The organism is uncultured Tateyamaria sp., assembly GCF_947503415.1.
In the GTDB taxonomy this organism is placed as follows: Bacteria; Pseudomonadota; Alphaproteobacteria; order Rhodobacterales; family Rhodobacteraceae; genus Tateyamaria.
In genome coordinates this window covers 108,942-163,567 of record NZ_CANNDS010000001.1, presented here as the reverse complement: position 1 = coordinate 163,567, position 54,626 = coordinate 108,942, and the positions used below count along the sequence as shown (strand labels likewise).

At 61.4% G+C, this 54,626-nt stretch carries 62 protein-coding genes and 1 pseudogene (2 of these 63 cut by a window edge); 45 read left to right on the top strand and 18 right to left on the bottom strand.

Features of this window, described 5'->3' with window-relative positions:
- From Q1A32_RS00900 to ribD, 5 genes are all read left to right on the top strand, one after another.
- Positions 1-239, top strand: the 3' portion of a protein-coding gene (locus Q1A32_RS00900; RefSeq protein ID WP_299648237.1) for a hypothetical protein. It extends 184 nt beyond the left edge of the window; only the last 239 of its 423 coding nucleotides appear in the window; its start codon lies beyond the left edge, outside the window; its stop codon occupies positions 237-239.
- Between the two features lie 64 nt (positions 240-303).
- Positions 304-729 carry a hypothetical protein gene (locus Q1A32_RS00895; protein ID WP_299648235.1) on the top strand — a complete coding sequence of 142 codons (426 nt, stop codon included), beginning with the start codon at positions 304-306 and terminating at the stop codon, positions 727-729.
- Positions 730-814: 85 nt separating this feature from the next.
- The gene (locus Q1A32_RS00890; protein ID WP_299648232.1) at positions 815-1,243 is read left to right on the top strand and encodes a hypothetical protein; all 429 of its coding nucleotides are present in this window, start codon (positions 815-817) and stop codon (positions 1,241-1,243) included.
- A 124-nt stretch (positions 1,244-1,367) separates the two neighbouring features.
- Positions 1,368-1,835 (top strand): transcriptional regulator NrdR, encoded by a 468-nt coding sequence (gene nrdR / locus Q1A32_RS00885; protein WP_299610476.1) that lies wholly within the window; start codon positions 1,368-1,370, stop codon positions 1,833-1,835.
- Positions 1,832-2,929: a bifunctional diaminohydroxyphosphoribosylaminopyrimidine deaminase/5-amino-6-(5-phosphoribosylamino)uracil reductase RibD gene (ribD, locus tag Q1A32_RS00880; protein ID WP_366141180.1), complete on the top strand. Its 1,098-nt coding sequence runs from the start codon at positions 1,832-1,834 to the stop codon at positions 2,927-2,929. Before nrdR ends, ribD begins: the two co-directional genes overlap by 4 nt.
- On the opposite strand, the gene Q1A32_RS00875 is transcribed toward ribD, so the two are convergent.
- The 3 genes from Q1A32_RS00875 to Q1A32_RS00865 all read right to left on the bottom strand — a co-directional run bounded on the left by Q1A32_RS00875 (position 2,926) and on the right by Q1A32_RS00865 (position 7,528).
- Positions 2,926-4,938: a capsular polysaccharide biosynthesis protein gene (locus Q1A32_RS00875; protein WP_299648225.1), complete on the bottom strand. Its 2,013-nt coding sequence runs from the start codon at positions 4,936-4,938 to the stop codon at positions 2,926-2,928. The genes ribD and Q1A32_RS00875 overlap by 4 nt on opposite strands.
- A gap of 8 nt (positions 4,939-4,946) precedes the next feature.
- On the bottom strand, positions 4,947-6,086 hold the full coding sequence (locus Q1A32_RS00870; protein WP_299648222.1) for a polysaccharide biosynthesis/export family protein: 1,140 nt from the start codon (positions 6,084-6,086) through the stop codon (positions 4,947-4,949).
- Positions 6,087-6,235: 149 nt separating this feature from the next.
- Positions 6,236-7,528, bottom strand: a complete 1,293-nt coding sequence (locus tag Q1A32_RS00865) for a capsule biosynthesis protein (protein ID WP_299648219.1) — start codon at positions 7,526-7,528, stop codon at positions 6,236-6,238.
- A gap of 155 nt (positions 7,529-7,683) precedes the next feature.
- On the opposite strand from Q1A32_RS00865, the gene Q1A32_RS00860 reads away from it, so the two are divergent.
- From Q1A32_RS00860 to Q1A32_RS00840, 5 genes are all read left to right on the top strand, one after another.
- Positions 7,684-8,271: a riboflavin synthase gene (locus tag Q1A32_RS00860; RefSeq protein WP_299648216.1), complete on the top strand. Its 588-nt coding sequence runs from the start codon at positions 7,684-7,686 to the stop codon at positions 8,269-8,271.
- A 205-nt stretch (positions 8,272-8,476) separates the two neighbouring features.
- On the top strand, positions 8,477-9,595 hold the full coding sequence (gene ribB, locus Q1A32_RS00855; RefSeq protein ID WP_299648213.1) for a 3,4-dihydroxy-2-butanone-4-phosphate synthase: 1,119 nt from the start codon (positions 8,477-8,479) through the stop codon (positions 9,593-9,595).
- Between the two features lie 2 nt (positions 9,596-9,597).
- On the top strand, positions 9,598-10,140 hold the full coding sequence (locus Q1A32_RS00850) for a 6,7-dimethyl-8-ribityllumazine synthase (RefSeq protein WP_299648210.1): 543 nt from the start codon (positions 9,598-9,600) through the stop codon (positions 10,138-10,140).
- Positions 10,137-10,607: a transcription antitermination factor NusB gene (gene nusB / locus Q1A32_RS00845; protein ID WP_299648207.1), complete on the top strand. Its 471-nt coding sequence runs from the start codon at positions 10,137-10,139 to the stop codon at positions 10,605-10,607. Before Q1A32_RS00850 ends, nusB begins: the two co-directional genes overlap by 4 nt.
- 168 nt (positions 10,608-10,775) lie before the next feature.
- Positions 10,776-11,870 (top strand): Hint domain-containing protein, encoded by a 1,095-nt coding sequence (locus tag Q1A32_RS00840; RefSeq protein WP_299648204.1) that lies wholly within the window; start codon positions 10,776-10,778, stop codon positions 11,868-11,870.
- 36 nt (positions 11,871-11,906) lie between these two features.
- Here the strand turns inward: Q1A32_RS00840 and Q1A32_RS00835 are convergent, their stop codons facing one another.
- Positions 11,907-12,287 carry an HIT family protein gene (locus tag Q1A32_RS00835; RefSeq protein WP_299648201.1) on the bottom strand — a complete coding sequence of 127 codons (381 nt, stop codon included), beginning with the start codon at positions 12,285-12,287 and terminating at the stop codon, positions 11,907-11,909.
- Positions 12,288-12,609: 322 nt separating this feature from the next.
- Here Q1A32_RS00835 and Q1A32_RS00830 point away from each other — a divergent pair, with 322 nt between their 5' ends.
- Complete coding sequence (locus Q1A32_RS00830) at positions 12,610-12,852, top strand: hypothetical protein (protein ID WP_299610500.1); 243 nt, start codon at positions 12,610-12,612, stop codon at positions 12,850-12,852.
- A 17-nt stretch (positions 12,853-12,869) separates the two neighbouring features.
- Complete coding sequence (locus Q1A32_RS00825; RefSeq protein WP_299648198.1) at positions 12,870-13,835, top strand: NADPH:quinone oxidoreductase family protein; 966 nt, start codon at positions 12,870-12,872, stop codon at positions 13,833-13,835.
- 123 nt (positions 13,836-13,958) lie between these two features.
- On the opposite strand, the gene Q1A32_RS00820 is transcribed toward Q1A32_RS00825, so the two are convergent.
- Complete coding sequence (locus Q1A32_RS00820; RefSeq protein ID WP_299648195.1) at positions 13,959-14,942, bottom strand: DMT family transporter; 984 nt, start codon at positions 14,940-14,942, stop codon at positions 13,959-13,961.
- 102 nt (positions 14,943-15,044) lie between these two features.
- On the opposite strand from Q1A32_RS00820, the gene Q1A32_RS00815 reads away from it, so the two are divergent.
- From Q1A32_RS00815 to Q1A32_RS00765, 11 genes and pseudogenes are all read left to right on the top strand, one after another.
- On the top strand, positions 15,045-15,566 hold the full coding sequence (locus Q1A32_RS00815; protein WP_299648191.1) for a CoxG family protein: 522 nt from the start codon (positions 15,045-15,047) through the stop codon (positions 15,564-15,566).
- Between the two features lie 87 nt (positions 15,567-15,653).
- Positions 15,654-16,589, top strand: a complete 936-nt coding sequence (locus Q1A32_RS00810) for an ABC transporter ATP-binding protein (protein ID WP_299648188.1) — start codon at positions 15,654-15,656, stop codon at positions 16,587-16,589.
- Positions 16,586-17,347 carry an ABC transporter permease gene (locus tag Q1A32_RS00805; RefSeq protein WP_299648185.1) on the top strand — a complete coding sequence of 254 codons (762 nt, stop codon included), beginning with the start codon at positions 16,586-16,588 and terminating at the stop codon, positions 17,345-17,347. The genes Q1A32_RS00810 and Q1A32_RS00805 overlap by 4 nt, the downstream gene beginning before the upstream one ends.
- 69 nt (positions 17,348-17,416) lie before the next feature.
- The gene (locus Q1A32_RS00800) at positions 17,417-18,214 is read left to right on the top strand and encodes a S49 family peptidase (RefSeq protein WP_299648182.1); all 798 of its coding nucleotides are present in this window, start codon (positions 17,417-17,419) and stop codon (positions 18,212-18,214) included.
- Between the two features lie 3 nt (positions 18,215-18,217).
- Positions 18,218-18,382, top strand: coding sequence for a hypothetical protein (locus Q1A32_RS00795; protein WP_299648179.1), 165 nt, complete (start codon positions 18,218-18,220; stop codon positions 18,380-18,382).
- Positions 18,383-18,393: 11 nt separating this feature from the next.
- Positions 18,394-19,344 (top strand): calcium/sodium antiporter, encoded by a 951-nt coding sequence (locus tag Q1A32_RS00790; protein WP_299652717.1) that lies wholly within the window; start codon positions 18,394-18,396, stop codon positions 19,342-19,344.
- Between the two features lie 16 nt (positions 19,345-19,360).
- A pseudogene (locus tag Q1A32_RS00785) lies at positions 19,361-20,146 on the top strand (SDR family oxidoreductase); the annotation flags it as partial.
- A 288-nt stretch (positions 20,147-20,434) separates the two neighbouring features.
- On the top strand, positions 20,435-22,321 hold the full coding sequence (gene uvrC, locus Q1A32_RS00780; RefSeq protein ID WP_299652714.1) for an excinuclease ABC subunit UvrC: 1,887 nt from the start codon (positions 20,435-20,437) through the stop codon (positions 22,319-22,321).
- Between the two features lie 43 nt (positions 22,322-22,364).
- A complete protein-coding gene (pgsA, locus tag Q1A32_RS00775) occupies positions 22,365-23,024 on the top strand; it encodes a CDP-diacylglycerol--glycerol-3-phosphate 3-phosphatidyltransferase (protein ID WP_299610520.1) in 660 nt (219 codons plus the stop codon).
- 5 nt (positions 23,025-23,029) lie between these two features.
- Positions 23,030-23,275, top strand: a complete 246-nt coding sequence (gene moaD / locus Q1A32_RS00770) for a molybdopterin converting factor subunit 1 (RefSeq protein ID WP_299648176.1) — start codon at positions 23,030-23,032, stop codon at positions 23,273-23,275.
- Between the two features lie 4 nt (positions 23,276-23,279).
- Entirely contained in the window at positions 23,280-23,720 is a 441-nt protein-coding gene (locus Q1A32_RS00765; protein WP_299648173.1) for a molybdenum cofactor biosynthesis protein MoaE, read from the top strand.
- 300 nt (positions 23,721-24,020) lie between these two features.
- Here the strand turns inward: Q1A32_RS00765 and Q1A32_RS00760 are convergent, their stop codons facing one another.
- From Q1A32_RS00760 to ubiA, 3 genes are all read right to left on the bottom strand, one after another.
- Positions 24,021-24,347 carry a hypothetical protein gene (locus Q1A32_RS00760; RefSeq protein ID WP_299648170.1) on the bottom strand — a complete coding sequence of 109 codons (327 nt, stop codon included), beginning with the start codon at positions 24,345-24,347 and terminating at the stop codon, positions 24,021-24,023.
- The gene (locus tag Q1A32_RS00755) at positions 24,334-26,247 is read right to left on the bottom strand and encodes an OmpA family protein (protein ID WP_299652711.1); all 1,914 of its coding nucleotides are present in this window, start codon (positions 26,245-26,247) and stop codon (positions 24,334-24,336) included. The genes Q1A32_RS00760 and Q1A32_RS00755 overlap by 14 nt, the downstream gene beginning before the upstream one ends.
- A 66-nt stretch (positions 26,248-26,313) precedes the next feature.
- A complete protein-coding gene (ubiA, locus tag Q1A32_RS00750; protein ID WP_299648167.1) occupies positions 26,314-27,276 on the bottom strand; it encodes a 4-hydroxybenzoate octaprenyltransferase in 963 nt (320 codons plus the stop codon).
- A gap of 12 nt (positions 27,277-27,288) precedes the next feature.
- On the opposite strand from ubiA, the gene Q1A32_RS00745 reads away from it, so the two are divergent.
- The 5 genes from Q1A32_RS00745 to yghX all read left to right on the top strand — a co-directional run bounded on the left by Q1A32_RS00745 (position 27,289) and on the right by yghX (position 31,956).
- The gene (locus Q1A32_RS00745; RefSeq protein ID WP_299648163.1) at positions 27,289-28,014 is read left to right on the top strand and encodes a 16S rRNA (uracil(1498)-N(3))-methyltransferase; all 726 of its coding nucleotides are present in this window, start codon (positions 27,289-27,291) and stop codon (positions 28,012-28,014) included.
- Entirely contained in the window at positions 28,014-28,886 is an 873-nt protein-coding gene (locus tag Q1A32_RS00740; RefSeq protein ID WP_299648161.1) for a GNAT family N-acetyltransferase, read from the top strand. Before Q1A32_RS00745 ends, Q1A32_RS00740 begins: the two co-directional genes overlap by 1 nt.
- Positions 28,883-29,419 (top strand): hypothetical protein, encoded by a 537-nt coding sequence (locus Q1A32_RS00735; RefSeq protein ID WP_299652708.1) that lies wholly within the window; start codon positions 28,883-28,885, stop codon positions 29,417-29,419. Before Q1A32_RS00740 ends, Q1A32_RS00735 begins: the two co-directional genes overlap by 4 nt.
- A gap of 114 nt (positions 29,420-29,533) precedes the next feature.
- Positions 29,534-30,904, top strand: a complete 1,371-nt coding sequence (locus Q1A32_RS00730) for a glutamate--cysteine ligase (RefSeq protein ID WP_299648158.1) — start codon at positions 29,534-29,536, stop codon at positions 30,902-30,904.
- 137 nt (positions 30,905-31,041) lie between these two features.
- On the top strand, positions 31,042-31,956 hold the full coding sequence (yghX, locus tag Q1A32_RS00725) for a YghX family hydrolase (RefSeq protein WP_299648155.1): 915 nt from the start codon (positions 31,042-31,044) through the stop codon (positions 31,954-31,956).
- Positions 31,957-31,983: 27 nt separating this feature from the next.
- On the opposite strand, the gene Q1A32_RS00720 is transcribed toward yghX, so the two are convergent.
- From Q1A32_RS00720 to Q1A32_RS00695, 6 genes are read right to left on the bottom strand one after another with little or no spacing between them, the layout of a single operon-like run.
- Positions 31,984-32,607: a LysE family translocator gene (locus tag Q1A32_RS00720; RefSeq protein ID WP_299648152.1), complete on the bottom strand. Its 624-nt coding sequence runs from the start codon at positions 32,605-32,607 to the stop codon at positions 31,984-31,986.
- Positions 32,608-32,616: 9 nt separating this feature from the next.
- On the bottom strand, positions 32,617-32,874 hold the full coding sequence (locus Q1A32_RS00715; RefSeq protein WP_299614331.1) for a hypothetical protein: 258 nt from the start codon (positions 32,872-32,874) through the stop codon (positions 32,617-32,619).
- Positions 32,871-33,485: a glycerol-3-phosphate 1-O-acyltransferase PlsY gene (gene plsY / locus Q1A32_RS00710; protein ID WP_299648148.1), complete on the bottom strand. Its 615-nt coding sequence runs from the start codon at positions 33,483-33,485 to the stop codon at positions 32,871-32,873. Before plsY ends, Q1A32_RS00715 begins: the two co-directional genes overlap by 4 nt.
- On the bottom strand, positions 33,486-34,766 hold the full coding sequence (gene pyrC, locus Q1A32_RS00705; RefSeq protein WP_299610543.1) for a dihydroorotase: 1,281 nt from the start codon (positions 34,764-34,766) through the stop codon (positions 33,486-33,488).
- Positions 34,763-35,305 (bottom strand): hypothetical protein, encoded by a 543-nt coding sequence (locus tag Q1A32_RS00700; protein WP_299648145.1) that lies wholly within the window; start codon positions 35,303-35,305, stop codon positions 34,763-34,765. The genes pyrC and Q1A32_RS00700 overlap by 4 nt, the downstream gene beginning before the upstream one ends.
- The gene (locus Q1A32_RS00695; RefSeq protein WP_299648142.1) at positions 35,302-36,246 is read right to left on the bottom strand and encodes an aspartate carbamoyltransferase catalytic subunit; all 945 of its coding nucleotides are present in this window, start codon (positions 36,244-36,246) and stop codon (positions 35,302-35,304) included. The genes Q1A32_RS00700 and Q1A32_RS00695 overlap by 4 nt, the downstream gene beginning before the upstream one ends.
- A 107-nt stretch (positions 36,247-36,353) precedes the next feature.
- Between Q1A32_RS00695 and Q1A32_RS00690 the strand changes: the two genes are divergently transcribed.
- From Q1A32_RS00690 to Q1A32_RS00670, 5 genes are all read left to right on the top strand, one after another.
- Positions 36,354-37,124: a uracil-DNA glycosylase family protein gene (locus Q1A32_RS00690; RefSeq protein ID WP_299648139.1), complete on the top strand. Its 771-nt coding sequence runs from the start codon at positions 36,354-36,356 to the stop codon at positions 37,122-37,124.
- Entirely contained in the window at positions 37,117-37,725 is a 609-nt protein-coding gene (locus tag Q1A32_RS00685) for a LysE family translocator (protein ID WP_299648136.1), read from the top strand. Before Q1A32_RS00690 ends, Q1A32_RS00685 begins: the two co-directional genes overlap by 8 nt.
- The gene (gene moaB / locus Q1A32_RS00680) at positions 37,722-38,264 is read left to right on the top strand and encodes a molybdenum cofactor biosynthesis protein B (protein ID WP_299614339.1); all 543 of its coding nucleotides are present in this window, start codon (positions 37,722-37,724) and stop codon (positions 38,262-38,264) included. The genes Q1A32_RS00685 and moaB overlap by 4 nt, the downstream gene beginning before the upstream one ends.
- Positions 38,265-38,358: 94 nt before the next feature.
- Positions 38,359-39,816: an efflux RND transporter periplasmic adaptor subunit gene (locus Q1A32_RS00675; RefSeq protein WP_299648131.1), complete on the top strand. Its 1,458-nt coding sequence runs from the start codon at positions 38,359-38,361 to the stop codon at positions 39,814-39,816.
- Positions 39,817-43,431: an efflux RND transporter permease subunit gene (locus Q1A32_RS00670; protein ID WP_299648128.1), complete on the top strand. Its 3,615-nt coding sequence runs from the start codon at positions 39,817-39,819 to the stop codon at positions 43,429-43,431.
- Here the strand turns inward: Q1A32_RS00670 and Q1A32_RS00665 are convergent.
- Complete coding sequence (locus tag Q1A32_RS00665) at positions 43,428-44,267, bottom strand: protein-disulfide reductase DsbD domain-containing protein (protein ID WP_366141219.1); 840 nt, start codon at positions 44,265-44,267, stop codon at positions 43,428-43,430. The genes Q1A32_RS00670 and Q1A32_RS00665 overlap by 4 nt on opposite strands.
- 148 nt (positions 44,268-44,415) lie before the next feature.
- On the opposite strand from Q1A32_RS00665, the gene Q1A32_RS00660 reads away from it, so the two are divergent.
- Positions 44,416-44,967 carry a YqgE/AlgH family protein gene (locus Q1A32_RS00660; RefSeq protein WP_299652702.1) on the top strand — a complete coding sequence of 184 codons (552 nt, stop codon included), beginning with the start codon at positions 44,416-44,418 and terminating at the stop codon, positions 44,965-44,967.
- On the opposite strand, the gene Q1A32_RS00655 is transcribed toward Q1A32_RS00660, so the two are convergent.
- Positions 44,964-45,899, bottom strand: a complete 936-nt coding sequence (locus Q1A32_RS00655; protein WP_299648125.1) for an L-threonylcarbamoyladenylate synthase — start codon at positions 45,897-45,899, stop codon at positions 44,964-44,966. The two genes, Q1A32_RS00660 and Q1A32_RS00655, sit on opposite strands and share 4 nt — an antisense overlap.
- A gap of 136 nt (positions 45,900-46,035) precedes the next feature.
- On the opposite strand from Q1A32_RS00655, the gene Q1A32_RS00650 reads away from it, so the two are divergent.
- The 5 genes from Q1A32_RS00650 to Q1A32_RS00630 all read left to right on the top strand — a co-directional run bounded on the left by Q1A32_RS00650 (position 46,036) and on the right by Q1A32_RS00630 (position 50,133).
- Positions 46,036-47,742: an acyl-CoA dehydrogenase gene (locus Q1A32_RS00650; protein ID WP_299648121.1), complete on the top strand. Its 1,707-nt coding sequence runs from the start codon at positions 46,036-46,038 to the stop codon at positions 47,740-47,742.
- The gene (locus Q1A32_RS00645; RefSeq protein WP_299648118.1) at positions 47,742-48,788 is read left to right on the top strand and encodes an MBL fold metallo-hydrolase; all 1,047 of its coding nucleotides are present in this window, start codon (positions 47,742-47,744) and stop codon (positions 48,786-48,788) included. Before Q1A32_RS00650 ends, Q1A32_RS00645 begins: the two co-directional genes overlap by 1 nt.
- A gap of 22 nt (positions 48,789-48,810) precedes the next feature.
- Positions 48,811-49,269: a DUF6173 family protein gene (locus Q1A32_RS00640; RefSeq protein ID WP_299652699.1), complete on the top strand. Its 459-nt coding sequence runs from the start codon at positions 48,811-48,813 to the stop codon at positions 49,267-49,269.
- A gap of 83 nt (positions 49,270-49,352) precedes the next feature.
- Entirely contained in the window at positions 49,353-49,487 is a 135-nt protein-coding gene (locus Q1A32_RS00635; protein WP_299648114.1) for an aa3-type cytochrome c oxidase subunit IV, read from the top strand.
- Positions 49,488-49,527: 40 nt separating this feature from the next.
- The gene (locus Q1A32_RS00630; protein ID WP_299610577.1) at positions 49,528-50,133 is read left to right on the top strand and encodes a hypothetical protein; all 606 of its coding nucleotides are present in this window, start codon (positions 49,528-49,530) and stop codon (positions 50,131-50,133) included.
- A gap of 52 nt (positions 50,134-50,185) precedes the next feature.
- On the opposite strand, the gene Q1A32_RS00625 is transcribed toward Q1A32_RS00630, so the two are convergent.
- Together Q1A32_RS00625 and Q1A32_RS00620 are read right to left on the bottom strand one after the other, a co-directional pair.
- Complete coding sequence (locus Q1A32_RS00625) at positions 50,186-50,506, bottom strand: AzlD domain-containing protein (RefSeq protein WP_299648111.1); 321 nt, start codon at positions 50,504-50,506, stop codon at positions 50,186-50,188.
- Positions 50,503-51,213: an AzlC family ABC transporter permease gene (locus tag Q1A32_RS00620; RefSeq protein ID WP_299648109.1), complete on the bottom strand. Its 711-nt coding sequence runs from the start codon at positions 51,211-51,213 to the stop codon at positions 50,503-50,505. Before Q1A32_RS00620 ends, Q1A32_RS00625 begins: the two co-directional genes overlap by 4 nt.
- 48 nt (positions 51,214-51,261) lie before the next feature.
- Here Q1A32_RS00620 and Q1A32_RS00615 point away from each other — a divergent pair, with 48 nt between their 5' ends.
- The 6 genes in view from Q1A32_RS00615 to glp are tightly spaced (each overlapping or abutting the next) and all read left to right on the top strand, a layout consistent with a single transcriptional unit that may run on beyond the window.
- A complete protein-coding gene (locus tag Q1A32_RS00615) occupies positions 51,262-52,149 on the top strand; it encodes a formate dehydrogenase accessory sulfurtransferase FdhD (protein WP_299648106.1) in 888 nt (295 codons plus the stop codon).
- The gene (locus Q1A32_RS00610) at positions 52,149-52,556 is read left to right on the top strand and encodes a hypothetical protein (protein WP_299648103.1); all 408 of its coding nucleotides are present in this window, start codon (positions 52,149-52,151) and stop codon (positions 52,554-52,556) included. Before Q1A32_RS00615 ends, Q1A32_RS00610 begins: the two co-directional genes overlap by 1 nt.
- Positions 52,553-53,155 (top strand): molybdenum cofactor guanylyltransferase MobA, encoded by a 603-nt coding sequence (gene mobA / locus Q1A32_RS00605; RefSeq protein ID WP_299648100.1) that lies wholly within the window; start codon positions 52,553-52,555, stop codon positions 53,153-53,155. Before Q1A32_RS00610 ends, mobA begins: the two co-directional genes overlap by 4 nt.
- Positions 53,152-53,643: a molybdopterin-guanine dinucleotide biosynthesis protein B gene (gene mobB / locus Q1A32_RS00600; RefSeq protein ID WP_299648097.1), complete on the top strand. Its 492-nt coding sequence runs from the start codon at positions 53,152-53,154 to the stop codon at positions 53,641-53,643. Before mobA ends, mobB begins: the two co-directional genes overlap by 4 nt.
- The gene (locus tag Q1A32_RS23950) at positions 53,640-54,515 is read left to right on the top strand and encodes a hypothetical protein (protein ID WP_366141179.1); all 876 of its coding nucleotides are present in this window, start codon (positions 53,640-53,642) and stop codon (positions 54,513-54,515) included. The genes mobB and Q1A32_RS23950 overlap by 4 nt, the downstream gene beginning before the upstream one ends.
- Positions 54,502-54,626 carry the 5' end (the start) of a gephyrin-like molybdotransferase Glp gene (glp, locus tag Q1A32_RS23945; protein WP_366141178.1) on the top strand. It continues 1,120 nt past the right edge of the window, so only the first 125 of its 1,245 coding nucleotides appear in the window; its start codon is at positions 54,502-54,504; its stop codon lies off the right edge, out of view. Before Q1A32_RS23950 ends, glp begins: the two co-directional genes overlap by 14 nt.

The window sequence follows — 54,626 nt, the reverse complement described above, 5'->3', positions numbered from 1 at the left end:
CGCGCGATTACCTTCGTCAACGCGGCGGCGATATCACGGTGCTCACGCCGCGGGCTGCGTCCAACACCTTTCCCGGCCGCAAGAGCGTCATCTTCACCACGAATGCAGCCGACACATCGGTCCGGTCGACCTTACAAGGTGTGCGGCAGGAAGGCCAGACCTTCAGCATGGCGCACGCTTATGCGTTGTGCAGATCCCGGTTTGATCTCTACGTCAAAGTGCGGGTTATCGCGCCGTAGGTGCGGCAATCAGCGCCTTGGGTTTCGTGCGCCGCCTCCTATCTGGATAGCAAAGGAGATGTCTATGACGCGCATGTTCCCTGTCATTTTGGCTCTGGCCGTAACCTTACCAACGCTCGCAGCAGCGCAGCAGGAAATACGCCGTGACAGGTTTCAGATCCCGATCTTTGGCATTGATGCCAACACGTTCGAAGTGATCGAGAACGACGGGGCAGGCGGGTCGGACCTGTGGTGCGCTGCCGGTATCTATGTGCGCACCAGACTGGGGCAGCGGGGCGGTGACATCACCGTTCTAACGCCACGCGGACCGTCGCAATCGGTTCCCGGACGGCGTAGCGTGATCTTCACCACAGCGCCGGTCGAGGGGGCCATTTCCTCCTACTCGCAAGGCATTCGGCAAGCAGGAAAACGGTTCAGCATGGCCCATGCCTATGCTTTGTGCCGAGGGGTACCCAACCTGCGCATCAGCATCCGCGACAACCGCCTGTAGGCTTGGCGTAGAGCCGAGCAAAGCTGCCAAGTTGATTTCCCTTTCGGATGCGACATGTCCATGATGACGTATAAGGACGCCATTCATGTATAAAGCCGCCGCTCTCACCATTCTAGTTACGCTGCCGACACTTGGCGCAGCACAGGATACCGCGCGGCGGGAACGGTTCACGCTGCCGGTCAACCAGATCGATGATACCTCGTTCGAGGTGATCGAGGCGGACGGTGCCGGTGGTACGCAGGTCTGGTGCGCTGCCGGTATCTATGTGCGAAACGTTCTGGGTCTACGAGACGGCAACCTCTACATCGAAATCGGGCGGGGGGATGCAACCACGGCACCGGGGAGCAAAGGCATCGTGTTCAGTACCGAACCGGTCGATGGCGCGTTCTCTTCGGTCAGCCAAGGGGTGCGCCGCGCGGGTCAGGTGTTTTCAATGGCCCACGCCTACTCTCTGTGCCGCAATTTGCCCTTCCTGCGCGTGCGTACATCCGAAAATCAATTGGTCCGGCGGTGACACTGACACCGCTCATCTAGCGGTGTCATTTCCCCTCTACCCAAAACCTTGACAACCTCCTATAGTCTCGTGGAACGGGAGAAAACTCCCACTACAGGCGGGACAAATACGAAGGGGATGGGCGATGCGCTGTCCGTTTTGCGGGAATATCGACACACAAGTTAAAGACAGCCGACCGGCCGAGGATCACGTTTCGATCCGCAGGCGGAGGTTCTGTCCGGCTTGCGGCGGGCGGTTCACAACCTACGAACGCGTGCAGTTGCGCGACCTTGTGGTCATCAAGTCGACGGGCAAGCGTGAGGACTTCGACCGGGACAAGCTCGAGCGCTCCATTCGCATTTCGATGCAGAAGCGCCCCATTGATCCCGAACGTATTGATCAGATGATCTCGGGCATTGTGCGGCGGCTAGAATCCATGGGTGAGACGGACATCCAGTCAGCCCAGATCGGTGAGATCGTGATGGAAGCCCTGAACCGCATCGATACGGTTGCCTATGTCCGTTTTGCGAGCGTTTACAAAAACTTCCAGGCGGCCGATGACTTCGACAAGTTCGTGGCAGAGCTGCGGCCAGACACCCCTTCGGACGAGTGAGCGCAGCGGAGGACATCCGCTTCATGTCATTGGCGCTGGCCCTCGGGCGGCGCGGTCAGGGGCGCACAGCCCCAAACCCTGCTGTGGGCTGCGTGATCGTCAAGGACGGGCGCATCTTGGGCCGTGGCTGGACCCAGCCTAGCGGTCGGCCTCATGCCGAAACCGAAGCACTTGCGCAGGCTGGACGCGCAGCACGCGGTGCCACCGCCTATGTCACGCTTGAACCATGCGCCCATCATGGCAAGACGCCGCCCTGCGCCGAAGCGTTTGTGGCCGCAGGCATCAAACGCGCCGTGATCGCTATGCAGGACAGCGACGGGCGCGTGAACGGCCAAGGCATCGCAATCCTGCAAGACGCTGGCATCGCCGTCACCACCGGAATTTGTGAGACGCAAGCCGAAGAGGATCACCTCGGTTTCACCCTGCGCACCGAACAGGGCCGACCGTTTGTTACTCTCAAACTCGCCAGCAGTTTTGACGGGCGTATTGCAACCGGCACAGGCGAAAGCCAATGGATCACGGGGGCGGACGCCCGGCGCCACGTCCATGCCATGCGTGCACGCCATGACGCGGTGATGGTGGGCGGTGGCACAGCCCGGCACGACGATCCGTCGCTCACGGTACGCGGCATGGGAGACATGCCACAGCCGGCCCGCGTCGTGGTTTCGCGCAGGCTTGATCTGCCACTGATGTCCAAGATCGCGCTGACAGCACGCGACGTGCCGGTGATCCTGTGCCACGGGCGCGACGCGGATCCGATGCTGCAAAATACATGGCGCGATCTGGGCGCGACGCTTCTATCGTGCCAAACCTCTGGCAGCCAGTTGGACGCGCGGGATGTGTTGCAACAACTGGGCAGCCACGGCCTGACCCGCGTTTTCTGCGAGGGGGGCGGGGCGCTCGCGGCCTCCCTGATCGAGGCGGACCTGGTCGATCAGCTGGTTGGCTTTACCGCCGGGCTTGTCATCGGTGCCGAAGGGCTGCCGAGCATCGGCGCACTTGGGCTCGGATCACTCAATGCGGCACAACGGTTTGCGCTCAAATCCGTTGCCCGCTCGGGCAATGACGTTTGCCACATCTGGACCCGCACCTAACGCCACCAATGGGCGCGGCTGGCCAGCAAGCCTTGTATCTTCGATAGAGTTCGATTGGCAAAACCGGGGCGGGGGACATCGCCTTGTCTCAAACGCTCCACCACCACCTCGACCGGGCAGGCCGTCCCGGTGACGGGGTCAAAATAGCGAGGATAATCAATCAGCGTCGCGTGCACCAATCCAGCTAGCGGCACATCCTCGCGACGTCGCGGCGGCACATTTCCAAGGTCTTCGGTCAACCCCCAGCCCGCGTAAAACGGGGCACCGGTCGTGACCACATGAACCCCGCGCAAAAGTGCCTCGAACCCGGACAGCGAAGTCATCGTCCACAGTTCATTCACCTGACTAAGCAACGCAACGATGTCCGTTCCATCCGCCACAACATCAGCCAGATCGGACGCGTCAAACGCCCCATCCCGCAGTCCCGCTTCCACATCCGGATGCGGTTTGTAGATCAGTACATCGTCTGGTCGCGCTGCCCGCGCTGCCTCCAGCAGCGCCCGGTTTGTGCATATATCGCCCGCACCAAGTCGGATCGACGCATCATCCTCAACCTGGCCCACAACCAACCCCCGCCGACCCGAAGGCACATCCGGGGCATCGCCCGACAGGTTGTACTTGCTCAGCCCCGCCTCGGTCAGCGACCGGATCAACCGTTCCACTCGGAGAGTCTGATCGGGACGCAGCGTCCGGCGTGATCGGATCAGGTGTTCCAATCGGCTTGGGCGCGCAGGATCGTAGTAGATACCCAGATCATCTGTCACCAGCGATAGGGGCGGGATCAATTCTGCCCCCAAGCCCCGTGATCGCAAAAAGCCGTCCTCGACCCGCACGGCATCCTCGTGCCCAACATCGGCCTTCCCGGCCCAGACCATCCACGGTCGGCCCAGCATGCGGGCACGGGCGGGATCTTCTTCGAACCGCATGGGCTTGAAGCGACCAAACACCTGCTGCAAAGGCTTGCGTTTCCACAAGCGCATCCCGCTTGCGACCCAACCGCGATGATCGGCACGCCATGCACGCGTTTCAGCGGCCAACACCTCGATCACGGTGGGCAGGTCACACAGCGCATCGCGGTGCGGATCGTACCATGTGGGGTAGAGGATCATGGCCCCCGCAAAAAGCTGCGCACGGGTCAGCGATCGCTGGCGGCGCTGCACGGGAAATTCGTCCTGCGTCAGGCCCCACCCGGCGTAGAAGGGCTGCCCGAACACGCGGGGCTTGTGGCCCGCAATAATGGCCTCGAACCCCAAACCGGAGGACACGGTATAGACGGCCACGGCCCCCTCCATCAGGGTCCACGGGCTGACCGCATCAGTGTGGAGCAATACTCGGTCGGTGCAATCATCGGGTCCAAAATACCCTTCGCGAAACCCTTGCACCGTCTCGGGATGAGACTTGATCAGAATGCGCGCGCCGGGATGTTCGTCCTGCGCCACAAACAGCATTTCCAGAAACCGGTTCCGGTCGGCGCCAGAGGCCGTCACAGAGGCGTCGCCTTGCGTCTGATCGATGACCAGAACATAGCCGGGGTCAGGCACGCTCGCCTCAGGATCAAAGCCTGTGTACTTGCTGAGATGCGCCTCCTGCATCCGGGCCATGGCCCCGCGCGCAGAGTTCAGTATGGCGGTGTCATCCAAGGGATCGTTGGCCAGCAACTCCTCCAGATCGGATGGGGTTGAGGGATCAAAATGCACCCCCTTGTGGTCGATCAAAAGACCCAGCGGCGGACTGCCCGTGCGGCCCGGCAGGACAGATCGCAGAAACGCATCCTCGACCCGGACGACGCTGGCATCTCGCCTGCTTGCCACGGCTTCGCCTCGGTGTGCGGTCGGCGAATTGCCCCAAACACCCACCAACCCATCTGGATCGGGCAGGCCGATAGACACATCGTAGCCCGCCAGCTCAACGATACGTCGCACACGGCCACGGGCCAAGAATCCGCCGTTATAAACGTAAAGCCGCCGGGCCTTTTCGGGTCCGGCGGCTGGATCGTATTGCGCGCTCATGGGCGGTATCAGTTGTTGCCTTCGATCCCCGTCGCAAGCGAGTTGAACCCAACCAGCGGCGTCGTGAGCGATGTGATGATCTTGGCGAACTGGGTGTATGGCGCTTCGGTCACATAGAGCGTGTCCCCGTCACGAATGACAAAGTCGCGGGCCTGAAACATGCCGTTGGGCTGCGTCAGGTCCAGCACATATACCAGCCGCTGCGCGCCAATCAGATCGCCCCGGCCCAGTACCACGTTGGCCACTTCTGCCGGTTCGTTGCGGAACACGAAAATGCCGGTGGGATCGGACGAATTGGTTTGCAAGCCGCCCACTTGCGCCAATGCCTCGAGCGCGCTCAGTGTCTGGCTTTCAAAGGGCACGCGGGCCTGTCCCCCGGTGGCACCCAAAGCCGTAAACGCGCGGGTGTCTTCCTCGACCAGAACGCGGTCACCGCCGCGCAGGGCTATGTCGAGCTCGGGATGATCATACAGGTCCTGGAACCAGACCTGGCTGCGCATTCCGGAGCGGATGACGGTCACACGGGCAATTTCGGGTACGATGGTCACACCACCGGCGCGGGCCAGCATTGTGGACAAGGTGCGGGTGGGGCGTTCAATGGCATAAACGCCTTGCGCGCCCACCGATCCGATCAACGAGACGGTCGATCCATCACCTGCCACGCGGCGCACTTGGACCTGCGGGTCTGGGGTCTGGTCTTCGAGCTTGGTGGTGATGATGCGACGGATGGCGTCGGGTGTGTTGCCCGCGGCCCGGATGCGACCCGCATAAGGGACAAAGATAAAGCCCGCACCGTCAACCTGCACCTCTTCGAGGATGGTTGAGTTTTGCGCTTCGCCTGCAAGCAGGCCATCATCGACATTTTCCCACACGGTCAGGCCGAGCACGTCGCCAGGCTGGATCGTATCGGAACCGATCAGGCCCGCGTTGCGGAACTCGTCCGAAAAGCCAAGGGCAGGTGTCACGGCAGTGGCTTCGGTCACACGGTCACTCACCGACACGATGAACGCGTCACCTTCGCGTTGGACAGAGCCCGAGAAAATCTGGCGTTTGTTGGGACCAATCTGCGGCAGTCCGCACGATGCAAGAATCCCCAAAAGGGCCAATGACGCACCTACGCGCGCCCAGCGGAATGACTGGAAAATCACTGCTCGGTCTCCTCGACCTGTTCTTGTCTGCCTCGGGACGCAAGTTGATCCACGCCCATTTTCTTGTGATCGCGTCGGTTTTCCCGCGCTGATTGAGGGTCAAACTACCGGAGTCCGGCGATAAAATCTAGCCATAGGGGTAGTGGTGATCAGGTGACCAACCGCAACTGTTGCCTTGGAGCCGCGGTGCCCGAGGCCAAAGCATCATAGGGATCGTCCGGCGACAGCATCATGTCGACCACCTGCCGCATCAGTTGCCGGCGTCCGCGGGCAGAGTAGAAGCCGCCGGGGATCTGGCTCGTTTCCAGCAGATATCGGCGGTAGTCCTTGTAGGCACGATTGTCCGGCCGGGTGGCCCCGGCAAAGAAGGCGGGCAAGGGCTGGTCGCTGACAAATTCCGGCTTGGCAAACACGGCTTTGCCGAAGACCTTGAGGGGGATCCCCCGCCACAATACCTGCTGGGCGGCCGTGGAATTTACGGTCACCGCACTGCGCGCGTCGTTCAGAAGCTGGGCCAGTTTGCCGCCGCGCACATAGTGCACGCGGCCCTGCAGTCCCAGTTCCTGGGCCAGCGTTCGGATGGTTTTGCGAATGGGTGCGCGCCCATCTTCCAACGGATGAGCCTTGATGACGAGGTGATGATGTTTGGGAGCGCCCTCGGCAAACCCCCGGATCACCAGATCCAAAAACTCTGGCATCGTGCCGAAGGGCGAATGCTTTTGAAAACTGCTGTCATGCTCAAGCTGCAGCAGCGCAAGATGATAGGGAAACCCGCCATAGCGAATGCGGAGTGTGGCCTGCATTCTATCCAATGTCAGGAATGGCATCAGCAGCAGGCGCTTGAGATACAGTTGGAACTCACGTGCGACGGTTAGGCTGCGGTGAGGCTGGAAATTCCGATACTGTCGGTTCTGGAACATCACAAACCAATGATAGAGCGCGCCATAAAACACGTGCTGGCGCATGTCGCCCCAATGCGCCGGAGGCAGTGGGGCTTCCATGTCTGACCGGGCCAAGGCTTCCTGCATTGCGGACACAGGCATGTCCATCAACCGCGAGTGCCCGTTGGTGCCGCCGCGTTCGTAGGTCACCCAGTAGGGGCGCATGTAGCCTTCCTCGAACACATGCACGGTGATGCCGCGGCGCTTGGCCTCGGTCACGGCCTGTGCGTGGATCGGGCGGACGTCGCCGTAAAGTACGATGTCGGTGACGCCCTTGTCGGTTGCCAGTTGGGCAAACGTGTCGGGCCAATCGGCGGCCTTGCCGCGAAAGGGAATGTAGCTGCGGGGATGAAACCAGAAGGCGCGATCACCGGCATTGAAGCCCACGCGCCACACCTCGGCGCCCGCGCGGCGCAACATCGCGCCAAGCCGGTTGAAAAACGGCCCATGCGGTCCCTGCAAGAACAGGAATACCCGAGATGGCGGGGCATGCAGTGTCATCTGATCCCTGATACGCGGCAATGTCTTACCTTAAGATGAACACCCGACTGGGGCGGTTATATGGCGTATCTGCAAAAAAATCGCAATGAGCGTTGATCTTGCTCTTGGCGTGTTGCGCCGCTACCTCGGGGGCACGCACCACGGAAGGGACAGGCATGTTTACAGGCATCATCACCGATATCGGGACGATCATGGACCTAAAGCAGGAAGGCGACCTGCGGGTGCGCATCCAGACGGGCTACGACACCGCTGGGATCGACATGGGTGCGTCTATCGCATCGGACGGTGTGTGCCTGACGGTCGTGGACCTTGGCCCCGACTGGTATGATGTTCAGGTCAGTGCCGAAACGGTGTCCAAAACCAATCTGGCAGCATGGGCCGTGGGCAAGCGCCTGAACCTCGAACGGGCTTTGCGTGTGGGTGACGAGCTTGGCGGACATATCGTGTCGGGCCATGTGGACGGCGTGGCCGAGATCGTGTCTGTGGTGGATGAGGGCGGCAGCACCCGGGTGCAGTTGCGGGCCCCCGATGAACTCGCGCGGTTCATTGCGCCAAAGGGGTCCGTGGCGTTGAACGGTACGTCTTTGACGGTGAACGAGGTGCAGGGGGCGGTGTTCGGCATCAATTTCATCCCGCACACCAAAGACGTGACCACCTGGGGCGACGTGGCTGTGGGGGATGGTGTGAACCTTGAGATCGACACGCTTGCCCGCTACGTCGCACGGCTGGCCGAGGCCGGTTGATCCTGCGGACAAGCTGCGCTTGACGCCATTTGGGTGTGTGGTGCCGGTGTGCTCGCATCATGCGTATTTAGTTGCTGCGTGCGGATAGGCCCTTCGGGAATATTTTTTCTGGAACAGGGGAGCGAACAGTGTTTGTGCGTGGCGTTGCACTGGCATTGGCGCTTCTGATCCTCTATGTCGCGGGCAATGCTGCCAAAGGTGATCCATGAGCTTTGAAACCCCCGGTCCGGTGGAGACGGATTTGGCTGCCGCCATTTCGCCCATCGAAGAGATCATTGACGAGGCCCGGTTGGGCAAGATGTTCATTCTGGTTGATCATGAGGATCGCGAGAATGAAGGTGATCTGGTGATCCCGGCCAATTTCGCGGATGCGGCGGCTGTGAATTTCATGGCGACCCATGGGCGTGGCTTGATTTGTGTGACCTTGCCCGCCGAACGAATTGATGCGTTGGGCCTGCCCATGATGGCGATGCACAATTCGTCGCGCCACGAGACAGCCTTCACTGTGTCTGTGGAAGCGCGCGAGGGGGTGACCACGGGTATTTCCGCAGGGGATCGCGCGTTGACGATTTCCAAGCTTGTGAACCCGCAAGCCACTGCGGCCGAATTGGCAACGCCCGGACATGTATTTCCGCTGCGTGCACGCAAGGGTGGCGTGCTGGTCCGCGCGGGGCATACCGAAGCGGGCTGTGATGTGTCGCGTCTGGCGGGGCATTATCCGAGTTCTGTGATTTGTGAGATCATGAACGAAGACGGCACCATGGCCCGCCTGCCGGACCTTGTTAGCTATGCCAAGATCCATGGGCTGAAGATCGGCACCATTTCGGACCTCATTGCCTATCGCCGCCGCCACGACAATCTGGTGGTCGAGACGGACCGCCGTATGGTCACCTCGCAACATGGTGGCGAGTGGGATATGCGCATATTCACCGACCAGACCTATGGCATTGAACACGTGACCCTGTCCAAGGGCGACCTGAGCACGGATGAACCTGTGTTGGTCCGCACGCATGCCTTGACCGAAGTGACGGATATCCTCGGTCTCTCGGACAAGCCGGTGGGCGAGTTGCCCCGCGCGATGGAACAGATTGCCGCCGAAGGTCGAGGTGTCGTCTGCCTGTTCCGGGAGCCACGCAAATCCTTGTTCACCGATGAGGACGCGGGTCCGCGGATCGTCAAGAACACCGGCCTGGGCGCACAGATGCTGTCCAATATGGGCCTCACACGCCTGATCCTGCTGACTGACAGCCCGCGCACCACCTATATGGGCATCGACGCCTACGGGCTCGAAATCGTCGGCACCCGCCCCATCCTCGGAGACTGACCATGGCATCCATTGACCACCACGTGCTGGACCGTCCCAGCTTTGAAGATCCCACCAAGCTGTTGATCGTCGTGTCGCCCTATTACAAGCAGATCGCAGACAATATGGTCGCTGGTGCCAAGGCCGAGATCGAGGCTGCAGGCGCCACCTGGGATCTTGTAGAAATGCCCGGCGCGCTGGAAATCCCCACGGCCATCGGCATTGCCGAACGCCTGTCGAACTTTGACGGCTATGTGGCCCTTGGCTGTGTGATCCGGGGCGAGACGACGCATTACGAAACGGTCTGCAATGACAGCTCCCGCGCCATCCAGCTTCTGGGCCTGCAGGGGCTTTGCATCGGCAACGGCATCCTGACGGTCGAAAACACCGAACAGGCCGAAGTGCGCGCCGATCCCGCCAGGCAGAATAAAGGGGGCGGGGCGGCGGCTGCGGCCTTGCACCTGATCGCGCTCAGCCGTAAGTGGGGCCGCTCCAGCAAGGGGGTCGGGTTCAAACCGGCCACCGAATACCAGCTGGCATCCAAGACAGGATCCACGACCGCATGACGACCCTTTCGGGCAACCAGAAACGCAAGATGCGCTCTGCCGCGCGGCTGTATGCCGTGCAGGCCCTGTTCCAGATGGAACAGACGGCGCAGACCGTCGACCAGATCAAGGTCGAATTCATGGACCACCGCTTTGGCGCGTCCTATGAGGGTGACGAGATGGCTGAGGGCGATCCTGACCACTTCGCGCGGGTCATGGACGATGCGGTGAACTATCAGGCCCCCATTGACCAGATGACGGACCGGGCGCTGGTCGCCAAATGGCCCATCGCGCGGATCGACCCGACCTTGCGGGCACTCTTCCGGGCTGCCGGGGCTGAGTTTCGCGACACAGGCACGCCGCCCAAGGTGGTGATTGTCGAATATGTCGAGGTGGCGCGCGCGTTCTTCCCAGACGGCAAAGAACCGAAATTCGTCAATGCAGTGCTTGACCACATGGCGCGTGAGGCGCGACCAGAAGCGTTCTGAAAATCGCGCTCAAAAAATGAGCATGGATTGCCGAGGCAAGCCCATCACCACGATGTGAAACACGGTGTTTCCAATCGGGCGTTAATTCCCCGTATGCTGGTATCCCAAGAGATTGTATAAACGGGCGCGGGGTTCGCAAAACGCGGGCCGATGTTGGAGTGTTGGGTCATGCCAAATGGTGGTTCAATAACGGGTTTCCTGTTCGAAGACTTCAATTTCGTCAACGACAACGGGCAACTGAACCCGGGTCAAAACGGCCCATTTTCTCTTCCAGGCAACGCGCAGGCGACATTGGCCGCTGCGGCCACCACGATCGATATCAATGTCGAAGACGACGACATGGAATTCGACGATGGCTTTCAGGACGATCCCGGGGGGACGCCGCTGAACCAGATACTGCGCGATGACATCGACACCACAAATGCAGATGGTGATGCCGTGCAAGTGGGTGCCGGTGCCGTGCTTGAGGTCGAATTCACGCTCACTGCGACGCCTGTCGGCGGTGGCCCGCCCATCGACTTGCTGTTTGTCGCGGCAGGACCGGGTGAAAACCAGGGCGACCTGACGCTTGTGGTCTCCACCGCGCCGCTGGTCCCGGGCACGACCTACGATATCGAGTTCAAGAACGACGGCGGCGGCACTCCTTACGGAGAGATCGTGTGCTTTGTCCGCGGCACACTGATCCGCACACCAAACGGGGATGTACCGGTGGAACGACTTGGGATCGGGGACCGCGTTCTTACACTTGATGGGGGAGCACAGCGGATCACATGGGCCGCGCAGCGCATGATCCTGTTCCCACAGGGCGACGACCTGCCGGTCTGGATCGCCTCCGACACCTTTGGCTCTGGTCAACCGCATACACGGACGGGTGTGTCTCCGCGCCACTGCCTGTTCCGACGCGATCCGGCCTTTCACATGATGTTCGACACGACGGAGGTTCTGATGGCGGCCCGCGATTGCGTTGATGGGGCCAACATCGTTCAGGACAACGGGCAAAAAGCGGTCGAATACTTCCACTTCATGTTCGACGCCCACGCATTGGTCTGGGCCAACGGTATGCTGGCTGAGAGCTTTTATCCCGGCCCCGTGGCCCGCCAAAGCCTTGATCCCATGGCGCGCGGGCGTCTTGTGGCACTCTACCCAAAACTTGCAAATGACGCGGCCCCGGCGCCGTTCCCAAGGGCGCGCCGCCGGGTTCGGGGGTATGAACTGCGGGCGGTTACGGACGTGACGACGGCCACTCAAGCATCTGCACCATAGGCATAAGGCGGCTTTCGTTCGTGACTGTGCCAATGCTCACGGGATAAGACCGTTCACCTTGCCAATGAGCCCGTTAATACCGAGGCCAGCCGCAGGATCATCTTCAAACCGGCAAATGACATGGAGATGAACATGTTGGACATGTTGTCCCGCCGGATCACCGACATTCCAGCCGACCGAATAACCGGATGCATTGAAAGGCCTCAGCATCTCCTTTGCGAAAGCGAGGGGGCCACCAATCTCAGACCATTCTCGATCGTTGATATCAAAGGGTTTTTCAGCATGGCGTTTCAGTACGACCATGGCGCCATGGCTGCGCTCAACCTCGCGCATACCCAACACGTAATACGAGTTATTCTCAAAGAGCGGCCTGTCTTCAAGAAGTTCGTTGGAGAGGCAAAAACGGCAAGTATTCATCATACTTATCATGTAGGCGCTACAGCGGTTGGGGACACCTGTAATTCCGTCGCTGCGAGTGGCTGAGCAAGCATCTCTGACTTGCAGCACTTATGTAGGTTCGGAAGCAAGGCTGACATTGCTCAAATCACGATGACGCATGCGGTCCCAGGTGTGGTTGCGCATTGGCTTCCGTTAGTGCCAGTCCCGCGCAAGCCGCACTTACTCACCATCTGTGTTGAATTGCAGTAAGGCATACATCCGATTGGCATTACCAAGCCAATGAGTACTTCAGCCTTGCCGCACGCTGGCACCAAAAAATCAACGCACTATATTTGATTACATGCAGGACGACCCAAACCCGCTCATCCGCCTGTTCCTCAGCGGCACCGCTGTGGGGTTTGCGCTCTCGGCCGTCTTCGTCGCTGCCATCTGGCTGCTCGACGTTGCAGAGATTCACACACATGCCCAAAACAGTGACGATGCGTTTCTGATCCTGTTCATCCTGTGGTTCTTTAATGGCCTCCTGTTCGGAGCCGTGCAGATCAGCTATGTCGTCTGGCAAATCGGCCGAACAGGCCGCTAGGCCAAAGGATCAACCCCATGCGCGCCATGCAAGTCACCGCCCTTGGGCAACCTCTCGAACTGCGCGATATCGACCGGCCTGCGCCGGGTCCGAACGAAGTGTTGGTGCGCATCCACACCTGCGGTCTCAATTTCGGCGACACGCTGATCGTCAAAGGCACCTACCAGGAAAAACCGCCTCTGCCCGCGACCATCGGGATGGAGATGTGCGGCACGATTGAAGCATTGGGCGAGGGCGTCACACACCTGAAAAAAGGCCAACGCATCGCTGCATATTCCGGCTTCGGCGGGCTTGGGGAATACGCGGCCCTGTCCGCCGACATCTGTGTGCCGATCCCCGACGAAATGAACGCGGTGGACGCCGCTGCGTTCCTTGTCGCCTACGGCACCAGCCACGTGGCGCTCGATTACAAGGCACACCTCAAACCCGGCGAACGGCTTTTGGTCCTTGGCGCATCTGGCGGGGTCGGTCTGACGGCGGTCGAGTTGGGCAAGCTGATGGGGGCCGAAGTCATCGCCTGCGCCCGCGGTGCCGACAAGTTGAAAATCGCGTCCCATGCCGGGGCCGACCACCTGCTCGACAGCGACACCTGCGATCTCAAGGCGGATGTCAAAGCCTTGGGCGGGGCGGATGTAGTCTATGACCCCGTCGGTGGCGATCTTTTCGACGCAGCCCTGCGCGCTTGCAACCCCGAGGCACGTCTGCTGCCACTGGGCTTCGCCTCAGGAAAAATCCCGCAGATCCCCGCCAATTACCTGCTGGTCAAGAACCTCGCCGTGCTTGGCTTCTATTGGGGCGGCTACACCCGCGTGAATCCTAAGGTGCTGACGGACAGCTTCGAAGTGCTGTTTGATTGGTATGCCGAGGGCAAGCTGAAGCCCCATGTCAGCCACGTGCTGCCCTTGGCGGAGGCGAATGACGGGCTGGACCTGCTGCGCACACGCAAGGCAACAGGCAAGGTCGTGATCCAGGTGGACGGCTAATTCCGACGCAAGAATTGCCGCGCCCGCTCAATCGGTGGCGCAAGCCGAGTTCGGACCATCGTTAACGCGCAATCCGGGCAATTGCCGCCGCAAATTGCGCACTTTCACAGGCCAAACGCTGTTTTAACCCCTACGCCCCCGCGCAGGACCCGTGGTCACCATTCGCACCTTCTGACGCTCGCGCAGAAACACAAACAGACCGGATCCAAGGATCAGTGCGATTCCGACCCAGACCGCCAGATCGGGCAAGTCGCCAAAGATGACAAACCCCCAGAACACGGCCAGCGGCAGCCCGATATATTCAAAGGGTGCAATGGTCGCCGCATCCGCCAGTCGGTACGCTTGGCTCAGGCAATATCCAATAATGGCTGAGTTTACGCCCAGTCCAAAAAAGACCCACATGTCCGGGCCTTCCGGCCAAACCCACGCCCGCAGAAGAAATATCATCGGCCCGCTCGTCGCCCCTTCGGCAAAGCGCCCGTCACCTGCCACGACAAAGAATGCCAGCGACACGATGATGAACATGCCTTGGATGTAGACGGCCATGGCACTGGCCTTGCTCTCAACGCCCAGCTTTCGCGTAAGTATCTGGTTCAATGCATAAGTCAGCGCCGCGATCACCGGCAAGGCCAGCACGTAACGGCTGACCTCAAGGCTGTCTGCATCCGCCCATGGCCGCTGCATGATGATCACACCGACAAATCCGACGGCCACGGCTGACATACGGAGGGGACCCACCTTCTCACCCAGAATTGGTATGGATAACAATGTGATGAACAGCGGTGCGGCAAAGAACAATGCCGTCACATCCGCAAGCGGCATCACCGCCAGACCTACGAAGAACGTCATGTTGGCAATCACGATCAGCACACCCCGGAGCGTATGCTGCCACGGTGTCTTTGTGCGCAAAATGCCAAACCCACCCTCGTATTGCACGATCAGGAGGCTGACGACCATGCCGATGGATGAGCGGGTAAAGACGATCTGATGCAGCGGGTAACCACCCGATAGCTGTTTGATAAGAAAGTCATTTACCGAAATACACACAACACCGATCAGAACAAAGAGGATGCCAAGCCCGGCCCGGTTTTGTCGCAAAGTCTCCATGGCTCAAGCCCTATCACGCCCGTCGCATCTGTCACGTGGAAAGCGCATGGCGCGAACGTGCCGGTTGAGGTATCAGAGGCAAAAGACCAAGGGAGGCTCACCATGCAAATGTCCGACACTCGCCAGATCGCGGCCCCACCGGCCGATGTCTATGCCGCCCTCCTCAACCCCGATGTGCTCAAGGCCTGCGTGCCCGGGGCGACCGAGGTCACCGGCACACCCGAAGAGGGGTTCGAAGCGGCGGTGACCCAGAAGGTTGGCCCGGTCAAGGCGACGTTCAAGGGTATCGTTACACTGTCGGAAATGGTTGAAAATCAAAGCCTTGTTATCACCGGAGAAGGCAAGGGCGGCGCTGCTGGCTTCGCCAAGGGTGGTGCCGAAGTGCGGATGGCCGCCGTCGATGGCGGTACCGAGCTCAGCTACGATGTCGAGGCGAAGGTGGGTGGTAAACTGGCCCAGTTGGGAAGTCGCATCATCGACGGGTTCGCCAAGAAAATGGCTGACCAGTTCTTTTCCAACCTGCAGGAAACGCTTGAAGGACCTGCTGACCGTGAAGAGACAGAGGCGGATGGCGAAGCTGGCCCCAAGAAGGGCTGGTTGGGTCGTCTCACTGGTAAAGAGTAGGTCCGCACATACGTTTGTGCGCCCACGCGCTGGCCCAACGAAACTGCGCGGCGTACCTGTGACCCACGTGAACCAGCCGGAGCATACATGGCCGCCATTCTGAGTATTCGCAATCTGCGCAAAGCCTATGCAGGTGGATTTGAAGCGTTGAAGGACGTCAACCTCGACATCGACGAGGGTGAGATCATTGCGTTGCTTGGTCCCAATGGCGCTGGCAAAACAACCCTGATATCAACAGTTTGCGGCATCACGATGCCGACGTCGGGGTCTGTTACAGTCGCGGGGCATGACATCCTGACCGACTACCGCCAAGCCCGCCGCCTCATCGGTCTGGTCCCACAGGAAATCGCGTTGGAGCCGTTCGAAAAGGTCATCAACACTGTGCGTTTCTCGCGCGGCCTGTTCGGAAAGGGGCGCAAGGACAGCGCGGTGGAGGACTTGCTGAAACGCCTGTCACTTTGGGACAAGAAGGACAGTCAAATCCGAGAGTTGTCCGGCGGTATGAAACGACGTGTGCTGATCGCCAAGGCGCTGGCCCACGAACCGCGTGTACTGTTTCTGGACGAACCGACCGCCGGTGTGGACGTCGAACTTCGCAAGGATATGTGGGAAATCGTCGAACAATTGCGGGCGGATGGCGTGACGACCATCCTCACCACCCACTACATCGAAGAGGCCGAAGCCATCGCTGACCGTGTGGGTGTGATCAGCAAGGGCGAAATCCTGTTGGTCGAGGACAAGGACACCCTGATGGCCCGCATGGGCAAAAAGCAACTGGATGTGCAGCTGACGACGCAACTGGATGCAGTGCCCGACGTATTGGCAGGCTACGACCTCGCCCTTGGCGACGAGGGACGCACACTGATCTACAGTTACGACGTCAACGCGGAACGTACCGGGATCACCAAGTTGCTGACTGACCTGCAAAAGGCGGGATTACAGCTCAAGGATGTCGTCACACGGCAATCGAGCCTTGAGGACATCTTTGTGTCGCTGGTTCACGAACCGGAGGCGGCCCAATGAACTGGACTGCTATCCGTGCAATATATGTTTTTGAAATGGCGCGCTTTTTCCGGACCATGGCGCAGTCCCTGATCTCGCCCGTTTTGTCCACATCGCTGTACTTCGTAGTGTTCGGCGCGGCCATCGGCAGCCGTATCCAAGAGGTCGAAGGGGTCAGCTATGGTGCTTTTATCGTACCGGGTCTGATTATGCTGACAGTGATGACCCAAAGCATCTCGAACGCGTCGTTTGGCATCTATTTTCCCAAGTTCATTGGCACAATCTACGAGCTGTTGTCAGCACCCGTGAACTTTCTGGAGATCGTGATGGGCTACGTGGGCGCGGCTGCGACCAAGGCCATGTTCATCGGCGTGATCATCCTGACGACCTCATTCTTCTTTGTTGATATTCAGATCCAGAACCCATTGGCAATGATCGCTTTTCTGGTGCTGACCTGCATCAGCTTCGCCCTTCTGGGCTTTATCATCGGTATTTGGGCGGGCAATTTCGAACAGTTGCAATTGGTGCCTTTGCTGATCGTGACGCCACTGGTCTTTCTTGGTGGCTCGTTCTACTCAATCTCAATGCTGCCGCCGGTGTGGCAGACGATCTCAATGTTCAATCCGGTGGTCTACCTCATCTCGGGCTTCCGCTGGGCATTTTTTGGCATTTCCGATGTCTCGATTGGCACGTCCTTGATGGCCATCGCGCTCTTTACCGCTTTGTGCCTCGGGGCTGTTTGGTGGATCTTCAAAACCGGATGGCGCATTCGGCAATAACGTAACGGCGCACAACTCCTTTGCGCGCTGGCCTTGTTCTGTGCGGGGCTGCAATCTACATGGGCTGAGATGAAACGCTGGATCCCCTTCATGAAATCCGACCCGACGGTCGCCATTGTGCGTCTGCAAGGGGTCATTGCCGGAGGATCGCGTGGCACGCTGAATGACCAGGCTTTAGCCGGTGCAATCGACAAGGCGTTTACCCGCGGCAAGCCCGTAGCCGTCGCGCTCGAGGTCAACTCCCCCGGGGGAAGTCCGGTACAATCGTCTTTGATTGGCGCCCGAATTCGTCGTCTGGCGGCAGAACACGAGGTGCCCGTCATCGCCTTTGTCGAAGACGTGGCTGCATCAGGTGGCTATTGGTTGGCGGCTGCGGCAGACGAAATCTATGCTGATCCATCATCTGTTCTGGGGTCGATCGGCGTAATATCCGCCAGCTTTGGCGCGCATGAGTTCCTTACCAAACACGGGGTTGAGCGCCGCGTTTATACCGCGGGCAAGTCCAAGAGCATGATGGATCCGTTCCGGCCCGAAAAGCCCGAAGACGTGGAACGCCTCAAGCGCCTGTTGAACGACATTCACACCAATTTCATCGACCACGTGCAGGCACGGCGTGCGGGTAAACTGGATACGGAAACAGAGCTGTTTACCGGAGAGATATGGCTGGCCGAAAAGGCCAAGGCACTTGGTCTCATCGATGGGATCGGTCATCTTAAGCCGATGATGCAAGACCGTTTTGGTGACAAGGTGAAGTTCCGGCGCTATGGCGTTCGGCGCCCCTTTCTGTCTCGCTTTGGCGCTCAGTTGATGGACGACGCCGTGTCGTCGATTGAAGAGCGCGCGGCCTACGCCCGGTTTGGACTGTAACCCATGTTGTCCAAAATCGTCCTGCTGTTTCTCGCCTTCATCGCGGTGCTGGCCATGTTTGGCAAGCTGCACTGGATAGGCGGTAAACGCCTGGCGTCGGCGAAGTGCAAGTGCGGACGATACCGGATTGGCAAAGGTAAATGCGCGTGCGGGCGGGGTGGTACCTGATGGACGTCGCAATGCCATGGTTGCTGAGTGGGCTTGGCTTGATCATCCTGCTTCTGGCCGGCGACTCATTGGTCAAGGGCGCGGTTAACCTGTCGTTGCGGTTGGGTATTCCAGCGCTCATTGTCAGCCTCACCATTGTTGCCTTTGGAACATCCGCTCCCGAACTGTTGATTGCGATCCAGGCTGTCTTGGACGACGCGCCGGGCATTGCGATCGGCAATGTCGTTGGATCAAATACGGCCAACATATTGCTGGTGCTGGGTATACCCGCGCTTCTTGCTGTCATGAACACCTCCGAATGCGAGACCAAGAAAACATTTAATTTCATGATCGCGGCCTCGGTTCTATTCATCGCGCTGGCCTTTCGGGGCGTGTTTGACTGGATTGCGGCAGTCGTCCTTCTGGCCGCTCTTGCGTTTGTTCTTTTTGATGCAGCGCGGGAGGCAAAGGGGCATCGCGCAGCCTGTGCGGCCGGCACAGCAGAAGAGGAAGAGATCGAAGGTGTCGATCCCGATCTGCCGGGGTGGCGCATCGCAGTGTTTCTTGTGCTTGGCCTTGTCGGGCTGCCGCTTGGTGCGAACCTGCTTGTCGAAAACGCCACCGTCATTGCAAAGATGTATGACGTCAGCGACACGGTCATTGGCTTGACCCTTGTTGCTGTCGGAACATCGCTGCCCGAGCTTGCAACAACCGTCATGGCTGCGTTGCGCCGTCAGGCCGACGTGGCGCTTGGCAATGTCATCGGTTCAAACATGTTCAACCTGCTGGCCATCATCGGTATCGCCAGCCTCGTTGGTCCCATCCCCGTGGATGCGGAATTCCTGAAGTTTGATCTTTGGGTCATGCTGGGCGCGTCGATCCTGCTGGTGCCCTTCGTCTACATGCGTCGTGACATTACGCGGGTATGGGGTGTGATCTTGACCGGCCTGTATCTGCTCTATCTGGCCATCGTACTAAGCTGAATTAGAAAAGAGGGAGGGTGCGATGACACGCGCGCTTGTAACAGGGGCAGGGCACCGATTGGGCCAGGCGATGGCTGTGTACTTGGCTGGACGTGGCTATGACGTGGCAGTTCACTACGCCAGTTCGGACAAAGGTGCACGTGATACGGTCGCGCAGGTCGAGGCCAAAGGACAACAGGGTGTCGCATTGCAAGCCGACCTCACGAACGAGGATGATACCCAAGCCTTGTTCGGGCAAGCCGTAGAGGCCCTGGGCGGTCCGATCACCTGTCTGGTGAACAACGCCAGCATCTTTGAATATGATACGGTTGAATCGGCCACGCGTGATAGCTGGGATCGGCACATGGACAGCAATCTACGGGCGCCATTTGTGCTGACGCAAGGGATGGCCGCGCAAGGACTTGAACCAACGCAGGACGATATGGGCGAACCAGTGGCATCCGGCCTGATCCTGAACATGGTTGACCAACGCGTACGCAAGCTGACGCCCGAGTTCATGACCTACACGTTGGCCAAGATGGGGCTGTGGGCTTTGACGCAAACCAGCGCGCGCGGTCTGGCTCCCGTGATCAGGGTCAATGCGATTGGTCCGGGGCCCACTTTGCAGGGTGGCCGACAAAGCGCAGAACACTTCGCCAAGCAGCGCGAAGCAACTGTTCTGGAGCGCGGATCGAACCCGGCGGACATTGTCGCAGCACTTGGCTATTTCCTCGATTCGCCAGGCGTCACGGGGCAACTTCTATGCGTTGACGGTGGGCAGCATCTTGCGTGGGAAACACCCGACGTGGTCGGCGTTGAATAGGTGACGTAAGGTGAGTTTTGCACCGCGTTAATGGAAGTTACAGATCTGTTAACAAAAGCCATGTGTTTTCAGTAACTTGTTGCGCTCTTAATAAAATAACATGTAAAAACAAAGAGTTGCGTATGTGCCTAAAAATTAGGCATTTTAGCGAAGGCCCGAAAAAACAAAGGAAAATTCCCAACGGCCAGAAGTTACCCGCACACTTATCCACAGGAACCGTGGAAGCAAGTATGCTTGATCACATGGTCAAATCAGTGCAGCCAAAACATGAAAGACAGCACGAATCGCATGGTGAATCCGGACCCTCCTCCACAGCCTGAGATTGAGCATCTCGCGCCCGTCGGGCACGAGGTAGTTCAAGGGTATCTCAAGACACTCGACAACTCGCCGGGCGTGTATCGGATGCTCGATCGCGAAAGCCGGGTGCTGTATGTGGGAAAGGCACGGAACTTACGGGCGCGGGTGTCGAACTACGCGCGGCCATCGGGGCATTCGGGGCGCATTGCGCGCATGATCTCGATGACGGCATCGATGATGTTCCTGACCACCCGGACCGAGACGGAGGCATTGCTGCTTGAACAGAACTTGATCAAGCAGCTCAAACCAAAATTCAATGTGCTGCTGCGCGACGATAAAAGCTTTCCGAACATACTCGTGACCGGTGACCACGCCTTTGCTCAGATCAAGAAGCACCGCGGCGCCAAAAAGCAGAAAGGGTCCTATTACGGCCCCTTTGCAAGTGCGGGCGCCGTGAACCGGACGCTGAACCAACTGCAAAAGGTTTTCCTGTTGCGGAACTGCGCGGATTCGATGTTCGACAGCCGGACACGGCCCTGCCTTTTGTACCAAATCAAACGGTGCTCCGGTCCGTGTGTCGGACTGATCTCGGAAACGGATTATGCGCAGTCGGTCAAAGACGCGGAACGCTTTCTGACCGGCAAGAGCACTGACATCCAGGCAAAGCTTGCTGGACAGATGCAGCAAGCATCCGAAGACATGGAGTTCGAGCGTGCAGCGGCGCTGCGGGACCGTATTCGGGCGATGACGCAGGTGCAGACGGCGCAGGGTATCAACCCGCGCGGTGTAACCGAGGCTGATATCGTGGCTCTGCATATGGAACAGGGGCAGGCCTGTGTGCAGGTGTTTTTCATCCGTGCAAACCAGAACTGGGGCAACCGCGATTTTTATCCGCGTGTTGGGGCGGACGTGGACGCCGCCGAAGTGCTGGAGGCCTTTCTGGGGCAGTTCTACGATACCAAGGAACCACCCCGCCAGTTGATCCTGTCGAATGAAATCGAAAACCCCGACCTCATGGCCGAAGCGTTGAGCCAGAAACTTGGGCGCAAGGTTGAACTGCTGGTGCCACAGCGCGGCGAAAAGGCCGAGTTGGTGGATTCAGCGCTGCGCAATGCGCGGGAGAGCTTGGCACGCAAGATGGCCGAAAGTGCGACGCAAGCGAAATTGCTGCGGGGTCTGGCAGAGGCCTTCGAGTTGCCCGAACCGCCTGCCCGGATCGAGGTATACGACAACTCGCACATTCAGGGCACCAATGCTGTTGGCGGCATGATCGTCGCGGGTCCTGACGGGTTCATGAAAAACAGCTACCGCAAGTTCAATATCAAAGGCGATGACCTGACCCCCGGCGATGACTTCGGCATGATGAAGGAAGTGTTGCACCGCCGGTTCAAGCGCTTGCTGAGCGAAGACCCGGACCGGACCAAGGGCATGTGGCCGGACTTGTTGCTGATCGACGGTGGTGCGGGGCAGGTGAGTGCCGTGGCCGAGATCATGCGTGAACACGGGGTTGAGGATATTCCGATGGTCGGTGTCGCCAAGGGCGTGGATCGTGATGCGGGCAAGGAAGAGTTTCACCGCATCGGCCAGCACCCCTTTGCTTTGCGCCACAATGATCCGGTTCTCTATTTCGTGCAGCGTATGCGCGACGAGGCGCACCGCTTTGCCATCGGCACGCACCGCGCCAAGCGCGCCAAGTCGAACATGAAAAACCCGCTTGATGATGTTCCCGGCGTCGGAGCGGCGCGCAAACGCGCCCTGCTGGCCCATTTCGGATCGGCCAAGGCGGTGGCCCGCGCGAACCTTGCCGACCTCAAGGCGGTGGACGGTGTGTCAGAGGGGTTGGCGCAAAAGGTCTATGACTTTTTCCATGATCAGTGACCCGCGCCTTTCGCTTGTCCCGTCAGCACGCTAGAGATTGAGCATGATCTGGAACGTACCCAACATCCTGACGACCCTGCGGCTGATTGCGGCCCCTTTGGTCGCGGTAATGTTTCTGTATTTTACGCGGCCTTATGCCGATATTCTGGCCGTGATCCTGTTCGTGGGGGCGGCCATTACCGATTGGTTTGACGGCTATCTGGCGCGTGCCTGGGGGCAGCAAACCAAGCTGGGCACCATGCTTGATCCCATCGCGGACAAGGCGATGGTGGTGATCGCACTGATGGTCATTATCGGCTTTTCCAGTTGGTCCCCGTGGTTGGTTCTGCCGGCCACTATGATCTTGTTTCGAGAGGTTTTTGTCTCGGGCCTGCGGGAGTTTCTTGGGGACACGGCGGGGACATTGAAGGTGACGCAACTTGCCAAGTGGAAGACGACTTTGCAGATGATCGCCATTGCCGTGCTGTTTTCCCAAGGCGTGTTTGAGCACTACTTTGGAATGTCGATCTGGGGCATGGATGAGCAGATGGTCAGTGCCATTCTGAACGGGGACGAGCCGGACCTGCAGGGGCTTGGCTGGAAACTGGCGGGGGCGGATTGGTCAGGCCGCATTGGCCTGTGGTTGTTGTGGATCGCGGCCGCGCTTACCTTCATTACGGGCTGGGATTACTTCCGTAAGGCCATGCCGTACTTGAAAGGGTGATGACGATGGATGTGCTCTATTTCGCATGGGTCCGCGAACGGATCGGGATCCCGCAGGAAGCGGTCGACACGCAAGCCGGGACTGTGATGGATCTGGTCGAGGAACTGCGCGGACGCGAGGAGCGCTACGCCGCTGCTTTTGCCGATATCAGCGCTTTGCGCGTCGCGGTGGACCAGCAATTGACGGATTTTGATGCACCTCTGTCCGGTGTGCGGGAAGTGGCATTTTTTCCACCTATGACAGGCGGTTAGGGCGATGCGGATCGTCGTTCAGGATGCGCCGTTCGACCTTGGAACCGAAGCCGCAGGCTTTGCCGAAGGGCGTGCCGTGTCGGGCGCTGTCGTGACCTTTACCGGCATCGTGCGTGATGTCGATGGCGGGCTGCAAGCCATGGAAATCGAGCATTACCCCGGCATGACCGAAGCTGCCCTGACGGAGATTGCCGAGCAAGCGATCAGCCGGTGGTCGCTGGAGGATGCGCTGGTCATTCACCGTCATGGACGGCTTGAAGTGGGCGACATGATCATGATGGTTGCCACCGCCGCGCGGCATCGCAAGGATGCGTTCGAGGCGGCGGAGTACCTGATGGATTATCTGAAGTCGCGTGCACCGTTCTGGAAGCGGGAAGTGACTGCGGATGGGGCCGACTGGGTCGCTGCCCGGGACGAGGACGAGGACGCGCTTGGCCGTTGGTGACGCGGTGCACCGGTCAGGATTCAGAGTGGGTGATTCCCCCCTTGTTCATATAGCTGAACGGCCCATTTGCAGGGTGTCATCCCCCGTGCACCCTGCGTACACCCCCTGTGCACCCCCAACGCACGCTTTGGCACCGATTAACGCAACGTGCGGAGAAGCAGCGAGCGACGCAACAGAACGGCAGATCTGAGAGCGAAGCGGGTCCTCACGGACAGGGCAGTCAGGGCGGATCAAGATCCGCCTTACGGGAGAGTAGAGTGCCGGTGGTAAGGCGGATCTTGATCCGCCCCGCCCGTCAGGTCAGCTTGCTTGTTGCCGATCGATCCAGGCGCGCAGCTCTTCCGCCTCGTGCCGGGCATCGCGCAGCCCGTCCATGGCCGCGCGCAACTCGGCTTCGGTCTGGGCCAGTTGGTTGGTCAGTTCGGCCTCGCGCTGCTGCAGATAGGTGATGGCCTGATCGCGGGTTTCTTCGGCCTCGTGCAATTCCTGGCTCATTCGGTCCAGTTCAGCCACGTCGCCCGCGGCCACACGCGTAAAGCGGTGGATCAGCCAATTCGCGAACCACCCCAAACAGAACGCAATGAAAAGAATGATGGCTGTCGCAATGACAAACTCAGTTCTGCTCATCTTCCTGTCCTTCGGCGCTGTCCGCTGTGCCCGCCTCTGTATCGCCTGTTCCGGCGAGGGTTTCCAGCGTTGTTTCGCCTTCTGGTGCAGAAGGGGTGGGGCGGATCAGCTTGAATTCGATGCGCCGGTTGGCTTCGCGCCCCGCTTCGGTGTCGTTTTCAGCGATGGGGTCCGTTTCGCCGTAGCCTTTTGCCGAATAGGTGGCGGTCAGAACGCGGCGTGCGCGCAATTCGTTTAGAACGGATTGTGCACGCGCCTGGCTCAGGTTCAGGTTCATCTCTTCGCGGCCCTGGCTGTCCGTGTGTCCCTGGATTTCCAGACGCAAGTCGCCGCACTGGCGCAAGATTTCCGAAATATCGTCCATCGTGCCAAGTGCGCCCGCGTCGATTGTGGCACTGCCCGGTTCGAAGGTGATCTTTGAACTGGCCAGAATTGTCGCAATTTCGGATTCGCATTCATCCGGTGTGGGAAGTGCCGCGATGGGATCGAGTTTTTCCTGATAGGTGACGCGAATGTCGAACTCTTCCGCTTCTCCCAGTTTTGAGGCGAGGAGCGTGGCGATGTTGGTGCTGGCCTTTGGGTTGCCCGTATTGCCAGACACCGTCAACGTGTCGGGTGTTACGGTCACTGCTCCGTTTGACAGCTGCGAGAGGGCTTCCAGCCCGGTCAGAACGCGGACGGGCCATGTGGCAGGCAGATCATCCACGATGCGTGTCGCCGTATACACGCTGTTGGAGCCGAAAGCGGCCTGTGCGTAACTGTCGACCAAAGCGCGCAGGTTTTCGTCCGAGATACGACCGCGCAGCTGTACCAGCCCTTCGGGGCTGAGCGTTGCCACGAATTCCTGTGGTCCCTGATTTGGGTCCACGGTTTCCGGCAGTTTGGCGTAAAGGGCAAACACCTCTGGCAGCTGGTTTTCCAACTCGCCGACTACGCGGTCAAAGTCGGACTGGGCGGTGCCTTCGGCCGCAATCAGTGTAATGTCGGCATCCGAAAAGGTCACAGACCCGGCGCCAAGTTCCGACAGGGCAGCGATGGCCTGCTCGACTGCGACACTCCAGCTGGGGGTCGGGACGCCCATGCCCACGGTGCATGTCCCTGGCCCCGTCAGGCCAGCGGCAAAGGCAGCATCCACGATGCGGCCCCGCGCAGCTTCGGTGTCCGCCGAGCACGCATCAAAGCGCGTGCCGTTTTCGTCCATGACCAGACGCAAGGTGAATGGGGTGATCACCGGGCGTGGTGCCGCGATATTGAGCGCCACGCGCAGGCCGGGCGGTGCGGCGCGGTTCAGCAGCGTTTCGAGCTGCGTTTTTTCGTCGGAGCTGTCAGTGATCGCTGTGATCGACACACGACCCGCAACAACGGAGACTTTGGCCCGTGGCAACCGCTCCATCGCGGCCAGCGCAAAGCCAAGCGCGTCTTCCCATCCGTCCGGCGCCGGGTAGTTCGCCACTTCGATCAGGTCGGTGACAGGCAAGTCATCGGCAATGGCCGTGATCTGGTCGATGACGCCGTCCCGGTCGGTCGATGTCGGGATCAGGCCGATGATCGAAAATCCTGCGTCGTTGCGCAGCAGCTCAGCCGAAAAGCGCGGTGGCGCGATGGCGGCGGCGGCTTCGACCTGCATGTCATCAATGACACGCGCCGCATCAACGATGCTGCCCGCCGTTGACAGTGCCGCAAAGCGGATCGCTTCGGTGGGAGCGATGCCGGCAAGGGTCACTTGCAGACCGTCCGCTTCCACCTCGGCCCATGTCAGCCCTTCCTCGTCCAGCGCATCACGTACGCCGATTTCCGAGCTTTCCTCGATCAACTGGACCGACAGGTTGGCCGTGACCAACGCCAGAACGGCGGCCACGGCAAACGTGGACACGATGATCAACAGGGATGACTGACGCATCATCGGCAAACCTTTGCTAAGCCTCGTCGCGCGGTCCGGTCTACGCGCGTTGCGAGTGGGGTTCAATCATACCAGAAGTGCAGCGCAGAAAAAGACCAGCGGAATGATGCCAGTGTCGCGGTTGGCCCGAAAGAGCTGCAGGCACTTGTTGGCATCCTCGATATCCAGTCCCCGCAGCTGCCACGCCATATGCCAGCCCATGGCCCATGGCCCTCCCAGCGCAAGGACCATGGCAAGCACATTGGCCTCGTCGATGGCGGCAAAGACCACGGCGATCCCCATAAGCCCCACAGTCGCCATCAGGAAGCGGCGCAACCACGGGCCGGTGTTTTCGCCAAAGAGCCGCGCCGTCGATTTGACCCCGATCAGAGCGTCATCTTCGGTGTCCTGATGCGCATAGATCGTGTCGTAGAACAGGGTCCACGCGATCCCCGCCAGATAGAGCACCACAGCGGGCGCTTCGAGTTGCCCGGTATGGGCCGTCCACGCCAGCAGCGCGCCCCAATTGAACGCCAGTCCCAGAAACACCTGCGGCCACCATGTGAAACGCTTGGCGAAGGGATAGACGGCCACCGGCAGCAGCGCGAGGATGCCCAGCAGGATTGCAGCCGTGTTGAACGTCAGCAGGATGCCAAACGCGATCAGCGCTTGCAGGCACATCCAAATGACGGCCCCCCGCACCGACACCTGCCCAGACGGGATCGGGCGGGACCGTGTCCGTTCGACCTGTCCATCGTAGTTGCGGTCAGAGATGTCATTCCACGTACACCCCGCCCCCCGCATCAGCCACGCGCCGATCGCACAACCGATGGCGATCCACGCGTCTTCCCAGCGCGGCGTCTGATCATGCAGGATCGCAAGGGCCAGCCCCCACCAGCACGGGATCAGCAGCAGCCATGTCCCGATGGGCCGGTCCGCACGGCTGAGCCGCAGGTAGCCCCGTGTCCAGGCCGGTGCCAGCGTGTCCACCCAGTTGCCCGAAACGGCGTCGGCCACTTGGCCCTCTGGCGATGGCTGCGAGTTGGTCATATGTGTGGGCCCATGAGTGACGCGAAAATCCGCCTTTATGTAGATCACCCTTTGGGTCAGGGGCAATCGGTCCCGCTGTCGCGGGAGCAGGCGCACTACCTTTTTGGTGTGATGCGCCTGTCTGTCGGTGCGGCTGTGCTGCTGTTCAACGGAACGGAGGGAGAGTGGAAGGCCGAGGTGGTGGAGGCGGGCAAGCGCGGGGGAACTTTGCTGTGCGCGGCGCACACCCGGCCCCTTCAGATGCCGCCTGACCTGTGGCTGATGTTCGCCCCGATCAAGAAGGCGCGTACTGACTTTATCGTGGAAAAGGCCGCAGAGATGGGGGCGCGGCGCATTTTGCCCGTGCAGACGGACTTCACCAATGCAGGCCGGGTACAGCGCGATCGTTTGCAGGCCCATGCCGTCGAGGCGGCAGAACAATGCGGCGGCACCTACGTGCCTGAGGTCGCTGACATGGCGCGGTTGGAGCGGGCTTTGGCGGACCTCGGCGACCGGCATTTGATGTTCTGCGACGAGGCACTGGCAGGGGCGGAGGACACCTCCGCCTTACCGGACATCTCCGGGCCTTGGGCCATATTGATTGGGCCGGAGGGCGGGTTTTCCGACAAGGAGCGTGCCCGGTTGCATGGCATGGAGAACGCGCACGCTGTGCAGTTGGGACAGCGTATCTTGCGGGCCGACACGGCGGCTGTGGCGGCGCTGACCGTTTGGCAGCAGCGCTTGGGGGACTGGCGGTAATGGCGCAGGAGACCTGCGCCTTACGGCGCGCCGCCCCTGCCGATGCGCCCCGGATCGAGACGTTTATGGCCGCCCATGCCGCGACCTCGATGTTCTTGCGCTCGAACCTGGCGGCGCATGGGCTTGGACCCTCAGACGCGGCGCACGCAACAGAAATGTTTGTTCACGAAGATGCGGACCGGGTGCATGGTGTGATTGGTCTGACCAACGGTGGCTATCTGATGGCGCAGCTTGCGGATGGGTCGGTTGATCTGTCCGCGGCACGCGCGCACTGGCAGGGGCGGCGCGTCGTGGGGATGACCGGGCTGCCAACTCAGGTCGCCCATGTGCTGACGGCCATGGGTTTGGCCGACACTCAGACGACCGTGGATCATGATGAACCGCTTTTCCAGTTGGACCTTTCCGACTTGGCCGGCCCCTTTGACACGCTGCGTGTCCCGCAGCCGTCGGACCGAGAGATGCTGGAAAACTGGTTTTTCGACTACCTGTGCGACACCGGGGCGTCAGACAGTGACCTATCCACGCGGGCGGACGCGGTTGCACGGGCCAAGCGCGCCGTCGCGGGCGACACTGTAGGGCTGCTTGAGGTGGACGCGGTGCCCGTCGCCATGACGGCCTTCAACGCCGAAGTTGCGGGCATGGTGCAGGTTGGGGGCGTGTTCGTGCCTCGCGCATTGCGCAACAAGGGCTATGGCCGTCGCGTCGTTGTAGCACATCTGGCTGACGCCCACGCACGCGGCATCGGACGGGCCATCCTGTTTGCGGCATCTGACGACGCCGCCCGCGCATATCGGGCCATTGGATTCGAGCAGATCGGAACCTACCGTGTTGCCCTGTTCAAAAAGGCCGCGACGATTGAAGGAGCGATCTGATGTTCTTCCGACCCGAAGCCAAGGCCGCCCTTTGGCGCTGGCGCGAAGTGTTGACGGGTATGGCACTGGCCATTCTGGCGCTCTGGTGGTTGGCGCAGGCGCACGGCGTTCTGGGCTACATAGCGCCGGTCATGTTGGTCGGGGCCGGTGCGCTGATCATGGTGGGCCTGCAGCGTGGCCGCTTTCGTGGCGCGGGTGGCGGATTGGGCACCGTGCAGGTGGTTGAGGGTGAGGTGACGTATTTTGGTCCGCTCAATGGTGGGTCCGTCTCGATGCGCGAAGTGCAACGGGTAACCCTTGACGGGGCGCAAAGCCCTGCGCACTGGCGTCTTGATCAGCCGCACCAACCGCCTTTGATGATCCCTGTGGATGCGGATGGGGCCGATGCCCTGTTTGATGCCTTTTCGGCTTTGCCGGGGCTCAGGACCGAACGCATGCTCGCTCAATTGCGCGACACACCGGACGCGCCCGTCGTGATCTGGGAACGCAGCGCACCGAATTTGGCACAGATGGAGCCTCAGGGCCGGGCGTGATGCGCATGAATGCGCACATCTCCGTGACCTCACGCACGCCCCCTGCGCATTGACACCTCCGCCAATTCGCACCATCCCTTTCATCCCAACACAGACGCAAATCGGAGCGCCCCCATGTCCATCCCTCAGTCCGGCGGCGGGCCGATCGAACATCACGACCAGCTGGCCCAGTATCTGGCCGACGGGTGCAAGCCCAAGGAAGACTGGCGCATCGGCACCGAACACGAGAAGTTCGGCTATTGTCGCGACACCCTGAAACCCCTGCCATACGAGGGCGCCCGGTCCATCGAAGCCGTGCTGAGCGCGCTGCGCGACCGTCACCAGTGGTCAGAGGTGCGCGAAGGCGGCAAGCTGATCGGGCTGGAGAAGGACGGCGCGAATGTGTCACTGGAACCCGGCGGTGCGCTGGAGCTGTCCGGTGCGCCTTTGGAGACCATTCACGAGACCTGCGACGAGGTGAATAGTCACCTGCGCGAGGTCATGGATATCGCGAACGAAATCGGCGTCGGCTTTATCGGTCTGGGGGCTGCCCCCACATGGACCCACGAAGAAATGCCTTTGATGCCCAAGGGCCGGTATAAGCTGATGGATGCTTATATGGGCAAGGTGGGCACCATGGGTCGGACCATGATGCGGCGGACCTGTACGGTGCAGGTCAACCTCGACTTCGGGTCCGAGGCGGACATGGTGCAAAAGATGCGCGTCGCCATCGCGTTGCAGCCGGTGGCCGTGGCCCTGTTCGCCAATTCACCGTTTTTCGAGAACAAGCTGAACGGTCACAAATCCTGGCGCAGCCGGGTGTGGCGCGATCTGGACGCGGACCGCACCGGCATGATCCCCTTCGTGTTCGAAGAGGGGTTCGGATTTGAACGCTGGGTGCAATACGCGCTCGATGTGCCGATGTATTTTGTCTATCGCGATGGGCAGTATGTCGATGCGCTGGGCCAGTCGTTCCGCGATTTCCTGCAAGGCAAGCTGCCTGCGCTGCCGGGCGAGACTCCGACGTTGAGTGACTGGGCAGACCACCTGACCACCGCTTTCCCGGAAGCGCGGATCAAGAAGTTCATTGAAATGCGCGGGGCCGATGGTGGCCCTTGGCGGCGTCTATGTGCCTTGCCGGCGTTCTGGGTTGGCCTGACCTATGACCAGACAGCGCTGGATGCGGCGTGGGATCTGGTCAAGGGGTTGGATGCCGAGACCCGCGATGGGTTGCGGGTGGCCGCGTCCGTTGACGGTCTACAGGCCGAAGTGAACGGCGTGAAAATGCACGATCTGGCGCGCGAGGCGGTTGCGATTTCGCGGGCCGGGTTGGCCGCGCGTGCCCGCCCCGGTGCTGGTGGTTTGATTCCGGACGAGACGCATTTCCTGAATGCCCTTCAGGAAAGCGTGGAGACGGGCAAGACCCCTGCGGACGAGTTGCTGGACCGCTACCACGGCGACTGGAACGGCGATATCAGCCGGGTGTTTGCCGACTATTCGTATTGAAGCGACGAGGCTGCGTGGCGCTTACATGCTACGGCGGACGGATCGTTGGAACCGTCCGCATGAAATGTGATCGCAATCGCGGATAGCGATGCCGGTGAACCGTGCTACCTTACCGGTGTCCAACCGGAGGATTGCAGATGAACAGCCATACACCGTCCCGCCGCCTGACTGCCGCGGATTTCGACCAGGATTTGCTGGACCTCTACGACTACTATGCGCACGGCAAGATTACGAAGCGCGAGTTCCTCGACCGTGCCGGCAAGTGGGCCGTGGGTGGTCTGACCGCCGCCGCCATCCTTGGCACGCTGTCGCCCAACTATGCGCTGGCGCAACAGGTCGAGGAAGATGACCCCGATATCGTCGGCGAGGACATCACCTATCAAAGCCCCGACGGCACGGGCGAGATCACCGCATATCTGGTGCGTCCAACTGAAATTGACCCGGACCGCCCGCCTGCTGCCGTGCTCGTCGTGCACGAGAACCGGGGCCTCAATCCCTATATCCGCGACGTGGTGCGCCGTCTTGCGAAGGCAGGTTTCATCGCGATGGGTCCCGATGGTCTGTCGTCGCTTGGCGGGTATCCGGGCACCGATGACGAGGGGCGCCAGATGCAGCGCACGCTTGATCAGGGGGCGTTGCTGAATGACTTCTTTGCTGGATTTGAGTTTCTGCAGGCGCTGGAGGGTACCAATGGCAAGGTGGGTGCCACGGGCTTTTGCTATGGCGGTGGCGTGGTGAGCAGGCTTGCAGCCGCCTATCCCGAAATGGCCGCCGGAGTGCCGTTCTACGGCTCTTTCCCCGATGCCGAACAGGTGGCCGGGATCGAGGCGCCGTTGATGATCCAGCTGGCGTCCCTTGATCAGCGGATCAACGCGATGTGGCCTCCGTTCCAGAAAGCGATGGAGGAGAATGACAAGCGGTACGAGGCCCACATTTATCCCGGCGTGAACCACGGGTTTCACAATGATACCACGCCGCGTTACGACGAGGCAGCGGCCACTCTGGCAGAAGAGCGGATGGTGGCATGGTTCCGGACCTATCTTGCCGGGTGAAAGCCGTTGCGTCGCCTGTGAATGCGCCTAGACCAAGCGCGCTGTAAGGATACGCAGCGCCGCTGCGCCGAAAAAGATGGCAAATACTGCTTCGAACCCGCGTTTCGCGCGGGCATAGGCGCGTGTCATCGGGCCGGAGGAGAAGATCAGCGCATAGCCGTGGAACACCGTGAAACTCAGTGCGCCAACGGCGAGGATCACCGTCAAAAGTGCTGTGACCGGTGTTCCCGGTGGCACACCGACGGAATAAAGCGCGCCGAAGAACAGGATCGCCTTGGGGTTGGTCAGGTGCAGGGCAAGGCCTTTGGCGTAGTGCGCCTTGATCGACCGTGACGTGACTGGCGGCACTTTCAATGCGGCCCCCATCCACGAAGAGCGTGCGGATTTGATGGCGAGCCAGCCCAGGTAGGCGGCCCCGGCATAGCGCACAATTTCGAACAGCCATGCATTGGCCAGCATGATTGCCCCAAGGCCAAAGGCCGCAGACACCGACCACATGAACGATCCCGTCGTCACGCCGGTGGCGACGGCCAGACCGGCGTGCCTGCCCGAGGACATTGAGGTTCCAGCAATGGCGAGGGTCGCGGGGCCGGGGCTTGCGCCAGCCAGAAGCGCGGCAAGCAAGATCAGGGGCAGGTTGATGTCTGTCATTCTGCCAGCCTAGGCGTCGGGGACCAGCGCGTCTACAAAAGCGCGCACTTTGGCCTCAGGCATCTCGCATGGTTTGAGGCGCGCGCCTGATCCCAGATCATACCAGTTCAGGCTGATATAGTCGGTGCCGCCCAGTTCTTCGGCCACCAGCTTGATGGATTTGCCGTTCGCATAGCTGGACTTGGTCGCCACATATCTGCGCCCATGCGCTGTGCCAAAAAATGTGCCATCGGGCAGGGCTGTGAGCGCCGCTGCGAAATCGCTCACTCGGATTTCTGGCCGATCTTGGGTTCCGTGCCCGCCTTGATGCGGCGGATGTTCTCGCGGTGTCGCCAGAAGATCAGCAGGGTCAGTATGACGCCCAGAAACAGACCTTCGGGGTAGCCCAGAAACAGCATCAGAAACGTGGAGGCCGCCGCTGCCACGATCGCACCCATGGATGAAATCCGGGTTACGCCCGCACCGATCAGCCACGCCACACAGGCTGCCAGCCCGACAGGCCACGCCAGCGCAATAAGCAGGCCCAGGAATGTCGCAACACCCTTGCCGCCCTTGAATTTCAACCAGATGGGATAGCAATGCCCCAGCATCGCGGCGAGTCCCGCAATCTGTGCCGCATCCTCGGCCCCGGTTACCGCCCGCGTCAACAAAAGCGCAGCCGCCCCTTTCCCAGCATCCAAAAGCAGGGTCAGCGCCGCAGCCGTCTTGTTGCCGGTGCGCAGCACATTGGTGGCACCGATGTTGCCTGACCCGATCTCGCGCAGGTTGCCGAGGTTCATGGCCTTTGCCAGCACCATGCCAAACGGAATCGATCCAAGGGCGTAGCCGATCACCGCCCACAGGGCGAGCGTTGCGAGTGTGCTTTCAAGAAGGGGCATTCAGTCTCTTTTGTATACGGAGTGGCCAGCCACGAATGTTTGCAGGACCTTACCTTGCATGCGGGCCCCGTCAAACGGGGTGTTGCGCGATTTGGACTGAAGTGTTGCACGGTCCATCACGAAAGGCGCGTGCGGGTCAAACAGGATCAGATCAGCGGGTGCACCGATGGCAAGCCGCCCGGCATTGAGACCCAACCGTTTGGCCGGATTCAGCGACATGGCGCGCCACAAGGTAGGAAGGTCGATTTGATCCGCATGGAACAGGCGCATGGCAGCGGGCAGCAGCGTTTCAAGCGCCACCGCACCGGAGGCCGCGGCCTCGAACGGCAGGCGCTTGCTTTCTTCGTCCTGCGGCGTGTGCATCGAGCTGATGATGTCGATAAGGCCCGTTTGCACCGCTTCGGCAATGGCCACGCGGTCCTCTTCGTCGCGCAAGGGTGGCTTGATCTTGAAGAAGGTGCGGTAGTCGGCCACGTCCAGCGCATTGAGCGTCAGGTGGTGTATTGATGTGCCGGCAGTGATGTCAAAGCCATTGCCCTTGGCCCGCTCCAGCGGGGGCAAGGCGCGGGCGGCGGTGATCTGGTCGGCGTGGTAGCGCGCGCCTGTCATCTCGACCATGGCGATGTCTCGGTCGAGCCCCATGCGTTCTGCCATAGGGGACACGGCGGGCAGGCCGCGCAGGGAGGCGAATTTGCCTGATGTAGCGGCAGCCCCGACGCTCAGGATCGGTTCTTGCGGATGACCCAGAACAAGCGCGCCAAGGCTGCGGGCATAGGTGAGCGCGCGGGCAAACACCTTGCTGTCCGTCACCACATGGTCGCAATCGGTGAACGCCACGGCCCCGGCGTCCAGCAGGAACCCGATCTCTGTCATCTCGCGCCCTTGCCGTCCCTTGGTCAGCGCGGCCATGGGCAGGACGTTCACGGGGGCGGCCTCACGCGCGCGGCGGATCACGAATTCCAGCGTTTCGGGGTTGTCGATGGCCGGGTCCGTGTCAGGCCGCGTCACCATGGTGGTCACGCCACCTGCGGCTGCGGCCTGCCCGGCCGAACCAAAGCTCTCCTTGTGCCGCTCACCCGGCTCGCAGACCTTCACGCCGATATCGACCAGCCCCGGGGCCAGATGCTTGCGATTGCAGTCGATGGTGTCGCGCGCGTCGGGCAGGGGACTGTCATCGGTGATGATCGCGCTTATCCGGCCATCCGTGACGGCCAGCGCCCCGGTGGTCACGGTCCCCTCGGGGTCCAGCAGCTTGGCGTTTGTGAAAAGAAGGTCTGTCATCCGCCAATCCAAATCATCGCCCAGGTCAGCAGACCCAACACAAGCAGTGCAATCATCGCGATCCGGCCTGACATGGCGGCATCGGATGGCTTTTTCTTTACCGTTTCGGCGGGGGCGGAATAGGGCTGCGCACTCTCGGCCTCTACCGTTTCGGTCGCCCGCCAGTCGGTGCGTGTCTCACCATACGTGCCGATGAGCGTCAGCGACGCCGATGGTGACAGCGTCGTCTCGCAATCCCGGAATGCCAGTGAAAACACGATCATGACCCAGCCGCCCAGTTTGTCGAGCTTGGCCCGGTCCGGATTTAGTTGGTCCATCGGCACGGCGTTGCCTTCGGCCAGATAGCCCACCAATCCGACCCCTTCGAGGTCGGATATGGGAAACACCTCAACTTGTGCCACATCCACCGATGTGCCAAGGGCTGCTTCGATCAACGCCGGGTCGTCTTTGAGCGTGCGCGCCTCGTCATCTGTCATCGACAGGGCAAAGACGCGGATCACGCCGCGCTCATTCCGGGGCACTGTCAGGTCGTCGCTCATGCCGCACCCCGCACATCGCGCAGGTTGCGCGCCAGAAGGTCCATGGCGGCCATGCGGACGGCCACGCCCATTTCCACCTGATCCTGAATGACGGACCGGTTGATGTCGTCGGCCAATGTGCCGTCAATCTCCACCCCGCGGTTCATGGGGCCAGGGTGCATGACGATGGCGTCGGGTTTTGCATGGGCCAGCTTGTCCGCATCCAGACCAAAACGGTGATAGTATTCGCGTTCTGACGGGATAAAACCGCCATCCATGCGTTCGCGTTGCAGGCGCAGCATCATCACCACGTCGACGTCTTCGAGCCCGCGTGCCATGTCGTCGAACACCTCGACCCCGAACTCGGAAATGCCCGAGGGCATTAGGGTCGGCGGGCCGATCAGGCGGATGCGGTTCTCCATCTTGCCCAGAAGGATGATGTTCGACCGGGCCACACGGGAATGGGCAATGTCGCCGCAGATGGCGATGCTCAGGCGATGAAGCCGCCCCTTGGCACGGCGGATTGTAAGGGCATCGAGCAGCGCTTGGGTCGGGTGTTCATGCCGCCCGTCGCCTGCGTTCAGCACGGCGCAATTGACCTTTTGCGCCAAGAGGTCGACGGCACCGGAATGCGGATGCCGTACCACCAGCAGATCGGGGTGCATGGCGTTGAGCGTCATGGCCGTGTCGATCAGCGTCTCGCCCTTGGTGATGGACGACGCCTGCATGGCCATATTCATCACGTCAGCCCCCAGCCGTTTGCCTGCCAGTTCAAAGCTGGCCTGCGTGCGGGTGGAATTTTCAAAGAACATGTTGATCTGGGTCAGGCCCGCCAGCGCATCACCATGCTTTTCGGCGGCGCGGTTCAGGTCCACATAGTCTTCGGCCCGGTCCAGAAGGGTCACGATTTCTTCGGGGCGCAGGTGTTCTATCCCCAGAAGATGGCGGTGGGTAAAGGTCATGAGCATCCCTTGGCGTGTTCGGGGGCTTATATGCGGCGGACACGCGGCCCGGCAAGACGTGTGTTTGGGGCGTTCCGGTTGGCGCCGAAGGGGGGTAGGGTCAGGCCATGGAATCGGCAGAGTATCACAGCGCCCTTGCGGCGCTCGCCTGGCAGATCGAGCTGGGCGCGGACGAGTGCATCGCGGATGCGCCGGTGGACCGCTATGCTGTGCCTGCATCTGTGCCAAAAACGGCCAAACCCGCGGCGAAGGCCGAAGCCGCGCCTGCGCCCGGACCGCAGAGCGCCGTTGATCCGGTTGCGATTGCTCAGTCGGCAGCGACGGCGGCACAGGACCTTGAGGGGCTGCGCGCGGCCCTTGCCGCCTTTGACCACTGCGAACTCAAACGCGGCGCCCGCAATCTTGTGTTCTCGGACGGCGTCCCCGGTGCCCGCGTGATGATCGTGGGTGAAGCGCCCGGTCGGGACGAGGATATGCAGGGCAAACCCTTTGTGGGCCGGGCGGGGCAGCTTCTGGACAAGATGTTGGCCGCCATCAACCTCAGCCGGGACGAGAGTGTCTACATCACCAATGTCCTGCCATGGCGTCCGCCGCAGAACCGCGATCCCAAGCCCGAAGAGGTCGCGATGATGCAACCCTTCCTTTATCGCCATATCGAACTGGCGAACCCGGATGTGCTGGTTGTTGTGGGCAACCATTCCTGTCAGGCGCTGCTGGGCAAACGCGGCATCACCCGTCTGCGCGGTGACTGGACCGAAGCGCGCGGCAAACCTGCGCTGCCCATGTTCCACCCGGCCTATCTGCTGCGCAATCCGGCGGCCAAGCGCGAGGCGTGGGCCGATCTGCTGAGCCTTCAGGCCCGGTTGCGCGATGGTTGATCCTGTCCTCTTGCTTGCGTTTATCCCCGCCGGGTTGGCGCTGAACCTCACGCCCGGGGCCGACATGATGTTTTGCCTTGGGCAGGGATTGCGCGCAGGTCCGCGGGCCGCGCTGGCGGCGAGTGCGGGTATCTCGCTGGGGTCGTTTGTGCATACGGGATTGGCGGGTTTGGGCCTTGGCGCGCTGGTGGCCGCCGTGCCGCTGGCGTTCGAGGTGATCCGTTGGATCGGCGTGGCCTATCTGCTGTGGCTTGCCGTGCAAACCCTGCGGCACAGCACCAACCCAGGTGCCGCGCCGGCGGTGCCACGCCGTGCATTCCGGGCCGGGCTGATGGTCAACCTGACCAATCCCAAGGTGATCCTGTTTGTGCTGGCCTTTGTGCCACAATTCGTCAGCCCGGAGGCCGGGCCGGTCCTGCCGCAATTTCTGATCTTTGGGGCGCTGCTTGCCCTCGGCGGTTTCGTCATCAACGGCGCAGTGGGCGTGTTCGCAAGCGGTGCCGGTAAACGGTTGGCGCGCGGCAGTCGCTTGCTTGACTACATCTCGGCCAGCGTCTTTGCCGCCCTTGCCGCCCGTCTTGCCATTCTGGAGCGTACATGAGCCGTATCGACGAAAGCCTTGATTTCATTGCCATCCGTATCGCGGTTCTGACGGTCAGTGACACGCGCAGTCTGGACGAGGACCGGTCAGGTGACGTTCTGGTGGGACGGATTGCGGATGCAGGGCACGCGCTGGCGGATCGCAAAATCCTGCCCGATGAGCGCGCGCAGATCGCAGATCAACTGCGGGCTTGGTGCAATGATCCAGAGATCGACGTGGTTATCTCGACCGGCGGCACCGGTCTGACGGGACGAGATGTCACGGTCGAAGCGCACCGCGATGTTTATGAAAAAGAAATCGACGCGTTTGGCACCATATTCACCATCGTCTCGATGCAAAAGATCGGGACAAGCGCTGTGCAAAGCCGCGCCACGGGGGGCGTATGCAATGGCACGTACCTGTTCGCGCTGCCCGGCAGTCCGGGTGCGTGCAAGGACGCGTGGGACGAAATTCTGGGCCGACAGCTCGACTACCGCCACCGCCCCTGCAACTTTGTCGAAATACTACCGCGCCTTGATGAACATCAGCGACGGAAATAGCGCACCCGCACGTAACAGCTTTGTTGTTTGGACTTTTTTCAGGCGCACCTAAATTATGCTATGTTCCAGCAAAGGCGTTTAAAGGCGTGAAAACATGAGATTTTTGAGGCAAAGCCTGATCGGACTGGTGCTGGCCGCACTCAGCCTTGGGCTGTTGGCCTATGCCGGACAGATCGTGGGTGGCGCATTGCAGGCGCGGCTCGCGTCTGAATCCAAGGCGCCACCGGCCCGCGAGCGTGTCTTTGCCGTGGGTGTTGTGCGGGCAGAGCCGGGAACCGAAACCCCTGTGCTTGAGGCATTCGGAGAGATCGAAAGCCGCCGAACGCTTGAACTGCGTGCCGCAGCGTCGGGCCGTGTGATCGAGTTGGCCAACGGGTTCGAAGACGGCGGCGAGGTGAACAAAGGTCAGGTGCTTGTGCGCATCGATCCCGCCAATGCCGAAGCAGCCTTTGCCCGGGCCGAGGCCGACCTGATGGATGCCGAGGCCGAAGTGCGGGACGCCGACCGTGCCCTGAGCCTTGCGCGGGACGAAGAACAGGCGGCACAGGATCAGGCCAACCTGCGCCAACGCGCCTTTCAACGGCAGGTGGACCTCGCCGCCCGTGGCGTCGGGACGGCCGCAGCGGTGGAAGAGGCGGAATTAGCCGCATCGTCGGCCCGCCAATCTGTCCTGTCACGCAGGCAAGCCGTCACCACCGCCGAAGCGCGCATTGATCAGGGCCAGACCCGTCTTGCCCGCGCGCGCATCGCCCTGGATGAAGCGCAACGCACGTTGGACGACACGACGGTCACCGCCCCATTTGACGGCACGTTGAACGAAACGGATCTGGTTGCAGGGCGCCTTGTCGCTGCCAACGAAAAGCTGGCCGTGCTCATCGACCCGAATGCGCTTGAGGTCGTGTTTCGCGTTTCAACGGCGCAATATGCGCGCCTGTTGAACGATCAGGGCAATGTGATCTCTGCGCCGGTGACAGCCACTCTGGACGTGGCGGGCATTGATCTTGCGGCCACCGGCACCGTCAGTCGCGCAAGCGCCGGGGGCGGTGAGATGCAGGTGGGGCGCTTGGTCTTCGCGCGTCTGGACAGTGCGGTTGGGTTCAAGCCCGGTGACTTCGTGACGGTGGCAGTTTCCGAACCGCCGCTCAACCAGGTTGTGCGGTTGCCTGCCTCTGCCGTTGATGCGGCGAACACTGTGCTGGTGCTGGGCGAAGGCAATCGGCTTGAATCCGTCAACGTTCAACTCTTGCGCCGTCAGGGCGATGATGTGCTGGTGCGCAGCCCCGATCTTGTTGGTCGCGATGTGGTCGAAGCGCGATCGCCGCTGCTGGGCGCGGGCATTTCGGTGCGCCCACTGCGCCCGGATCAGGCGGATGCGCCGTCCGAGCCGGAAATGCTGGAACTGAGCGAAGAACGCCGTGCGCGGCTTGTTGCCTTTGTCGAAGGCAATCAGCGGATGCCGGCAGAAGCGAAAGAACGCGTCCTGTCCCGACTGAGCGAGGCGCGTGTGCCTGCCCAGATGGTGGCCCGGCTTGAAAGCCGGATGGGCGGCTAGATGGCGCGCGGCATCCCAAAGGCTGCGGGCGGCATCCTCAGCTACTTTGTCCGGCACCGCACCGTCGCCAACCTGCTTTTGCTGGTCATGCTGGTGGCCGGGGCTGCCGCCGTGCCGAACATGCGGGCGCAGTTCTTTCCCGATGTGATTGTCGACAATGTCACGGTCAATGTCCGCTGGGATGGTGCTGGTGCCGAAGATGTCGACGCCGGCATCGTGCAGGTGCTGGAGCCGGGTTTGCTGGCTGTGGAGGGGGTGGAAAGCACGTCCTCACGCTCGACCGAAGGGTCCGGCACGATCACGCTTGAGTTCGAGCCGGGTTGGGACATGGGGCGTGCCGCAGACGACGTGCAAACGGCTGTCGACACAGTGACCACGCTGCCCGATGAAGCAGATGAACCGACAGTGCGCCGCGGCGCGTGGCGGGACCGGGTGACAGATGTGGTCATCACCGGCCCGGTGGGTCCTGAGCAGTTGGGCCTTTTTGCTGACGAACTGGTTGTGCGTCTCTTTGCCGAAGGTGTCACGCGGACCACGATCCGCGGTGTGGCTGCGCCGCAAGTGATGGTCGAAGTGCCATCGCTGTCGCTCATCGCAAACGAAGTCACCATGTCCGACATCGCTCAGGCCATCGCGGGCGAGGTGGATACCGACCCCGCAGGCGACGTGACAGGGGCCAATGCCCGCGTGCGCACCGGCACTCAGAAACGCACGCCCGAGGAAATCGCAGGCATCGTCCTGCGGTCCAATGCCGACGGATCCAAGCTGCGCATCCGCGATGTGGCGACCGTGACGCAACTGGGCTCTGCCCGCGAACGCAGTTATTTCGTGGGTGACGACCCTGCCGTTTCGATACGCGTGGATCGGTCCAACAATGGCGATGCCATCGCCATGCAAGGCCAGGTCGAAGACGTGGCGGCCGAATTGCAGGCAACCTTGCCGCCGTCTGTCACGGTCGAACTGATCCGCACCCGTGCCGAGGCGATTTCCGCACGCCTCAATATTCTGATCGACAATGCGATTGTGGGCCTTGGCCTTGTCATCGCGCTGTTGTTCCTGTTCCTCAATGCCCGCACGGCGTTCTGGGTGGCCGCTGGCATTCCCGTCGCGTTGCTGGCGGCCATTGCCCTCATGTATCTGGGTGGGCTGACCATCAATATGGTGTCCCTCTTTGGTCTGATCATCACGCTTGGGATCGTGGTCGATGACGCCATCGTGGTGGGTGAGCATGCCGATCACCGTTACCGCGCATGGGGCGAGCCGCCATTGGTCGCAGCCGAAAATGCGGCAAGGCGCATGGCGATGCCTGTTTTTGCCGCAACCCTGACGACCGTCATCGCTTTCTTCGGCCTTCTGGCCGTGGGCGGACGCTTTGGCGATCTGATCGCAGACATTCCCTTTACCGTGATTGTCGTTCTGATTGCGTCGCTCATTGAATGTTTCCTGATCCTGCCGCATCACATGGGGCATGCGCTGGCGGCATCCGACAAACCGCAATTCAGCCGGGCCAAGCTGGCGACAGCGGTTCTTAGCGTCGCGGTGCTTTCGGCTGTGATCTCTGGTGCCATCGGTTTTGTCATCTGGCCAGAAGCCATTGCCACTTTGCCTGACGCTCTTCCCTACCTGATCGCGGGGCCTGTTGTGCTTGCCGCCTTGTTCCTTGTCTCGCCCCGCCGGTTCAAGCTGGCCTGGGTTGCTTCCATGGGCACGAAGGGCCTCGATACGCCGTCGATGATCGTCAACGGTGGTTTCGAATGGATGCGCGAAAAGCTGTTCCGCCCGATGATGGCGGGTGTGATTGCGGCGCGCTACGTCGTGCTGGCGGGCGCCTGCGCCATTCTTGCCAGCCAGCTTGCGCTGTTCATTCAGGGCGACGTGCAATGGCGGTTCTTCAATGCGCCGGAACGTGGGTCGGTCACCGGCAACTTCGCCATGGTCGAAGGAGCGTCCCGCGACGACACGCTTGCCATGATGCGCGAAATGCAGCGGGCGACCGAAGCGCTGGGCGTTCAGTACGAGGAACGGTATGGCCGCAATCCCATCGACTACGTCATTGCCGAAATCGGTGGCAACGCGGGCCGGGGATTGGCGGGCACGGACAGCAAGGACAACGACCTGCTGGGCGGCATCTCCATCGAGCTGATCGATGCGGATCTGCGCCCCTATTCCTCGTTCGCCTTTGTGGCCGAGTTGCAGGATGTGGTTGTCCATCACCCGCTGGCCGAAACGGTCAGCTTCCGGGGATGGCGGTCTGGCCCGGGCGGAGATGCGCTGGATGTCGAGTTCTTCGGCGCCGACACCGACACGCTCAAGGCCGCTTCCGAAGATCTGAAACGCGCACTTTTGCAGTACCCGGAGGTGAGCGCTGTCGAAGACAACCTCGCCTTCGACAAGGAAGAGCTGATCCTTGACCTCACCGCGCAGGGTCAAGCGCTTGGCTTCACCATCGATACGCTGGGCCGCGCCTTGCGCGACAGGCTCAACGGGATTGAGGCGGCCACTTTCCCCGATGGTCCTCGCAGCGCCGAAATTCGGGTGGAACTGCCAGAGAACGAACTGACGGCCGATTTTCTTGACCGCACGCAGATGCGGACGCCTGACGGCACATATGTGCCGCTTGCTGATATTGTCAGCGTTGACCGGCGCACCGGCTTTTCCACCGTCCGGCGTGAAAACGGCATCCGCTTGATTTCGGTCACCGGCGACATTTCCGAAGATGATCCGGCGCGGGCCACTGAAATCAACCGCGCATTGGCCGAAGACATCCTGCCCAACATCGCCGCAGAACGGCAGGTCGACTTCCGCAAGGCAGGTCTGTCCGAGCAGGAAAACGACTTCCTCAGCGACAGCCTGACCGGGCTGATCCTGTGTCTGACCGGAATTTATCTTGTGTTGGCTTGGGTCTTTGCCAGCTGGACGCGACCGGTTGTCGTGATGGCGATTATCCCCTTCGGGCTTGTGGGGACCATTTACGGCCACAGCGTCTGGGACATTCCTCTGAGCATGTTCACGGTTGTGGGGTTGTTGGGCATGACAGGGATCATTATCAATGACAGCATCGTGCTGGTGACCACAATCGACGACTATGCCAAGGATCGGGGCCTGTTCCCATCCATCATAGATGGCGCGGCAGACCGGCTAAGGCCCGTCATGCTGACCACGCTGACCACGGTTCTGGGCATGACGCCGCTGCTCTACGAGACATCGCAACAGGCGCAGTTCCTCAAACCCACGATTGTCACTTTGGTCTACGGGCTGGGTTTCGGCATGCTGCTGGTGCTTTTGGTGGTGCCTGCTCTGGTGGCCGTCCAGCACGACGTTGCGCGGCAGATCCGGGCGATGCGGCGGGGCCTTGGATCACCCGCAGCTTCGGTGCGCTGGGGGTTCATGGCGCTCTGGACGATTGTTCTGGCGTGGTTCGGAGCAACGATGGGTTATGCCCTGTTTACAGGCGCTCTGCTGCCGCAACTGTCGTCCGCGCTTCCGCAACTGGCTGAGCGCGCGGCGGTGTCGACGGCACTTGCGCTCTTTGCGGTTGGGGTTATGGCACTGGGGCTTGTGGCTTACATTCTGGCGGCGATCACGTTTCAGATCACACGCTGGCGCGCGGCCTAACCGGCGGTGCAGCCGCGGACATCCACGGCATAGCTGCCACCCAGAATGGTGATACGCACGTCGGACCGGTCGATGGCAAATGCACCGCCATCTGCATGCATCATCTCGCTGACCGCAACGACAGTGTCGCCAGTGCGGGATGTCTTGGCCTCGCTCACCCACACACCCGGCACACCGGGTTCGATGACGGCGACTTCGGTGCCGCCGGTATGTGGCAAGGTCACGCGCGCTTCGATCTGCATGCCATGTTCGGTCGGGCGCAGCTGGCAGGTGGCTGCTTGCACCTCGGCCTCCGCTTCGGAATAGGGAACATCGGCCAAAGCGGCCACAATGGCGGGCGTCGGCGTCAGATCCGGGCTGTCCAGCAGTGTGTTGATGGACACTTGATGCGGAATGCAAACATCGGAACACACACCCATGGACAAGGTCGTGCGCAGGCGCATCGGTTTGCCCGGCTTTGAGGGCGTGATGTGCATCGGAATGACCACCTGATCAGTGTAACCGATAGAGCGCATACCGTTCTGGGTGTGCACATCGGGCGTGGGCCATGTCAGGCTGACAGCACCAATATTGCGGGCGCGGGACCAGTCGAAATGGGGCGGAATGCCAGCATCACCCGGCGCGCGCCAATAGGTTTTCCAACCGGGCGCCAGCGAAAGGCGTATGGCGGCCAACCGGCGGCCATCGGGCAGGTCCCAGCCCTGAATCACCTCAGTCTTCACCACATCATCAAACCGACCCTGCGCCAGCGAGGGCACAGCAGTTATCGCCGTCAGGACGGCTGCAATGGAAAGGGCGCTCTGTTTCATACTGGTGTAGATGACGGTTTGCGCCATCAATGCCAAGTCACGTCCCGGTCAACTTGCTGTAACGAAATGGTGCGCGATGGCTTGCCTGCGCGACATCCTTCGGTTGCTCTTGGGGCGCGCGGAGGTCATTCTGGTCCAACAAACATTGGAACGGGCGATGACAGGCGCTGCCGCACTGGATCTCACTGGACAGCTTCTCGTCGCCATGCCGAACATGGGCGATCCGAGATTTGATCGCTCGGTTGTTTTCGTGTGCGCGCATTCCGAAGACGGTGCAATGGGCCTGATCGTCAACAAACCGGCTGTCGACATGGTGCTGGGCGAATTGATGGACCAGCTTGATATTCCGTGCAGCAGCCTCGCACGGGATACGGCCGTGCATTTCGGCGGCCCAGTCGAGACGACGCGTGGCTTTGTCCTGCACACCGATGACTACACGTCGCGTCTGCAAACGCTGAAAGTGGGGGCATTCGGCATGACCGCCACCCAAGATGTGCTCGAAGACATCGGCACCGGTGATGGGCCGGAACGGGCCCTTGTCATGCTGGGCTATGCCGGATGGGGCCCCGGCCAGTTGGAGGGGGAGATCACGCGCAATGGGTGGTTGACCGTGGATGCGAGCCCCCCGGTTGTCTTTGGCACCGGCGACACGGCCAAATGGATCAAGGCGCTTGATGTGATAGGTATCGATCCGCTGGGACTGTCCGGCGCGGCAGGTCGGGCTTAGGTGCGCGGGGCCGCGGCGCGGCGCAAACGGTCATTGATGGCTCGGCCAAGGCCGCAATTCGGGATAGGGGCCACGGCGATCGGGCGGTCCATGGCGTCCAATGTGTGCAGATGGTCAAACAGATGTGCAGCGGCCTCGATCAGGTCGCCCGTCACGGACAGGTTCAAATCCGATTGCATCGGTCCAAAGCCCAGCAAGACCTCTCCCGGGTGTGCAGCATTGGCGTTCAACCGGATCGCCGCGTTCGGTGCGTAGTGCGATGCCAACTGTCCCGGCGCAGTGATCGTTTCGCCCGCCGTCTTCAAGGGACCGACCACGCGTTCGATGTCTTCCTGTGCCAACCCACCGGGGCGGAGCAGCGCCAACGGGGTGCCGCCAACGATGGTCGACTCCAACCCGACGGGGCAGGGGCCTGCATCCAGAACAGCATCCACCTTGCCGGCCAAGCCAGCCAGAACATGGGCGGCCGTCGTGGGGCTGATCCGGCCTGACGGGTTTGCAGACGGGGCTGCAACGGGCCCATCGAACACGCGCAGCACATCCTGCGCCGCCGGATGGGCAGGCACACGCAACGCCACGGTGTCCAATCCGGCGGTCACCAGTGGAGACAACCCGTGCCCTTCGGAAAGCGGGGCCACCAAGGTCAGCGGGCCGGGCCAGAAATGCTGGGCCAATGCCTCGACCGGGCCACTGATGTCGGCAAAATGTCGTGCGGCATCCAGATCAGGCACATGCACAATCAGCGGATTGAAGCGAGGCCGCCCCTTGGCGTCAAAGATACGCGCAACGGCCACGCTGTCGCGCGCATCCCCCCCAAGGCCATAGACGGTTTCGGTGGGAAACGACACCAGCGCACCCGCCCCCAGCAAGCGCGCAGCTTCGGCAATTCCTGCGGCATCGGGGCGCAAAACACTTGTCTCGATTTCAGTCATCAGGCCCTGTCTGCGTTTTCGTGACGCCGCGTTTGAGTTGCGATGCGCCCATCCGCCCCGCATCTATGATGTCAAAGACGCCCATTTACGCGCAGCCTGCGCGCTTGCCAAGACATTGATCCTTCGGAGCTGACACATGCCCTATCGTGCCCCTGTAGACGACTATACCTTCCTCTTTGATCACATCGTGGGTCTGGATCAGGTCGTGGCGACCGACCGCTTTTCCGAAGCAACACCAGACGTCACCAGCGCGATCCTGACCGAAGCGGGCAAGCTGTGCGAAGACGTGGTGGCGCCGCTGCAGCGCCCCGGTGATCTGCATCCCGCGCGGCTTGAGAACGGTGTCGTGCGCACATCGCCCGGCTATGCCGAAGGGTATGAGGCCATCGCGGAAGGTGGCTGGGTCGGTATGGCCGCGGATCCCGAATATGGCGGCATGGGCCTACCCATGACAGTGACGACTGCGGTGAACGAAATGATGTCGGCGGCGTGCCTGTCGCTGCAACTCTCGCCCCTGATGACCCAAGGCCAGATCGAAGCACTGGAACACCATGCCTCCGACGAGATCAAGGACCTCTACCTGCCCAAGCTGATCTCGGGCGAGTGGACGGGCACCATGAACCTGACCGAACCGCAGGCCGGATCGGATGTGGGCGCGCTGTCGTCCAAGGCCGAAGACAATGGCGACGGCACGTACAGCATCTCGGGCCAGAAAATCTACATCTCCTGGGGCGACAACGACTTTACCGAAAACGTCTGTCACCTTGTGCTGGCGCGTTTGCCGGGTGCACCTGCGGGGACCAAGGGCATCTCGCTGTTCCTTGTCCCGCGCAACATCCCGGACGAAAGCGGCAACCCCGGCGTGGCAAACACGCTCAAGGTCGTGAGCCTTGAACACAAGATGGGCCTGCATGGCTCGCCCACCTGCGTCATGCAATACGACGATGCCAAAGGCTGGCTCGTTGGCCCGGAAGGCGGCGGCATGGCGGCCATGTTCACCATGATGAACAACGCGCGCCTTGGCGTGGGCGGGCAGGGCGTGGGTGCGGCCGAAGGGGCGTACCAACACGCGCTGGGTTACGCGCTGGATCGCAAACAGGGCAAGACGGAAGGCGACACGGGCACCATCATCGACCACGCCGACGTGCGGCGCATGCTGATGACCATGCGTGCCGAAACCTATGCGGCCCGCGGTATCGCGCTGATGTGCGCCATCTCCATCGACATGACGACGGCCACAGGCGACGAAACGTGGAAATCCCGCGCCGCCCTGCTGACCCCCATCGCCAAGGCGTTTGGCACCGATATCGGCAACGAAGTGGCAGGCATGGGCATCCAGGTCCACGGCGGCATGGGATTTGTCGAGGAAACGGGGGCCGCCCAATACGCCCGCGACGTGCGCGTGACGACCATCTACGAAGGGACCAACGGCATTCAGGCCATGGACCTTGTGGCGCGCAAGATGATGGACGGGGGCGAGGCCGCCGCCCGCATCTTTGACGAGATCGAAGCCGCAGCCGAAGTCGCCCGCGGCACCTTCCCCAAGATGGCCGAAGCGGTCTGGCAAGCCAGCGAATCCCTGCGCGAAACCACCGAATGGATGATCGCGCAAAACCACCGCGTCCGCTTCTCGGGGGCTGTGCCTTACCTGCGCGCCTTCGCCCGCGTGCTGGGCGGCCATGTCCACCTGCAATCGGCCTTGCACGACCAAGGTGGCGCACGTGAAAAAGTGGCGCGCTTCTACATCCAGCGGCTCCTGCCCGAACATGACAGCCTGCTTGCGCAAGCCCAGGCGGGCGACTACGACGTCTATGCCCTGACCGCAGAAGAGTTCGCCGCCTGATGAAAGACAACCCGCCCGCTGGCCTCAGATACCCGTGGGCGGACGCGCCGGAGCATGGCACGGCCACCGAAGTCGCCCCCGGCGTTCTTTGGATGCGCCTGCCGCTGCCGATGAAGCTGGACCATGTGAACGTCTATGCGCTGGACGATGGCGACGCATGGACCGTGATCGACACCGGCTTTTCCTCGAAAAAGACCAAGGCGATCTGGCAAGAGCTGATGGATGGCCCGCTGGGTGGCAAACCCATCGCCCGGGTCATCGTCACACACCACCACCCCGACCATGTGGGGCTGGCAGGGTGGCTGCAATCCGACTTTGGTGCGGAACTGATCACCACGCGCACAGCGTGGCTCTTCTCGCGCATGCTGACACTGGATGTGCAAGAGAAACCGACGCAGGAAACGCTCGACTTCTACCGCAGCGCGGGCATGGATGCGGCCATCTATGACCAGCGCAGCACAGACCGCCCCTTCAATTTCGGGGATATCGTCGCGCCCATGCCGCTGGGCTTCACCCGGATCAAACAAGGCGACACGATCCAGATGGGCGGGCGGACATGGGACATCCATATTGGCAACGGCCATGCCCCCGAACACGCCACATTCTGGAGCCGTGACGACAATCTGGTCATCGCAGGCGACCAGATCCTGCCCTCGATCAGCCCCAACATTGGCGTCTACGCCACGGAACCCATGGCCGATCCTATCGGGGACTGGCTCGAAGCCTGCGAACGGCTCAACCTGCTGGCCCGCGACGACCACCTCGTCCTGGGGGGCCACAAACTGCCCTTCACGGGCCTGCCCACGCGGATGCGGCAGTTGATCGACAATCATCACGGCGCGCTCAAACGGCTGATGGAGTACATCGACACGCCCAAATCGGCATCGGAATGCTTTGCGCCGCTCTTCAAACGCACGATAGGCGAGGGCGAATATGGCCTCGCCCTGGTTGAAGCCGTCGCGCATCTGTCGCACCTTCACCAAGAGGGGCGGGCGACCCGCGCCAAACGGGATGATGGCGCATGGGTCTACATGCGCACCGAATAGGGGCGACACTATGAGCGACAAGATCACCGACCAGATCAGCACGTCGGCCGAAGCGGCCGAGGCGGACGCCCTGCCACGGGCCCATGAGGTGCATTGCGACCCGGACGCGCGCAATGCGGCCGACCAACCGGTGCCCAAGGGCGTCAGCAAAACGCCAACCGAACAGAAAAGCCCGGCGCAATGGGCCTATGAGCGGATCATCATGTACCTCAAAAATTTCGAGGAAAGCCTTGATAACGAACACGAGATGGCGATGGGGTTCACGGGCGGCGATGCAGGCGTGCTGCGGATCGAGGGGATGGGATATTTCCCGCCCGATGTGGTGACGTTCTACGGGTCCGATCCGACAGGGTCCAAAACGCAACTGATCCAGCATGTCAGCCAATTGAATGTCATGCTGCGGGCCTTGCCCAAGGCGGTGGAACAGGCCGAACCAAGGCGGATCGGCTTCCAACTGGCCCGCGACCTCGAAGAAGAGTGATCATTGTGCCGCAAAGACGCAGTGACAGACCGAAAGGGATGCGCTAAAGCGCGGCCCAAGCTGATACGGAAGGGACCCGGACCATGGCAGAACACAAAGTGGGCGAGATGAATACCGAATCGCAGGAGAAGACCTTTGACGGGTTCATGTCTTGGGTCACATGGTCGGTGATCGTGATCCTCGTCCTTCTCGTCGGCATGGCGATCTTTATTTCATAAGTCGGTTTTGCAGCCTTCGGGTTGGTAGGGGAGTTCGGGTATGCGTTTGATTGCGGCCCTCGCGTGTTGCGCAGTGCTTGCGGGATGTGCCCAACCGCCGACCGTGTCCTATGCCTCGAATGAGCGCGTGGAGGCGGTCGCCTATCGCGCCCCGGGACCCGCAACGCTTACGGTTCTGACCATGGTCAGCAACCGCGATGGCTCAGGCGGGCATTCCGCCTTGATGATCAATGGCAGCCAGCGGGTGATCTTTGACCCTGCGGGGTCCTTTGTGAATGACCGTGTGCCGGAACAGGAGGATGTACTCTACGGCATCTCTCCGGCGGTTCTGAAGGGTTATAAAAGTGCGCATGCGCGCAGCACCTATCACGTTGTCAGCCAGACAGTGGAAGTCACACCCGAGCAGGCCGAGATCGCGCTCCGACTGGCAGAACAGAACGGCGCGGTGGCCCGTGCGTTCTGCACCAATGCGAACACGGCCCTGATGCAGCAGGTGCCCGGGTTCGAAGGAATCAAGACAACCTTTTTCCCCACCAACCTGATGGAGCAGATGGCCTCCTATCCCGGCGTCGTGGAAGAGAAGTATTTCGAGGATGACGAGGGCACTATCGTCGACGGTATCGAAAACCTCGTGATCGCGGAGTGACGGGATCGGACGCTCTTTGGCCTTGCCAAAGACGCCCCGCCCACCGTCCCGTTTACAGCAGATAGACCATCACGAAGAGGGTCGCTGCCCCCGCTCCGATCGCCGCAAAGACATTGCGCGTCCACATCCCCACGCCCATCGTCGCAACCGCCGCCAGAACACGGCTGATGTCCGTGCTGCCGTTCTCGCCCGAATAGACCACAAGCGGTGCCACCAGCGCAGGCAGGATCGCCACGGCGGTATATCGCAGGTGGCGCAGCAGCCACGGGGGTAGGGGCCTGTCACCCACAAAGCCAAGAAAGGTAAATCGCAGCAGGAAGCTGCCCACGCCCAGGCCGATGATCACCGTCCACAAGGTTGCACTGTCGATCATGCGCCGCGTCCCTTCAGCATCAGCTCCGCCTGCGCGCCTGCCATCATGCCCGCCGACCCTGCGATGATCAGGCCAAGCGAATAGGGCACGGACACGGCGAGCAGCCCCACGACCACAGCCACCACTGCCGCTATCAGGTGCGGCAAGGTCCGCACCATCGGCGCGACCATCGACAGAAACGCGATGGGCAGCGCGAAATCAAGCGGCAGATCCTGCGGCAACTGCGTGCCAAGGGCCGCGCCCAGATAGCTCATCCCGAACCAGAAAATCATCACCAGCAGGCATGTGCCGAAATAGTAGGCCATCCGCTGCGGCACAGACAGTTCCGGGGCCGCCTCGAACTTGGCATGGCTCAGGGCATAGCTTTGATCGACCAGCAAATACGCCGCGAACACCCGTTGCCACAAAGGGGCCTTGCCCAGGTACGGCGTCAGGGCTGCCGAATACATCGCCACCCGCAGGTTCACCGCCAGCGCCGACAGTATGACCACCACTGTGGGTGCATCATTCTCCAGCACCTGCAAGGCCGTGAACTGCGCCGCCCCCGCAATCACAACCAGCGAAAAGGTCATCACCTCGAACACGTTCAGCCCGGCCTCCGTCGCCAGCACGCCAAAGAGCAGCGCAAAGGGGCCTGCAACCAGAATAAAGGGCGCGCCGTCGCGCACACCCGCCCAAAAAGCGGATTTGGTGGTGGTGATGGGCATGAGGGGGCCTTAGACTAGTACCCAAGGGGTAACGCCAGCGCAGGGGGGATGCAATTGGCACGTGACACCAACACGAACGGATACATCATTGCGCCCGATCCGCAGGCAGCGCGCCTGACCCGCGCGGTGACGGGCCATGACCACACCGGGGCCGAAACCGAGATATCGGTGGTCGAGGAACGCCCCCTCACCATCTACCTGAATTCACAGGAAATTGTGACGGCAATGACCATCGGGGACTACCCCGATTACCTGGCGCTTGGCTTCCTGCGCAATCAGCGCATGCTGACGGATACCGATACGGTCACGCGGGTGGACTATGACGAGGAACTGGAAACTGTCGTCGTGCGCACCGCCAACCCCACCAACCACGAAGACAAGCTGAAGAAAAAGACACGCACCAGCGGCTGCGCGGTTGGCACGGTGTTTGGCGACATGATGGAGGGGCTGGAGGACACCCAACTGCCCAAAGCGCAAGTCCGCACCTCATGGCTCTACACCCTCAGCGCCACGATCAACCGCACCCCGTCGCTCTACCTCGAAGCGGGGGCGATCCACGGCACCGTGCTCTGCCACCGCGACCAACCACTGGTCTACATGGAGGACGTGGGCCGCCACAACGCCGTCGACAAGGTGGCAGGCTGGATGCTGCAATCGGGCAGCGACCCCGCAGACAAAATCCTCTACACCACCGGCCGCCTTACCTCCGAAATGGTGATCAAAACGGCGCTCATGGGCATCCCCGTCCTCGCCTCCCGCTCCGGCTTCACCGCATGGGGCGTCGAAATCGCACGTGAAGTCGGCCTGACGCTGATTGGACGCATGCGCGGCCAACGCTTCGTCTGCCTCAGCGGAGAAGACCGCCTGATCCGCGACACCGACCCCACCAGCATCACCGACGAGCCGCGCAAAAGCGGGCGCAAGGGGGCTGCATAATGGACGCAACACCCTTCGCCGACGCGGTCGAAGCGGCCCGCGCCCTGATCGCGCGGCAAATGCGGCCCGACTGGCATTCCGTGGCCGCCGTTGTGTTGACACGCCGGGGTCGCCAACACATCGGCATGAATCTCGACAGCATCCTGCCCCGCGCCAGCGTGTGCGCCGAACCCGTGGCGCTTGGCATGGCGATGACCCACGACCCGGACGATCCGGTTGTCTTTTGCGCTGCCGTCAATCGGCACGGCGCGGTGATCCCGCCATGCGGTCCGTGCCGCGAATTGATGCTCGACTATGCCAGACAGGCCAGCGTCGCGATCCCCGATGACACCGATGGCGGTTACGTCACCGTCCCAATGAGCACCCTGGTGCCCGCCCCCTACAAACAGGACCAGCGCAAGCCATGACCCCACCTCTCGGCGTGATCCTCGCGGGCGGGCAGGCCACGCGCATGGGCGGCGGCGACAAGGGCCTGCTGCGCGCAGGCGACAAGCGGCTGATCGACCACGTGATCGACCGGCTGTCGCCTCAAGTGGCTGGCCTCGCGCTCAATGCCAATGGCGACCCGACCCGCTTTGCCGACCTGAACCTGCCCGTGATCGCTGACAGCATCGACGGCTTCGCAGGCCCCCTCGCGGGCGTGCTGGCAGGGCTCGACTGGGCCGCAGAGCAGGGCGCAGACACTGTCGTCACCGCCGCCGCCGACACACCGTTCTTCCCCTGTGATCTGGTCCCGCGCCTGCAGCTTGCAACCGAAGGCATGGACCACCCGCTGGCCCTCGCTGCCACGCCCGACCCCAAGCGCGGTCAAGCGCGCCACCCCACCTTTGGCCTCTGGCCCGTCGCCCTGCGCGACGACCTGTGCACGGCCTTGCAAGACGGTTTGCGCAAGGTGGTGCTGTGGACAGACAAACACGATGGACGCACGGCCCTCTTCCCGGATGAGGTGGCGTTTTTCAACGTGAACACCCCCGACGACCTCAACACCGCAAAGGACATGGCATGAAGATTTACGGTGTCGTCGGCTGGAAAAACGCGGGCAAGACCGGCCTGATGGAGCGGCTTGTCACCGAAATCACCGGGCGCGGCCACACCGTGTCCACCGTCAAACACGCCCACCACACCTTCGATGTGGACCACCCCGGCAAGGACAGCTATCGCCACCGCATCGCCGGTGCCTCCGAAGTGCTGCTGGCCTCCCGCAATCGCGTGGCCTTGATGCAGGAGTTGCGGGAACAGGACGAACCCACACTCGAAGACCTCCTGCAACGCCTCAGCCCTGTCGATCTGGTGCTGGTCGAAGGGTACAAACGCGACGCGCACCCCAAGGTCGAAGCGCACAGGGCCGAAACCGGCAACCCCCTCATCGCGCCTGACGACCCCACCATCCGCGCCATCGCCAGCGATACACCCATGACCATGGACCGCCCCGTCTTTGACCTGAACGACACCAAATCCATCGCCGATTTCATCCTGTCAGAGGTTGGGCTTTGACTGGCTTCGACACGATACTGGTGGCCGATTGGTCTGCAGGCAAACGCCGCCCCGCACGGCCCAGCAAAGATGCGATCTGGCTTGGCATTGCACGAAACGGGGCGGCTCAGGACCCGATTTACTGCCGTTCCCGGCAAGAGGCCGAGACGCAAATCGCCGCCCTCATCGACGCAGAGCAAGCCGCAGGTCGCCGCCTCCTCGCCAGTTTCGATTTCCCCTTCGGCTACCCAAAGGGCCTCGCGAAGCACATCACTGGCCACGACGATCCCTTCGCCCTTTGGGACTGGATCAGCGCGCGCATCACCGACGCGCCCGACGGGACAAACAACCGCTACGCCGTCGCCGAAGAGATGAACGGACACTTCGACGGACCCGGCCCGTTCTGGGGCAAACCGAACCAAACCGATTGGCCCGGCGTGCCGTACCGCAAGGCCGGGATCAGCTACGACACTATCCCCGAACGCCGCGCCTGCGATCATGCGGCCAAGGCCGCCTCAAGCTGCTTTCAGCTGGCCTTCCCGCCAACCGTCGGTGGTCAAATCCTCATGGGCCTGCCCACGCTCAACCGTCTGCGCGCGCGCCCCGGCGTGGCCGTCTGGCCATTCGAAGACTGGACCACTGCGCCGACCGTCCTTGCCGAGATCTGGCCCGGCCTGATCGAACCCGCCGTCAAGGCGCTTCAGGCGGGCGACATTCGCGACGCCGTGCAGGTCCGCCTCCTCGCCACAGCCCTGTCGCGCCTGCCTGCCGCAACGTTGCACGATTGGATGACCGACCTGCCCGACGAAGCGCGCGAAGAGGCGTGGATCCTCGGCGCTGGTCACAATGCGCAACTTGTCTCGTTTGCTGAGGACACACATGCCGCCGCTTAAGAACGACTGCTTTGCCCTGCCGCCCGGTGTCCACTGGACCCCTGTGGACGAGGCTTTGGCCGACCTCCGCACTCGCCTGTCCTGCGTCGTAGGGACAGAAACGATATCTGT

Coding starts and splice junctions, on each gene's coding strand:
- Q1A32_RS00895 (WP_299648235.1), top strand. CDS start 304: ATGACGCGCATGTTCCCTGTCATTTTGGCTCTGGCCGTAACCTTACCA.
- Q1A32_RS00890 (WP_299648232.1), top strand. CDS start 815: ATGTATAAAGCCGCCGCTCTCACCATTCTAGTTACGCTGCCGACACTT.
- nrdR (WP_299610476.1), top strand. CDS start 1,368: ATGCGCTGTCCGTTTTGCGGGAATATCGACACACAAGTTAAAGACAGC.
- Q1A32_RS00875 (WP_299648225.1), bottom strand. CDS start 4,938: ATGAGCGCGCAATACGATCCAGCCGCCGGACCCGAAAAGGCCCGGCGG.
- Q1A32_RS00865 (WP_299648219.1), bottom strand. CDS start 7,528: ATGACACTGCATGCCCCGCCATCTCGGGTATTCCTGTTCTTGCAGGGA.
- Q1A32_RS00860 (WP_299648216.1), top strand. CDS start 7,684: ATGTTTACAGGCATCATCACCGATATCGGGACGATCATGGACCTAAAG.
- ribB (WP_299648213.1), top strand. CDS start 8,477: ATGAGCTTTGAAACCCCCGGTCCGGTGGAGACGGATTTGGCTGCCGCC.
- Q1A32_RS00850 (WP_299648210.1), top strand. CDS start 9,598: ATGGCATCCATTGACCACCACGTGCTGGACCGTCCCAGCTTTGAAGAT.
- nusB (WP_299648207.1), top strand. CDS start 10,137: ATGACGACCCTTTCGGGCAACCAGAAACGCAAGATGCGCTCTGCCGCG.
- Q1A32_RS00840 (WP_299648204.1), top strand. CDS start 10,776: ATGCCAAATGGTGGTTCAATAACGGGTTTCCTGTTCGAAGACTTCAAT.
- Q1A32_RS00835 (WP_299648201.1), bottom strand. CDS start 12,287: ATGAATACTTGCCGTTTTTGCCTCTCCAACGAACTTCTTGAAGACAGG.
- Q1A32_RS00830 (WP_299610500.1), top strand. CDS start 12,610: ATGCAGGACGACCCAAACCCGCTCATCCGCCTGTTCCTCAGCGGCACC.
- Q1A32_RS00825 (WP_299648198.1), top strand. CDS start 12,870: ATGCGCGCCATGCAAGTCACCGCCCTTGGGCAACCTCTCGAACTGCGC.
- Q1A32_RS00820 (WP_299648195.1), bottom strand. CDS start 14,942: ATGGAGACTTTGCGACAAAACCGGGCCGGGCTTGGCATCCTCTTTGTT.
- Q1A32_RS00815 (WP_299648191.1), top strand. CDS start 15,045: ATGCAAATGTCCGACACTCGCCAGATCGCGGCCCCACCGGCCGATGTC.
- Q1A32_RS00810 (WP_299648188.1), top strand. CDS start 15,654: ATGGCCGCCATTCTGAGTATTCGCAATCTGCGCAAAGCCTATGCAGGT.
- Q1A32_RS00805 (WP_299648185.1), top strand. CDS start 16,586: ATGAACTGGACTGCTATCCGTGCAATATATGTTTTTGAAATGGCGCGC.
- Q1A32_RS00800 (WP_299648182.1), top strand. CDS start 17,417: ATGAAACGCTGGATCCCCTTCATGAAATCCGACCCGACGGTCGCCATT.
- Q1A32_RS00795 (WP_299648179.1), top strand. CDS start 18,218: ATGTTGTCCAAAATCGTCCTGCTGTTTCTCGCCTTCATCGCGGTGCTG.
- Q1A32_RS00790 (WP_299652717.1), top strand. CDS start 18,394: ATGCCATGGTTGCTGAGTGGGCTTGGCTTGATCATCCTGCTTCTGGCC.
- uvrC (WP_299652714.1), top strand. CDS start 20,435: ATGGTGAATCCGGACCCTCCTCCACAGCCTGAGATTGAGCATCTCGCG.
- pgsA (WP_299610520.1), top strand. CDS start 22,365: ATGATCTGGAACGTACCCAACATCCTGACGACCCTGCGGCTGATTGCG.
- moaD (WP_299648176.1), top strand. CDS start 23,030: ATGGATGTGCTCTATTTCGCATGGGTCCGCGAACGGATCGGGATCCCG.
- Q1A32_RS00765 (WP_299648173.1), top strand. CDS start 23,280: ATGCGGATCGTCGTTCAGGATGCGCCGTTCGACCTTGGAACCGAAGCC.
- Q1A32_RS00760 (WP_299648170.1), bottom strand. CDS start 24,347: ATGAGCAGAACTGAGTTTGTCATTGCGACAGCCATCATTCTTTTCATT.
- Q1A32_RS00755 (WP_299652711.1), bottom strand. CDS start 26,247: ATGCGTCAGTCATCCCTGTTGATCATCGTGTCCACGTTTGCCGTGGCC.
- ubiA (WP_299648167.1), bottom strand. CDS start 27,276: ATGACCAACTCGCAGCCATCGCCAGAGGGCCAAGTGGCCGACGCCGTT.
- Q1A32_RS00745 (WP_299648163.1), top strand. CDS start 27,289: ATGAGTGACGCGAAAATCCGCCTTTATGTAGATCACCCTTTGGGTCAG.
- Q1A32_RS00740 (WP_299648161.1), top strand. CDS start 28,014: ATGGCGCAGGAGACCTGCGCCTTACGGCGCGCCGCCCCTGCCGATGCG.
- Q1A32_RS00730 (WP_299648158.1), top strand. CDS start 29,534: ATGTCCATCCCTCAGTCCGGCGGCGGGCCGATCGAACATCACGACCAG.
- yghX (WP_299648155.1), top strand. CDS start 31,042: ATGAACAGCCATACACCGTCCCGCCGCCTGACTGCCGCGGATTTCGAC.
- Q1A32_RS00720 (WP_299648152.1), bottom strand. CDS start 32,607: ATGACAGACATCAACCTGCCCCTGATCTTGCTTGCCGCGCTTCTGGCT.
- plsY (WP_299648148.1), bottom strand. CDS start 33,485: ATGCCCCTTCTTGAAAGCACACTCGCAACGCTCGCCCTGTGGGCGGTG.
- pyrC (WP_299610543.1), bottom strand. CDS start 34,766: ATGACAGACCTTCTTTTCACAAACGCCAAGCTGCTGGACCCCGAGGGG.
- Q1A32_RS00700 (WP_299648145.1), bottom strand. CDS start 35,305: ATGAGCGACGACCTGACAGTGCCCCGGAATGAGCGCGGCGTGATCCGC.
- Q1A32_RS00695 (WP_299648142.1), bottom strand. CDS start 36,246: ATGACCTTTACCCACCGCCATCTTCTGGGGATAGAACACCTGCGCCCC.
- Q1A32_RS00690 (WP_299648139.1), top strand. CDS start 36,354: ATGGAATCGGCAGAGTATCACAGCGCCCTTGCGGCGCTCGCCTGGCAG.
- Q1A32_RS00685 (WP_299648136.1), top strand. CDS start 37,117: ATGGTTGATCCTGTCCTCTTGCTTGCGTTTATCCCCGCCGGGTTGGCG.
- moaB (WP_299614339.1), top strand. CDS start 37,722: ATGAGCCGTATCGACGAAAGCCTTGATTTCATTGCCATCCGTATCGCG.
- Q1A32_RS00675 (WP_299648131.1), top strand. CDS start 38,359: ATGAGATTTTTGAGGCAAAGCCTGATCGGACTGGTGCTGGCCGCACTC.
- Q1A32_RS00670 (WP_299648128.1), top strand. CDS start 39,817: ATGGCGCGCGGCATCCCAAAGGCTGCGGGCGGCATCCTCAGCTACTTT.
- Q1A32_RS00665 (WP_366141219.1), bottom strand. CDS start 44,267: ATGGCGCAAACCGTCATCTACACCAGTATGAAACAGAGCGCCCTTTCC.
- Q1A32_RS00655 (WP_299648125.1), bottom strand. CDS start 45,899: ATGACTGAAATCGAGACAAGTGTTTTGCGCCCCGATGCCGCAGGAATT.
- Q1A32_RS00650 (WP_299648121.1), top strand. CDS start 46,036: ATGCCCTATCGTGCCCCTGTAGACGACTATACCTTCCTCTTTGATCAC.
- Q1A32_RS00645 (WP_299648118.1), top strand. CDS start 47,742: ATGAAAGACAACCCGCCCGCTGGCCTCAGATACCCGTGGGCGGACGCG.
- Q1A32_RS00635 (WP_299648114.1), top strand. CDS start 49,353: ATGGCAGAACACAAAGTGGGCGAGATGAATACCGAATCGCAGGAGAAG.
- Q1A32_RS00630 (WP_299610577.1), top strand. CDS start 49,528: ATGCGTTTGATTGCGGCCCTCGCGTGTTGCGCAGTGCTTGCGGGATGT.
- Q1A32_RS00625 (WP_299648111.1), bottom strand. CDS start 50,506: ATGATCGACAGTGCAACCTTGTGGACGGTGATCATCGGCCTGGGCGTG.
- Q1A32_RS00620 (WP_299648109.1), bottom strand. CDS start 51,213: ATGCCCATCACCACCACCAAATCCGCTTTTTGGGCGGGTGTGCGCGAC.
- Q1A32_RS00615 (WP_299648106.1), top strand. CDS start 51,262: ATGCAATTGGCACGTGACACCAACACGAACGGATACATCATTGCGCCC.
- Q1A32_RS00610 (WP_299648103.1), top strand. CDS start 52,149: ATGGACGCAACACCCTTCGCCGACGCGGTCGAAGCGGCCCGCGCCCTG.
- mobA (WP_299648100.1), top strand. CDS start 52,553: ATGACCCCACCTCTCGGCGTGATCCTCGCGGGCGGGCAGGCCACGCGC.
- mobB (WP_299648097.1), top strand. CDS start 53,152: ATGAAGATTTACGGTGTCGTCGGCTGGAAAAACGCGGGCAAGACCGGC.